The 51,514-nt window shown below is 42.8% G+C and carries 54 protein-coding genes; 23 read left to right on the forward strand and 31 right to left on the reverse strand.

Translation table 11 applies throughout. From position 1 onward, the window contains the following. Positions 1-490: 490 nt before the first annotated feature. From FTU45_RS11695 to ftsY, 4 genes are all read right to left on the reverse strand, one after another. Positions 491-1,144, reverse strand: a complete 654-nt coding sequence (locus FTU45_RS11695; RefSeq protein ID WP_074383185.1) for a DUF2057 domain-containing protein — start codon at positions 1,142-1,144, stop codon at positions 491-493. A 200-nt stretch (positions 1,145-1,344) separates the two neighbouring features. Further along, positions 1,345-1,938 (reverse strand): nitroreductase family protein, encoded by a 594-nt coding sequence (locus tag FTU45_RS11700; RefSeq protein ID WP_005097059.1) that lies wholly within the window; start codon positions 1,936-1,938, stop codon positions 1,345-1,347. Positions 1,939-2,129: 191 nt separating this feature from the next. Then, positions 2,130-2,819, reverse strand: a complete 690-nt coding sequence (locus FTU45_RS11705) for a nitroreductase family protein (RefSeq protein WP_005097060.1) — start codon at positions 2,817-2,819, stop codon at positions 2,130-2,132. Between the two features lie 173 nt (positions 2,820-2,992). Next, positions 2,993-4,099: a signal recognition particle-docking protein FtsY gene (ftsY, locus tag FTU45_RS11710; RefSeq protein ID WP_005097061.1), complete on the reverse strand. Its 1,107-nt coding sequence runs from the start codon at positions 4,097-4,099 to the stop codon at positions 2,993-2,995. A 179-nt stretch (positions 4,100-4,278) separates the two neighbouring features. Between ftsY and FTU45_RS11715 the strand changes: the two genes are divergently transcribed. Continuing rightward, entirely contained in the window at positions 4,279-5,673 is a 1,395-nt protein-coding gene (locus FTU45_RS11715; protein ID WP_180076432.1) for a pitrilysin family protein, read from the forward strand. Between the two features lie 11 nt (positions 5,674-5,684). Then, positions 5,685-7,262, forward strand: a complete 1,578-nt coding sequence (locus FTU45_RS11720) for a pitrilysin family protein (RefSeq protein WP_180076433.1) — start codon at positions 5,685-5,687, stop codon at positions 7,260-7,262. On the opposite strand, the gene FTU45_RS11725 is transcribed toward FTU45_RS11720, so the two are convergent. Next, positions 7,186-7,509 (reverse strand): hypothetical protein, encoded by a 324-nt coding sequence (locus tag FTU45_RS11725; protein WP_005170656.1) that lies wholly within the window; start codon positions 7,507-7,509, stop codon positions 7,186-7,188. The two genes, FTU45_RS11720 and FTU45_RS11725, sit on opposite strands and share 77 nt — an antisense overlap. A 97-nt stretch (positions 7,510-7,606) precedes the next feature. Next, on the reverse strand, positions 7,607-7,966 hold the full coding sequence (locus FTU45_RS11730) for a hypothetical protein (RefSeq protein ID WP_035337940.1): 360 nt from the start codon (positions 7,964-7,966) through the stop codon (positions 7,607-7,609). A gap of 224 nt (positions 7,967-8,190) precedes the next feature. On the opposite strand from FTU45_RS11730, the gene FTU45_RS11735 reads away from it, so the two are divergent. The 3 genes from FTU45_RS11735 to FTU45_RS11745 all read left to right on the forward strand — a co-directional run bounded on the left by FTU45_RS11735 (position 8,191) and on the right by FTU45_RS11745 (position 9,492). Beyond that, the gene (locus tag FTU45_RS11735; protein WP_005097069.1) at positions 8,191-8,424 is read left to right on the forward strand and encodes a hypothetical protein; all 234 of its coding nucleotides are present in this window, start codon (positions 8,191-8,193) and stop codon (positions 8,422-8,424) included. A gap of 151 nt (positions 8,425-8,575) precedes the next feature. Next, the gene (locus FTU45_RS11740) at positions 8,576-8,956 is read left to right on the forward strand and encodes a DUF2750 domain-containing protein (RefSeq protein ID WP_180076434.1); all 381 of its coding nucleotides are present in this window, start codon (positions 8,576-8,578) and stop codon (positions 8,954-8,956) included. Positions 8,957-9,060: 104 nt separating this feature from the next. Beyond that, the gene (locus tag FTU45_RS11745) at positions 9,061-9,492 is read left to right on the forward strand and encodes a CBS domain-containing protein (RefSeq protein ID WP_005170650.1); all 432 of its coding nucleotides are present in this window, start codon (positions 9,061-9,063) and stop codon (positions 9,490-9,492) included. 156 nt (positions 9,493-9,648) lie between these two features. Here FTU45_RS11745 and trpB read toward each other — a convergent pair whose 3' ends face one another. From trpB to FTU45_RS11790, 9 genes are all read right to left on the reverse strand, one after another. Further along, complete coding sequence (trpB, locus tag FTU45_RS11750) at positions 9,649-10,857, reverse strand: tryptophan synthase subunit beta (protein WP_005170649.1); 1,209 nt, start codon at positions 10,855-10,857, stop codon at positions 9,649-9,651. Between the two features lie 103 nt (positions 10,858-10,960). Further along, positions 10,961-12,148, reverse strand: coding sequence for a VWA domain-containing protein (locus FTU45_RS11755; RefSeq protein WP_100357027.1), 1,188 nt, complete (start codon positions 12,146-12,148; stop codon positions 10,961-10,963). Positions 12,149-12,161: 13 nt separating this feature from the next. Next, entirely contained in the window at positions 12,162-13,013 is an 852-nt protein-coding gene (locus tag FTU45_RS11760; protein WP_100355324.1) for a MoxR family ATPase, read from the reverse strand. Between the two features lie 21 nt (positions 13,014-13,034). After that, positions 13,035-13,418: a hypothetical protein gene (locus FTU45_RS11765; RefSeq protein WP_005170643.1), complete on the reverse strand. Its 384-nt coding sequence runs from the start codon at positions 13,416-13,418 to the stop codon at positions 13,035-13,037. 21 nt (positions 13,419-13,439) lie between these two features. After that, entirely contained in the window at positions 13,440-13,745 is a 306-nt protein-coding gene (locus FTU45_RS11770; protein WP_005097076.1) for a YcgL domain-containing protein, read from the reverse strand. Positions 13,746-13,875: 130 nt separating this feature from the next. Then, entirely contained in the window at positions 13,876-15,018 is a 1,143-nt protein-coding gene (locus FTU45_RS11775; protein WP_180076435.1) for an HRDC domain-containing protein, read from the reverse strand. Between the two features lie 178 nt (positions 15,019-15,196). Next, positions 15,197-15,793, reverse strand: coding sequence for a recombination mediator RecR (recR, locus tag FTU45_RS11780; protein ID WP_004278698.1), 597 nt, complete (start codon positions 15,791-15,793; stop codon positions 15,197-15,199). Positions 15,794-15,806: 13 nt separating this feature from the next. After that, positions 15,807-16,136 (reverse strand): YbaB/EbfC family nucleoid-associated protein, encoded by a 330-nt coding sequence (locus FTU45_RS11785; RefSeq protein ID WP_004731251.1) that lies wholly within the window; start codon positions 16,134-16,136, stop codon positions 15,807-15,809. A gap of 28 nt (positions 16,137-16,164) precedes the next feature. Further along, positions 16,165-17,352 carry an O-succinylhomoserine sulfhydrylase gene (locus FTU45_RS11790; RefSeq protein ID WP_100355326.1) on the reverse strand — a complete coding sequence of 396 codons (1,188 nt, stop codon included), beginning with the start codon at positions 17,350-17,352 and terminating at the stop codon, positions 16,165-16,167. Positions 17,353-17,494: 142 nt separating this feature from the next. Here FTU45_RS11790 and FTU45_RS11795 point away from each other — a divergent pair, with 142 nt between their 5' ends. The 10 genes from FTU45_RS11795 (at position 17,495) to FTU45_RS11840 (ending at position 25,407) form a co-directional block, all read left to right on the forward strand. Then, positions 17,495-18,592, forward strand: coding sequence for an alpha/beta fold hydrolase (locus FTU45_RS11795; RefSeq protein WP_100355327.1), 1,098 nt, complete (start codon positions 17,495-17,497; stop codon positions 18,590-18,592). Positions 18,593-18,654: 62 nt separating this feature from the next. Then, entirely contained in the window at positions 18,655-19,527 is an 873-nt protein-coding gene (locus tag FTU45_RS11800; RefSeq protein WP_100329572.1) for an NAD(P)-dependent oxidoreductase, read from the forward strand. Between the two features lie 86 nt (positions 19,528-19,613). After that, the gene (locus FTU45_RS11805; RefSeq protein ID WP_005170626.1) at positions 19,614-19,883 is read left to right on the forward strand and encodes a YARHG domain-containing protein; all 270 of its coding nucleotides are present in this window, start codon (positions 19,614-19,616) and stop codon (positions 19,881-19,883) included. A 31-nt stretch (positions 19,884-19,914) separates the two neighbouring features. After that, the gene (locus FTU45_RS11810; protein WP_005170623.1) at positions 19,915-20,328 is read left to right on the forward strand and encodes an HIT family protein; all 414 of its coding nucleotides are present in this window, start codon (positions 19,915-19,917) and stop codon (positions 20,326-20,328) included. Positions 20,329-20,631: 303 nt separating this feature from the next. Further along, complete coding sequence (locus FTU45_RS11815; RefSeq protein WP_180076436.1) at positions 20,632-21,687, forward strand: porin; 1,056 nt, start codon at positions 20,632-20,634, stop codon at positions 21,685-21,687. A gap of 370 nt (positions 21,688-22,057) precedes the next feature. Beyond that, on the forward strand, positions 22,058-22,249 hold the full coding sequence (gene cydP / locus FTU45_RS11820; protein WP_004645265.1) for a cytochrome oxidase putative small subunit CydP: 192 nt from the start codon (positions 22,058-22,060) through the stop codon (positions 22,247-22,249). Continuing rightward, positions 22,249-23,832, forward strand: coding sequence for a cytochrome ubiquinol oxidase subunit I (locus FTU45_RS11825; RefSeq protein ID WP_074383198.1), 1,584 nt, complete (start codon positions 22,249-22,251; stop codon positions 23,830-23,832). The genes cydP and FTU45_RS11825 overlap by 1 nt, the downstream gene beginning before the upstream one ends. Continuing rightward, on the forward strand, positions 23,829-24,974 hold the full coding sequence (gene cydB, locus FTU45_RS11830; protein WP_074383199.1) for a cytochrome d ubiquinol oxidase subunit II: 1,146 nt from the start codon (positions 23,829-23,831) through the stop codon (positions 24,972-24,974). The genes FTU45_RS11825 and cydB overlap by 4 nt, the downstream gene beginning before the upstream one ends. Before the next feature lie 25 nt (positions 24,975-24,999). Next, positions 25,000-25,101, forward strand: a complete 102-nt coding sequence (gene cydX, locus FTU45_RS11835) for a cytochrome bd-I oxidase subunit CydX (protein WP_004278713.1) — start codon at positions 25,000-25,002, stop codon at positions 25,099-25,101. A gap of 3 nt (positions 25,102-25,104) precedes the next feature. Beyond that, a complete protein-coding gene (locus FTU45_RS11840) occupies positions 25,105-25,407 on the forward strand; it encodes a cyd operon YbgE family protein (protein WP_005170606.1) in 303 nt (100 codons plus the stop codon). 198 nt (positions 25,408-25,605) lie between these two features. Here the strand turns inward: FTU45_RS11840 and rodA are convergent, their stop codons facing one another. The 6 genes from rodA to FTU45_RS11870 form a co-directional block, all read right to left on the reverse strand. Further along, positions 25,606-26,745: a rod shape-determining protein RodA gene (rodA, locus tag FTU45_RS11845; RefSeq protein ID WP_074383200.1), complete on the reverse strand. Its 1,140-nt coding sequence runs from the start codon at positions 26,743-26,745 to the stop codon at positions 25,606-25,608. A gap of 111 nt (positions 26,746-26,856) precedes the next feature. Further along, positions 26,857-27,570: a 2-C-methyl-D-erythritol 4-phosphate cytidylyltransferase gene (ispD, locus tag FTU45_RS11850; RefSeq protein ID WP_180076437.1), complete on the reverse strand. Its 714-nt coding sequence runs from the start codon at positions 27,568-27,570 to the stop codon at positions 26,857-26,859. Beyond that, positions 27,539-27,931, reverse strand: coding sequence for a septum formation initiator family protein (locus tag FTU45_RS11855; protein ID WP_005097092.1), 393 nt, complete (start codon positions 27,929-27,931; stop codon positions 27,539-27,541). The genes ispD and FTU45_RS11855 overlap by 32 nt, the downstream gene beginning before the upstream one ends. Before the next feature lie 7 nt (positions 27,932-27,938). Continuing rightward, positions 27,939-29,228, reverse strand: coding sequence for a phosphopyruvate hydratase (gene eno / locus FTU45_RS11860; protein WP_005097093.1), 1,290 nt, complete (start codon positions 29,226-29,228; stop codon positions 27,939-27,941). 59 nt (positions 29,229-29,287) lie between these two features. Continuing rightward, a complete protein-coding gene (gene kdsA, locus FTU45_RS11865; protein ID WP_180076438.1) occupies positions 29,288-30,145 on the reverse strand; it encodes a 3-deoxy-8-phosphooctulonate synthase in 858 nt (285 codons plus the stop codon). 31 nt (positions 30,146-30,176) lie between these two features. Then, a complete protein-coding gene (locus FTU45_RS11870) occupies positions 30,177-31,817 on the reverse strand; it encodes a CTP synthase (RefSeq protein WP_005097095.1) in 1,641 nt (546 codons plus the stop codon). Between the two features lie 226 nt (positions 31,818-32,043). Here FTU45_RS11870 and FTU45_RS11875 point away from each other — a divergent pair, with 226 nt between their 5' ends. Continuing rightward, positions 32,044-32,478 (forward strand): hypothetical protein, encoded by a 435-nt coding sequence (locus FTU45_RS11875; protein ID WP_005097096.1) that lies wholly within the window; start codon positions 32,044-32,046, stop codon positions 32,476-32,478. Between the two features lie 55 nt (positions 32,479-32,533). On the opposite strand, the gene FTU45_RS11880 is transcribed toward FTU45_RS11875, so the two are convergent. The 3 genes from FTU45_RS11880 to FTU45_RS11890 form a co-directional block, all read right to left on the reverse strand. Beyond that, complete coding sequence (locus tag FTU45_RS11880; protein WP_005097097.1) at positions 32,534-33,646, reverse strand: YheT family hydrolase; 1,113 nt, start codon at positions 33,644-33,646, stop codon at positions 32,534-32,536. A 69-nt stretch (positions 33,647-33,715) separates the two neighbouring features. Next, positions 33,716-34,126 carry a nuclear transport factor 2 family protein gene (locus FTU45_RS11885; protein WP_005097098.1) on the reverse strand — a complete coding sequence of 137 codons (411 nt, stop codon included), beginning with the start codon at positions 34,124-34,126 and terminating at the stop codon, positions 33,716-33,718. A 146-nt stretch (positions 34,127-34,272) separates the two neighbouring features. Then, a complete protein-coding gene (locus FTU45_RS11890; RefSeq protein ID WP_005097099.1) occupies positions 34,273-36,297 on the reverse strand; it encodes an NADPH-dependent 2,4-dienoyl-CoA reductase in 2,025 nt (674 codons plus the stop codon). Positions 36,298-36,461: 164 nt separating this feature from the next. Here FTU45_RS11890 and FTU45_RS11895 point away from each other — a divergent pair, with 164 nt between their 5' ends. From FTU45_RS11895 to FTU45_RS11905, 3 genes are read left to right on the forward strand one after another with little or no spacing between them, the layout of a single operon-like run. Continuing rightward, positions 36,462-36,998, forward strand: a complete 537-nt coding sequence (locus FTU45_RS11895; RefSeq protein ID WP_100329579.1) for a PadR family transcriptional regulator — start codon at positions 36,462-36,464, stop codon at positions 36,996-36,998. 30 nt (positions 36,999-37,028) lie between these two features. Next, positions 37,029-37,961: an alpha/beta fold hydrolase gene (locus FTU45_RS11900; protein WP_180076439.1), complete on the forward strand. Its 933-nt coding sequence runs from the start codon at positions 37,029-37,031 to the stop codon at positions 37,959-37,961. A gap of 18 nt (positions 37,962-37,979) precedes the next feature. Then, positions 37,980-38,678 (forward strand): NAD-dependent deacylase, encoded by a 699-nt coding sequence (locus FTU45_RS11905; RefSeq protein WP_100357034.1) that lies wholly within the window; start codon positions 37,980-37,982, stop codon positions 38,676-38,678. 160 nt (positions 38,679-38,838) lie between these two features. On the opposite strand, the gene FTU45_RS11910 is transcribed toward FTU45_RS11905, so the two are convergent. Next, the gene (locus FTU45_RS11910) at positions 38,839-39,747 is read right to left on the reverse strand and encodes a polysaccharide deacetylase family protein (RefSeq protein WP_180076440.1); all 909 of its coding nucleotides are present in this window, start codon (positions 39,745-39,747) and stop codon (positions 38,839-38,841) included. A gap of 312 nt (positions 39,748-40,059) precedes the next feature. Between FTU45_RS11910 and FTU45_RS11915 the strand changes: the two genes are divergently transcribed. Then, entirely contained in the window at positions 40,060-40,959 is a 900-nt protein-coding gene (locus FTU45_RS11915; RefSeq protein WP_159138302.1) for a LysR substrate-binding domain-containing protein, read from the forward strand. A 232-nt stretch (positions 40,960-41,191) separates the two neighbouring features. Here the strand turns inward: FTU45_RS11915 and map are convergent, their stop codons facing one another. Next, entirely contained in the window at positions 41,192-41,986 is a 795-nt protein-coding gene (gene map, locus FTU45_RS11920; protein WP_180076441.1) for a type I methionyl aminopeptidase, read from the reverse strand. A gap of 350 nt (positions 41,987-42,336) precedes the next feature. Here map and brnQ point away from each other — a divergent pair, with 350 nt between their 5' ends. Further along, positions 42,337-43,623: a branched-chain amino acid transport system II carrier protein gene (brnQ, locus tag FTU45_RS11925; RefSeq protein WP_180049045.1), complete on the forward strand. Its 1,287-nt coding sequence runs from the start codon at positions 42,337-42,339 to the stop codon at positions 43,621-43,623. Between the two features lie 582 nt (positions 43,624-44,205). Then, entirely contained in the window at positions 44,206-44,424 is a 219-nt protein-coding gene (locus FTU45_RS11930) for a hypothetical protein (RefSeq protein WP_005097112.1), read from the forward strand. Between the two features lie 82 nt (positions 44,425-44,506). Here the strand turns inward: FTU45_RS11930 and FTU45_RS11935 are convergent, their stop codons facing one another. Continuing rightward, the gene (locus FTU45_RS11935) at positions 44,507-44,965 is read right to left on the reverse strand and encodes a hypothetical protein (RefSeq protein WP_180076442.1); all 459 of its coding nucleotides are present in this window, start codon (positions 44,963-44,965) and stop codon (positions 44,507-44,509) included. Positions 44,966-45,082: 117 nt separating this feature from the next. Here FTU45_RS11935 and FTU45_RS11940 point away from each other — a divergent pair, with 117 nt between their 5' ends. Continuing rightward, a complete protein-coding gene (locus FTU45_RS11940; protein ID WP_100355333.1) occupies positions 45,083-45,946 on the forward strand; it encodes an alpha/beta fold hydrolase in 864 nt (287 codons plus the stop codon). A gap of 152 nt (positions 45,947-46,098) precedes the next feature. Here FTU45_RS11940 and gltS read toward each other — a convergent pair whose 3' ends face one another. From gltS to FTU45_RS11960, 4 genes are all read right to left on the reverse strand, one after another. Next, a complete protein-coding gene (gene gltS / locus FTU45_RS11945) occupies positions 46,099-47,322 on the reverse strand; it encodes a sodium/glutamate symporter (protein WP_005097189.1) in 1,224 nt (407 codons plus the stop codon). A 124-nt stretch (positions 47,323-47,446) separates the two neighbouring features. Continuing rightward, positions 47,447-47,668 carry a hypothetical protein gene (locus tag FTU45_RS11950; RefSeq protein ID WP_074383208.1) on the reverse strand — a complete coding sequence of 74 codons (222 nt, stop codon included), beginning with the start codon at positions 47,666-47,668 and terminating at the stop codon, positions 47,447-47,449. A 462-nt stretch (positions 47,669-48,130) separates the two neighbouring features. Beyond that, positions 48,131-50,770 (reverse strand): bifunctional aconitate hydratase 2/2-methylisocitrate dehydratase, encoded by a 2,640-nt coding sequence (locus FTU45_RS11955; RefSeq protein WP_159138306.1) that lies wholly within the window; start codon positions 50,768-50,770, stop codon positions 48,131-48,133. A 297-nt stretch (positions 50,771-51,067) separates the two neighbouring features. Then, a complete protein-coding gene (locus tag FTU45_RS11960; protein WP_005097192.1) occupies positions 51,068-51,337 on the reverse strand; it encodes a hypothetical protein in 270 nt (89 codons plus the stop codon). Between the last annotated feature and the right edge of the window lie 177 nt (positions 51,338-51,514).

A 51,514-nucleotide genomic window follows, 5' to 3' on the forward strand; every position in this document is an offset into this window, starting at 1 on the left:
CAAACTCTTCAGTTTAAAATCAGTAGTGCCTAAAGGACACCAATCTTGGCTCATCAATTTTCTGACAAATATTTCTCAAATAAACTTCGAGTCATTCTTACCATCAATCAATGAAAATAATTTCGATTGATCAACCAGTAAAAATCCACACAAGTTGTTCTTCATAATCTCTTAATGATCTTCTTGCTCTTCGTCAGAAACAAGCTACCAGGCAACTCACACAACAACCTAACTTAATCAGCTAAGTTCGTTTTGCTGTATCGCCTTGATGCAGCGTATTCTATACACTTTAGAAACAAGCGCAAGGGCTTTTCTCAAAAAGATTCAAAAAAGTGACTTGTACGTTTATTTTTTAATCTAAAATGTTATTTTTAGCCTTTTCTGAGAGATTTTCCAGATTTTTTGCATTAAAAGTATAACCAAATATAAATCTCTGCACTCTACCTATTAAAAAAGCATCAATACCATTTGATCCTTCATACTTTATCTTTTAATTCGTCTGTTCAGCCAACCAAGTCATAAATTTTTGACGTTCAGCTTTGGAGGCCTTTTGCCATAATTGAATGAGTTGTTGATCATTCTGCCCGACGAATTGAGTTTGAGGAGTGGCGACCGTAGCTACACTAGCTGCCTGAGCATATACAGGTGCTGGTTGATTAAGTGATGTTGCTGACTTGCTACTCATCTCGACTGTTTTGGTCAATACATTATTTGCAAACCATGTTCTCGCTGCATCTTTAGCGCCCGCTTGCTGAACAAGCAGCTGATTTTTTGCATCATATAAGCCAATGATGGGCTGATCCTGGTACTTTTTAGCTTCGTCAAAATTCTGAGGTGCATTAATTAACGCTAAACGATAGGTTTCACCATCTTTAAGCTCTGGAGTTTTTACAGTAAGCACTCCCGACTTTAAAATGTCATGTGAATTATCAGAGTGCTGAAAAAACTCATTATAGCGGACGCTGATATTATTCATTCCAGCATCCAGTTTATAAGTTGAATTAGAACGTAATAGACTTGATTTTATTTCCTGATTATTTACCGCAACGATCTTAATTTCTTCAGGTACTGTAATAGTCACCGCTGAAAAAACCGAGGTACTAAACAACAGTGCCGCTACAGTTGCCGCAATACGAAAATCCATATCATCTACTCATTTCAAGTTAATTATTAAAGTTGAGCTGCACTATGCCGCGTCGAAATGACAATTTTATGACAAAAACTTCTCTTATTTCACCTGAACTTTTAGCATTTATTTGACTGGCAATTTTAAATTATCTGCTATTTAGCCAGTACAAATAAAAAAAGAAGCACAAAAGCACTTCTTTTTAGCTGAAACCCGATTTATGCAAAGGTTTTAAAACGCTCCGCATCATCCATAAAGGTTTTTTCGCCCGCAGGTGCTTCAATAGAACCAAAAACTAATTGTGCGCGAAGCTTCCAGTGCGATGGGACTTCAAAAGTTTGTGCAACTTCTTCATCAATAATTGGATTGTAATGCTGCAACGAGGCACCGATATTTTTCTCTGCCAAAGCTGTCCAGGTTGCAAACTGCGCAATGGCTGAAGAATGCTCTGACCAGACCGGGAAGTTATCGGCATAGAGTGCAAACTGTTCTTGCATCGATTTCACCACATTCTGGTCTTCATAAAACAATGCGGTGCCATAACCTGCTGCAAAACCATTAATTTTATTATTGGTTGCTTCAAATGCATCTGTCGAAACAAGATCACGCAAGGTTTCACGCACAATATGCCAGAAAGTATCATGTGATTGACCAAATAAAATTACCACACGAGAAGTTTGCGAGTTAAAAGATGATGGGCTGTGTTTAACTGCATCTTTAATGAGATTTTCAATTTCAGCCTGCTCCAGGCTCACATTTTTCCCAATGGTATAAATGCTTCGGCGCTGTTTGATTTGATCTAAAAATGCCATAAATTCACCTCTATGTATTTTGATTATTAAAAACTGATAAAGTCATACTACGTGTTTTGAGCACTTAAAACAGGTGCATTCCCATAACAATGTGTTTTATTTATAGAACAATCAGACTTAGATCTGAATAGAATATTTGTATTAGATTTCATTCGCAGCATCCATGCTGCTATACCGTCCTTCATCGGTTTTTAACCCAATACTTTAAAAAAGTGCTGATCTTGCTGTTCTAATTTTTCTTTTGCTGCCTGCTCAATCGAGCCAAAGCAAAGTTGGGCACGTAACAACCAGCTCTTTTCAATGTCAAAATGCTCGGCGACTAAAGTGTCGATCTGCGGATTATAATGCTGTAAAGATGCACCTAAACCCGAATCTGCCAGTGCAGTCCATACGGCAAATTGCGCCATTCCTGATGTCTGTTCAGACCAGATCGGGAAATCTTCTGCATTGAGCGGCATTTTCTTTTGTAGTTGCTGAATCACGGCTTGATCTTCGTAAAATAAAATCGTGCCATATGCCGCGGCACACTGATTTAACTTGATCTCTGCACCTTCGTAAATATGTGTGGGCACATGCTGGCGTTGAACCTGTTTGACAAGTTCCCAAAACTTATAATGAGAATCCGCAAATAACACTACAATCCGCGTACTTTGGGAATTATAGGCTGAAGGACAACTGCGAACTGCTGCCTGAAGCATTTCACTCAGATACGCCTGACTATAATGTACCCGCTTGCCAAGTTCATAAATACTACGGCGCTTTTTCAACTGATCAACAAAAGTCAGTTTCAAATCATCATCAGGTTTGTTTTTTTTCGAAAATTTAAAGTCCTTGGTTATATCACTTGTTAATACCTGACCAATTTTATTTAGCAATGCCATTTCTTCCCCCCACAAAACCCAGCTAAAACAGCTCGAATAATCCCATACAAGTATAATGGCTTTATTACGGTAGATAGATCTGGTTCATATTTTCTAGCTGATTTTTAAAGCATTCAAACCCCTCAAAAACAACAAACTCCGCACTTAGCGGAGTTTGTGTGAATTATCACGCATTATTTATTTTCAGTTTCAAACAATGCAGCAACAAAAGATTTGGCAGAGAAAGGACGCAAGTCATCAATTTTCTCACCCACACCAATAAAGCGAATCGGCACATGAGTACGACTGGCAATATTAAACAGTACGCCACCTTTGGCAGTCCCATCGAGCTTGGTAATGGTCAAACCGGTTAGGCCTACCGCTTCATCAAACATTTCGACCTGGTTAATGGCATTCTGACCTGTTCCGGCATCGACAACCAACATCACTTCATGTGGTGCAGTCGCATCAATTTTCTGCATGACACGTTTTACTTTGGTCAACTCTTGCATCAAATGACCTTTGTTATGCAAACGACCAGCTGTATCAGCAATTAATACATCTACGCCTTTGGCACGCGCACTTTCAAAAGCATCGAAAATGACTGAAGCCGAGTCTGCACCATTGCCTTGAGCCACGACCGCAATATTATTACGCTCACCCCAGATCTGTAGCTGCTCCGTTGCAGCTGCACGGAAAGTATCACCTGCCGCCAGCATGACAGTCTTGCCTTCACCTTGCAGACGTTTGGCCAGTTTGCCAATCGTGGTGGTTTTACCTACACCATTTACACCGACCACTAAAATCACATAAGGCGATTTATTCGGATCAATGTGTAGCGGTTTTACCCGGGGTGCCAATAAAGCCACCAGTTCTTCCTGAAGCGCCTTATACAGTGAATGCGAGTAGATCAAGTCACCACGTTCGGTACGCTCGGTCAGGTTAGCAATGATGGTCTTGGTGGCTTCCACACCAATATCGGCCACCAGCAGCTGCTCTTCGACTTCTTCTAATAATTCATCATCAATTTCTTTACCACCGATCAGGATATTGACCATCCCATCGGCAAGGTTTTTACGGGTTTTGGTTAAACCCTCTTTCATACGGCTAAAGAAGCCACCTTTCGCCGCAGAATCTTCATTTTCAGTTTCTGTTACGACAGGTGCAGAAACTACAGCTGCTTCGCTTGGCGTTTCTACGATAGGCACATTGACCGCAGGTAAGCTCGGTAATGTGACATCATCATCTCCGATATCAGCATCAATCAAAAATTTGTTTTGCCCATTAGATTGCTGTTGCATGCCGAATCCTTGAAAAGCATTGCGTTAAAAACCCAGATTCTACCATAACTTGCCTGCTTTGCAGCTAGCAATGCAAATGCTGGACAAACATACCAAAAAGCTACAGCTCTTGGTTGCTTTCATCTCCGCATTTATTAAAAATAACCCTAAATACAAATGCCTATTTTTTGGGAGATCTAGTGTCCGCTACCTTTTTGACTGTCTCCTCTTTTTCCAGAATGATTAAACAAACGCTTTATCCACTTGGTGTCCTATTGCTGGGATTAAGTATTAATCAGGCCCAAGCCCAGACTCGTAGTGAATTATCACGCACCACTTTTGAAACCACTTTAAGTAATGGATTAAAAGTCATTATTCGGGAAGACCATCGTGCGCCCATGGTGATGACCCAGATCTGGTACAAAGTCGGCAGCAGTGATGAATCTGGCAATATTCTGGGGGTCTCGCATGCACTTGAACACATGATGTTCAAAGGTACGCATAAAGTTCCAAATGACGAATTTACCCGTCTGAGCCGGATTTATGGCGGTAGCATCAATGCCGCCACCTTTACCAATTACACCAATTATTATCAGCTCTATCCTAAGGCCTATTTCCCTATGGCACTGGAACTTGAATCTGACCGCATGAGCAATTTATTACTGCGGCAGCAGGACTTTGCGCCAGAAATTAAAGTGGTGATGGAAGAACGGCGCCAGCGTACCGATGACAACCCGCGCGCTCAGGCCTTTGAACGCTTTAAATGGATCAGTTATCCGACCAGCCATTATCGCCAACCGGTGATTGGACATATGAAAACCCTGAACAATATTCAGTTAAATGATATCAAAAAATGGTATCGGGACTGGTATAGCCCCAATAATGCCATTCTGGTAATTGTTGGAAATGTGGAATCGGAAGCGGCTTTAGCGCAAGTGCAAAAATATTTTGGAGATATTCCCGCGCGTCCAACACCGCCACGTAATGATGTGCTGGAGTTTGAACGCTTAGGCTATCGGCATATGGAAATTAACAGTAATGTTCAGGTGCCCAATCTGTACATGACCTGGAATGTGAAATCCCTCGGCACTGCCAAAAACCCCCAAGATGCGTATGCCTTGACCATTATTCGTAGCCTTTTGGACAGCGGCATTTCTTCACGCCTGCAAGACCGTCTGGTGCGTGATCGTAAAATTCTGACCTCTGTCAGCGCTTCTTATGATCCTTATAATCGTGGTGACAGCCTGTTTGGCATTTCTGCCTTACCTGCGCCAGGCGTATCTTTGCAAGAGTCACAACAAGCGATTCAGGATGAAGTGGATTTACTCAAAACCACCGCCATGACCCAACAGGAAGTAGATCGTATCAGCACCCGCTTTATCTCCAGTTTGATTTATAGTCAGGATGATATTGCCGGCCAGGCCAAAATGATTGGCAATCTGGAAGTCAATGGACTGAGTTATCGGCTGATGGATGAACTACCCAAGCATTTTGAAAGTGTCAGCGTTCAGGATATCCAGCGTGTCGCCAATGCCTATTTCGTCCGAGACAATCTCAGCACACTTTATCTCTCACCTGAACAAAAAGCCCAATAATGGGGATTGCAATGCGTCATCATCTTCGCCCTTTTTTACTTATTTTTATTTTAAGTTTTGCTTCTGCTGTTCATGCAGAAAATTATCTGGACCCTCAACCCGATCAAAACGATAATCCGAGTCAGTTACAGTCTATCCCTCTGTTGCAAAGCCTGAAAAATCTCAATCCGCAGCGTGAATTTCAGGCACCGTATATTCACGACCTGAACAATCGCTATCAGGTACGTACGCTATTTGTTGAAACCCAAGATCTTCCAATGGTGGATATCCAGCTGACCTTTAATGCCGGCTCGGCGCGTGATCAAGAAATTACTAAAGGACTCTATGGCCTGTCCAGCATGGCAGCCAGGCTGATGCGTGAAGGCACAGACAGATATAGTGCGAATCAGGTGGCGGCAATTTTTGACCAAGCCGGCGCACAATTTAGCGTACAGGCCTATCGAGACATGTTTGTGGTTCGGCTGCGTACGCTTTCAGATCCAAATAAATTGGAACCGGCACTCGGAATGATGATGGAAGTTCTAAAGAATGCGTCATTTAAACCCGCCAGTATTAATCTGGCTTTAAGCAATACCCAAGTGGGACAAAAGCAATTACAGGAAAATCCAAGCCGGCTGATGGATATTCGTTTTTATCGTACTCTATATGGTCAGCATCCTTATGCAGAACCAATCAGTGGCACCCAAGGCAGTACCAAGAAAATTAATGCCGAATTATTAAAACAATTCCGTGATCAGTTTCTGGTGGCGCAAAATATGAATATTGCTATTACCGGTAAACTCAGCCCCAAACAGGCGCTGGAACTGTCAGAACGGATTGCCGGCAATTTAACTCAAGGTCAAAAAGCAGCTGCATTACCACAGCCTGAAATTAAATCTGGTTTTGAAGTGGTGCATTTACCCTATAACTCGTCTCAGGCGCATATCACTTTTGGACATACAGGGCCATCACGCTTTACTGAAGATCGACTGGCCCTAGAAGTCGCCAACCGCATGTTTGGCGGGAGTGGATTTAATGCAGTACTGATGCAGGAACTGCGGGTCAAACGTGGTTTTAGCTACGGCGCTTATAGCTCATTCAGCTTTAGTCAGGCACCCGGAGTATTCAGCTTTAAATATTCTACACGGCAGGATCAGCTACTAGAGAGTATTCAGGTTGCACATCAGGCATTTATCAATTTTGTCAGCCAACCGATTGACACTCAACGTCTGGAAGAAACCAAAGCAGGCATGCTGCGCGCCTTCCCTAACAATTACAGCAGCAATGCCACCATTAATGCCCAGTTAGGCAATATGGGCTTTTATAGGGAGCAAAATGATTATTTATCCAGTTATCCGAAACGTCTGGCCAGAATTAGCGCAAAGGATGTGCAAAATGCAATACGCAAACATTTACATCCAGACCGCCTAACGCTTGTCGTGGTCAATAAAGAACTGGATAAAGATGCCTTGAAAATGCGCTTGGAGCAGAATTTAATGGATGCCAATTTCAATTTGCCAGCAAACCCTGTGCCTAAGGCATCTCCACCGAGAGCGGTGGCAGCTGACGCGCCCGCAGAGACTCCTGCTGATAGGCCTGCATCAATTTAAGATACTGCCCACGACGGATGTGCTGCTGCTCTAACAGAGCCAGTGCCAGATCCTGAGTTTGGGGCAAATTTTGCTGTTCAGAAAGTTGCCGAATCTGGGTGATTTGAGAGATGTTAAGCGGACGATAGAGAGCCAATGCGGCTAAAAATAAAATTACCACAACCATAAAAATGACAACAATATTATAAATCTGTTCCAGCTTGATTCTGCTGAACCATTGAATTAACTTTTCTGTATCTATAGACATACACTACCTCAAGTTAAAGGTAGTGTATGGTTAGGTTTATATAAGTTCAAGTCAGTAGCGCCATATTTAGCAGGGCTAAAACCCACGACTCTGCGGATTAGCTCATCATTCTGCTCAGAATAGTTGAATACAGCACCAATGCTACAATCACCAATACCAGTGCAACAGCAAATTTACTTAACCCCGCTTCTGCTTCAGGGGGATGCAGGCGATCTTCATCTGCAATTCGAACCAACTCGCCATTATAGAGTTTATAGAACTGCTCACGCTGATTGACATCCAGAGCACGGGTAAAGTCATACACCTCTTTACGTTGTGCCAGCCCATAATTACCCAGATGCGTATATTTACTAAATATAGCGTCATCCAGTTTTTTGCGATGCAAATGTGCAAGTTCTAGGATTTGCCCAGCAGTTGGTGGCATATCAAAATTTACACCATCTAAAGTTCTTGTCATCATGGTTTTCTCCTTATTGTTTGATCTCTATTTACAATTTATCTTAATAATATTTATAAGTGTGTATAGTTTAGTCATGTAAACTATAACTAAAGTAAACGAATAAAATCGAATGGTTGACTTTTCCATTATTTTGTAATATTAGTTTAACAATACTAAGTTATATTTGTATTTAGACTGATTAGTCTGTCCTGTAATCATAATTAAAATTAAGGAGTTTTTATATGATACAACAACTCTCTCAACACGATCTGGAACATCTGTATGCAGATGCCGTGAATACCATCCAATCCCAAATGAACTTTGTGGATGCGGTAAAACAGCTTGAAGATGCAGCTCGTGCAGGTCATGGTAAAGCGGCGCTTTTTTTAGCAGAACTTTATTATCAAGGCTTCCGTGTAGAACGGGATTCACTCAAAGCGCAGTACTGGCAAAACATGGCCACCCTGCAAGCATGATGAAACGTCACCTAGGTGGCGTTTTTTTCCGCTCTTTTTTCGATAAATAGCAATAAATACATATTCTCTTACGAAATCTTGCAAAGCTGAAACAGTAATTTCATACAAAGTTCCTAGAATAGAGCCAGACACTTAATTGCACTTTATTCTAATGAAACCACGAAAAATTATTCAAATTGATCCGATCTGTAAAGAGTCTCTTTTCAAGATCACCATGCTGAAATCCCTAAGGAATTGTGGCGAGCTATGGGGCGCATATCATCAAGGCTGGGCCATGATGCGCGATCAGGAAGACTGTATTTTTCCCTTTTGGCTGAATCCACTGGATGCCAAAAACCACGCCAAGCAGCATTGGCCGGATTATATCCCGCGTAAAATCAACTCTGAAGATTTTGAAAATGCATTATTGCCGACCCTGTCACGACTGAATGTTACGCCAGCCCTGTGTAATACCAATGGCACCAGACTCAAACTGACTGCTGCACAAATGCGTCATCTATTTTTTTCTGAACAAAGACTGCACATTGCTTAAATAACATGTTATTTATAAAGACTAAAACCTAAACACTTAGAGATGTTCAGGTTGAATGCATACTCTAGGATTAATAATAAATTGACCAGTAAGGATGATTAAGCATGACCAATGTGGCACAGGTGCTCAATGAAAAAATGCATCAAGCTATTTATACCATCCGTCCAGATTCTACAGTTCTAGAAGCCATCACCTTGATGGCCGACAAAGGAATCGGGGCGCTTGTGGTAACCCATGAAGACAATGTAGTCGGTATTCTGTCAGAGCGAGATTACACCCGTAAAATTGCCCTGATGCAAAGAACCTCATTCGACACCACGGTTAACGAGATCATGACCTCTAAAGTGATTACCGTAACCACATCTACCACCGTAGAAGACTGTTTATCGCTGATGACTGAACGTCACCTGCGGCACTTACCAGTAGTGGAGAATGAAAAACTGATCGGTTTGATTTCAATCGGAGATCTGGTCAAGGCAGCAATGGATGATCAACGCAAACTCATTGAACAGCTGCAGCAGTATATTTCAGGTTAAAAGCAGTTTAGTGTTTTTAAAAGATCTGAAACATGGCAAAAATCAAGTTTAAAGGCCCTTAATTTAAATAATAAAGTCATGACAAAGACGCAGATTTCACCTATAAAAAATCCCGGTACATGACCGGGATTTTTTATATCAATATTGTCAGCGAACTTAATTTAAACCCAGTTTCTCTGCCACATAATCTGAGTCTTTATCACCACGCCCAGAAAGATTGACCACGATCTTGACTTCTTTTGGCAATTTGCCTGCTTCACGAATTGCCCAGGCCACTGCATGTGAACTTTCTAAAGCCGGCACAATACCTTCTACACGCGACAAGGTCATGAAAGCATCCAGACATTCCTGATCGGTGGCGGTGGTGTACTCGACCCGGCCCAAATCCTTAAGCAGACTATGTTGCGGCCCCACACCAGGATAATCCAGGCCAGAAGCAATCGAATGTACCGGTAAAGGTTCACCCTGCTCATCTTCCAGCACATAGCAGGCCATACCATGCAATTGACTTGGTTTACCCAGTGTTAAGGTCGCCGAATGCATATCGGTGTCCAGGCCATGACCTCCCGGCTCTACGCCCACCAGCTTTACTTCCGGTTCATTTAAAAACGCGGTAAATGCACCCACTGCATTGGAACCACCGCCAACACAGGCCACCACATAGTCCGGATTTGCACCAAAACGGTCATTACTTTGCACTTTGATTTCATCACCGATAATGGACTGGAAATCACGTACCATCATTGGAAATGGATGCGGCCCCACCACCGAACCAATGGCATAGATATAATTTTTCGGGTCTTTCAAGTATTCTTCAAATGCACTATCAACTGCATCTTTCAGGGTTGCTGTACCACGCGTCACAGAGATCAGGCGCGCACCCAGAATCTTCATTTTTACGACGTTTGGATGCTCTTTTTCAATATCCACCTGACCCATGTGAATTTCACATGGAATCCCAACCAAGGCACAGGCAGTTGCCAATGCGACGCCGTGCTGACCCGCACCAGTTTCTGCAATGACTTTGGTCTTGCCCATGTATTTGGCCAGCAAAGCCTCACCCAGACAATGATTGATCTTGTGTGCACCTGTATGATTTAAATCTTCACGTTTCAGATAAATCTGTGCACCGCCTAACTGATCTGACAGACGCTTGGCATGAAATAAAGGACTTGGACGACCCACATAGTTGGCAAACAGGTCTTTAAGCTCGTTCTGGAATTCTGGAGTATGGCGGATTTCCTGATAAGCGACATTGATATCGTCCATCGCCTGTTTTAGATCGGGCGGAATAAACTGACCGCCATATTGACCAAAAAAGCCGTCCTCATTGGGTAAAGCAATACCATTAATTTGATGAGCCATAATAATTCCTGAACTTTGGAATGTACAACAAATGACTTTATCCTAAAATAATGTGGTTAACCCACTCATAATTATAGATAAAGCCACTAACAGAAAAATAAAATTAACGCGCGAGATATTTGGTCATATCTTCAATGCCTTTCAAAGTCATTGGAAACATATGATCTTCAAAGATTTGCTTAATTAAACCAATGCTATGCGTGTAATGCCAATAGTTTTCTTCTTCGGGATTCAGCCATGCGGTTTTATCAAAATGCTGTCGCAGACGCTGTAGCCAGACCTGTCCTGCTTCATCATTCATATATTCAACCGAGCCGCCGACCGAGGTGATTTCATAAGGCGCCATACTGGCATCACCGACCACAATTACCCGATAATCGCGACCATAGGTATTGAGTAAATCCCAGGTATTCATGCGTGAACTGGAACGACGGATATTGTCTTTCCAGACATAGTCATACAGGCAGTTATGGAAATAAAAATAATCCAGGGTTTTAAATTCGGTTTTGGCTGCGCTAAACAGTTTTTCACACTGGGCAATATGTGAGTCCATGGAACCGCCGACATCAAACAGCATCAGCACCTTAATGCGGTTACGGCGCTCAGGCACCAGCTGTACGTCTAAAATACCCTGCTTGGCGGTTTCACGAATCGTGCCATCGATATCCAGCTCTTCGGCTGCACCCTGACGCGCGAATTTACGCAAACGGCGCAGTGCCATTTGCATCTGACGACTTCCCAGAATCTGCTCATCATCGAGGTTGCGATATTGACGCTGCTCCCAGACTTTCACCGCAGAGCGTTTCCGTCCCGGCCCACCAATACGCACCCCTTCCGGATGATCGCCATAAGCACCGAAAGGCGAAGTGCCGCCGGTACCAATCATCTTGTTGCCACCCTGATGTTTTTTATGCTGTTCGCGCAGACGCTCTTCCAGCATTTTCATCAGTTCTTCCAGTGATCCAGCTTTTTTCAGTTCTTCACGCTGTTCAGGGGTCAGATGTTTCTCGAGCAGTTCCAGATCAAACCAGTCTTTAGGCAGTTTATGCACCTGATTTAGCAGTTCATCCAGATCAAAGGTCGCGATACCATCAAAGTAGTCTTTCATGGCGCGATCGAACTTGTCGAAATAGCGCTCATCCTTGACCATGACAGTTTTAGCCAACTGATAGAATTCGTCCTGATCGGCAAACACCAGACCAGCGGCAACCGCCTGATTCAGGTCAATCAGCTCACGCGTTGATACCGGCACGCCGTATTTGCGTAAGGTATAAAACAGTCGCACGAACATGCGTGTTTCTCCCTTAACGACGTGACATAAATGCTAGGCGTTCAAGCAACTGGACATCTTGCTCATTCTTAATCAAGGCCCCATATAAAGGTGGGATCGCTTTGGACTTGTCAGTATTGCGCAGAATATCTTCTGGCATGTCGTCAGCCATGAGCAGGCTGAGCCAGTCAATCAGCTCAGATGTTGATGGTGGTTTTTTCAAACCCGGAATCTGGCGCAATTTAAAGAAAACCTGCAAGGCTTCATTGACCAATGTGGCAGAGATATTCTCGAAATGTACATCGATGATTTCGCGCATGGTCGCTTCATCCGGAAATTCGATATAGTGGAAGAAACAACGGCGCAGGAATGCATCGGGCAATTCTTTTTCATTATTTGAGGTAATGATGACGATTGGACGCTGGGTTGCGGTAATGGTTTCCCCGGTCTCGTACACATAGAACGACATTTTATCGAGTTCATGTAGCAAGTCATTCGGAAACTCGATGTCTGCCTTATCAATTTCATCAATCAGCAAGACACAACGTTCTTCGCTGGTAAATGCTTCCCACAGTTTACCCGGCTTGATGTAGTTCTTGATGTCATAGACACGGTCATCACCAAGCTGACTATCACGCAGGCGCGACACCGCATCGTATTCATACAGGCCTTGCTGTGCCTTGGTGGTGGACTTGATATGCCAGGTGATCAGTCTTAGGCCCAGACTTTCTGCTACCTGCTCAGCCAATAAAGTTTTCCCTGTACCAGGCTCACCTTTGACCAATAACGGCTTTTGTAAACTACGGGCAGCTTTAACCGCCAACTTTAAACTGTCAGTCGCAATGTACTGAGCTGTACCTGAAAATTGTTGATGATCAGCAGACATGATTTAACCTTATTTTTTTACTTACAACGGTGAACTTTTCTTGTGAACACGAAGATTGCCCTTGTTCGACACATAGGTCGACCAGCAATAGCCAATCACAGATCCAATCCCAATGACAAATAAAATAAGTGACGCATTAATCCAAATCAGAGCTTGCTCTTTGGTCAACACACCAAACAGCAAGCCAAAGATTGCAGGTGCGATAGAGGCATTCGGCCCCTCGGATACCGTCGGTGTCAATAGAATGGCAAAGCCTAAAATCCACAAAAAACCACCCAGTGGCTTAGGCAGGCGCCTGGTTACGCCATACCAGCACCATAAAGCAATCAGGCTGCCCAGCAGATAAACCGCAACAGCAATGCTCTGTTCAGGAATTGAGTCTAAGACAGCAACATAACCATTCATTTCACAACTCCTGAATTAACATTAAGCGCCACGCAATCCTTCTGGAGCGACTGCATTCGGATCAATCAAGCCTTCTGGCGGCATTTGCAAAAAGAAACCACGTGTAGCAATAGAATCCATCACATGCAATACATTGGCACGTGCCAGTTTACGCGATTCGCTCAGTTCAAGATGCATGACAAAAGTCGCACGTCCAAATGCGGCTTGTACGGGCTCAGACAATACGCTGAGTGGCTCGAATGTTTCAGCTTCGCTTTCATCCGCAGGACGCGCCACATACAGATACATTTCACTTTTTTTGCTGGATTTGTAGATAGACACTTGCATGTTTCAAACGACTTTTCTGGAAAAACATCCGCAAGGATACATCAAAAAAAAGACAGAAACATTAGCCACGTCTCATGCATCAGTCGTGATTTTGTATAATTGCTCTATCTTTAACCAATCCTGCAAGCGATCACTCGCTGACTTTCATCTGGGTCGATAAATAAGATTCATCCTGATGCAGCACCTGAATCAGTGGCTGGGTTAACAGTTCATAGCGCCAGCCCAGCAGATAATCCGGCAGATCCTGCTCATCCTTATGAAAGACCACATGCTGATACAAGGCATTCAGCCATTTTTTACGCATCAGCACTTCTTTTGGAATTGAGGTTTCATCGACTACATTTTGAATGATGTTATCGATCTTTTCGCCGATATCTTTGGAGGAATGACGGATTGGACGCGCCAGACGTAACGGCCAGCTTTCCGGTTCCGGCAAGAATTTCAGCAGATCCAGAATGGTTTTACCATGTTCACGAACCACATTTGAACGGATATCTTTGACTTGACTCAGCTGGAAGTTATTGCGCGGGAACTTCTCGACCAGATCAATCATACTGACATTCTTTAAGATAAAACTACGTGGCTGATTCAGTGCTTTGGCAATCTGATCGCGCCAGACCATCAATTGCTGTAATTGCATCAGCTGACGGCGTGAATGCCGGTAATTGCCGACATCCTGATATAACAAGGCTGTTGGTGTATCTTCGCCAATTTCCTGGGTCAGGAAACGACAGTCTTGCAGAGCGAAATCGAGCAGGTATTTCGTATCCAGATCCTGCTTGATCTTCTCGGACAGTTGCACCAGATAATGCACATCATTGGCCGCATAAAGTAACTGTTCTGAGCTTAATGGACGTGCCAGCCAGTTCGAACGGGTCTGGTCTTTTTCGATATCCACTTCCAGCATCTGCTTCAACGCATTCTGATAACTAACTTGCAGACCATGCCCCAGGAAAGACATGCCCACCTGGGTATCAAACACATTGGTCAGCGATTTCTTTTGGGTATAGTGATAAAGCAGATCTATATCTTCGCTACAAGCATGAAAAATATTCTGCTGGGCGTTAAAAACTTTATTGAAGAACTCAGTCAGATCCAGGGTGGTTCCATCCAGCAAATAGACCTTGTTGTCTACATTGATCTGAAACACACCCAGTTTCGGCCACAAAGTATCGACCTTGATAAATTCGGTATCCAGCCCGTAAACAGAACTCTGATCCATCAGGTTCAGCACAGGGTATAAATCGTTTTGATGTTGAATAAATTGAAACATAAAGACTGAGTCTAAAATTAGATTCTCGATAGATCCATATTAACTGATCTATAGAATTTTTGTATAAAAAATAACGCTAATTCTGCTCTATCTAGCAAAAATACCCCTTATTTATTAGGCTCTGGATTTTAAATAATATCTTTTTTATATTAAAACTAACAAGATTTTTAAGTCTATCTTACTTCATGCGCATCCGGTTATGTACGGCCTGACTCAAGGTATGACTATCGACATATTCCAGTTCACCACCCTGTGGTACACCTTGGGCAATTCGAGTCATCTGGATCGGCAAATGCTTGCTGGCTTCCACCAGATAATGTGCCGTGGCCTGACCTTCTACCGTCGCATTAGTAGCGAGAATGACTTCCTTCACCTGACCATTGGCCAAACGGTGCAACAAATACGGAATGCCAATTTCTTCAGGACCAATCCCATCGAGCGGTGACAAATGCCCGCCCAGTACATGGTATTTCCCTCTAAAGCTGCCACTTTGCTCAATCGCCATAACATCTGCAGGTGATTCCACCACACAGAGCAATTCATCATCACGATCTAGCGACGTACAGATATTGCACACTTCATCTTCAGTCAATGAATGACAGACTGAGCATTCATGAATGTAGTTGGTCGCCTCAGTCAACGCATGCGCCAGACCAATTGCACCTTCACGATTTTTCATGATCATATGCAATGCCATACGTTGAGCCGATTTCGGCCCAACGCTTGGCAAAATGCGTAATGCTTGAACCAGTTGATCAAAACGATCACTAAACATTGCGCATTCTTCCTTAGAACATACCTGCCAGACCCGGTGGTAAACCCATACCCGAGTTTGCTGCTTTCATTCTTTCATCAGAGACCAATTCTGCCTGACGTGCTGCATCATTCATTGCAGCTGCAATCAGGTCTTCAATCATGTCTGGATCATCCTGAAGTAATTCAGGGTTGATTTCGATACGCTTCACTACATTGCGGCAAGTCATAGTGACTTTGACCAAACCACCGCCCGCTTCGGCATGCACTTCAGTTTGTGCCAGCTCTTCTTTGGCTTTTTTTACATTGTTTTCAACTTCTTTTTGCATGCGCTGAGCTTGCTGCATCAACATATTAATGTTCATAAATATCTCCGAACATAAATTTATAAAATTAGATAAGATCTAAACCACGAGTAATATCACGAATAATATCACCAATCTCTTCTAAACCAACAGAAACACGAATTAAACCTTCGCGAATACCTGCTGCTTCTTTGGCTTCAGGCGATAATTTACCGTGTGTAGTGGTTGCCGGATGGGTAATGGTTGATTTCGCATCCCCCAGGTTACCGGTGATCGAGATAAACCGGGTATTGTCAATGACTGTCCAAGCGGCTTCACGACCGCCTTTCACCTCAAAAGACACAATGCCACCAAAACCCGTCTGCTGTTTCACTGCCAGCGCATGACCGATATGCGCAGGCAGACCGGCATAATAAACCTTCTCTACCTTTGGATGCTGATCCAGAAATTCAGCCAGTTGCTGCGCACTTGCTGAATGCTCACGCATACGTAAACGTAACGTTTCCAAGCCTTTCAGGAATACCCATGCATTAAACGGACTCATTGAAGGACCTGTGGTACGCACATAACCAAAGATTTCTTCCAGCAGTTTATGGTTTCCAACCACAGCTCCACCTAAGGCACGGCCCTGACCATCCAGATATTTAGTCGCAGAATACACCACCAGGTCTGCACCAAATTTGAGGGGTTGTTGTAACACTGGTGTACAGAAGCTATTGTCGATTGCCAGTAAAGCATCATTGGCATGGGCAATATCAGCCAATGCCTGAATGTCAGCCACTTCTGCAAGCGGGTTTGATGGAGACTCAACAAACAGTAATTTGGTTTCAGGCTGGATGGCATTTTTCCATGCATCAAGATCGGTCAAATCTACAAAATCGACACTAACCCCAAATTTTGCGACATATTTTTCAAATAGCGAAACAGTCGAACCAAAGACTGCACGTGAGCAGATGACGTGATCACCTGCTTTCAAAAAAGCCATGGTCACTGCCATAATGGCAGCCATACCTGAACTGGTAGCAACGGCGCGCTCTGCACCTTCGAGTGCCGCCAGACGTTTTTCAAACATGGCAACGGTTGGGTTGGTAAAGCGAGAATAGATATTGCCCGGTTCCTGACCTGAAAATTTCGCAGCAGCTTCGGCGGCATTTTCATAAACAAATGACGATGTTAGAAAAATGGGTTCAGCATGCTCACCCTCAAAGCTACGGGTATGACCTATACGGATGGCTAAAGTTTCTAATTGATATGAAATATCGTCTTGCTGGCTCATCGCTCTACCTCAGCCCTAAGGCTGCCTTTTGTAAAAAATTGCCAACATTTTGAGCGCCTATGCTATTTCAGGTCAAGGCATAATAAGCAATTATTGCTTAGACTTCGATCAATCCTTCCCCGGATACGGATATTTTATTTACATGATTCAGTTAAAACAAAACTTTCAGCGCCAGCAAAAAAAATTGAAACATTTCAGTGCCCGGATGTTTAATGCCTCCTCTCTGATTCTGTCGCAAAAAACGCCTTTTGAATATATTGCCAGCACCGAGTTTTGCAAGATTCGCTATTACGCCTCACCCGATAAGAAATACAAGGAGCCATTGGTATTTGTCGCCCCTCTCGCCATCAATATGGATATCTATGATCTGTATCCCTATCGTTCGCTGGTCAAGCATTTTCAGCATAGCGGTTTTGATGTCTATCTGGTGGAATGGAAACGTTTTAACTTTAGACATCGTCATTTAAACTTTTTGTCTTTTATTGATGCAGCCATTCCTCAATCTATTGAAACCATCTGCAAGCATTCGGACAGTCAGTTCATTTCCCTACACGGCTGGAGTATGGCTGGGGTATTTGTCACGCTTTATACCGCCTTGCATTCGCCTGAACATGTCAAAAATTTGATGGTCGTTGGCAGCCCCATCGACAGTTATGCATCAGGACGGGTCGGCAAACTGTTTTCGACCACCAATAAACTGATTTCTAAAAATAAAAATCTGCAACAGGCCATTCATCAGGGTCATATTCCAAAGCAATATATTCATACGCCCGGCATTGTAAATGCCTTGGGCTTTAAGTTACTGGATCCGATCGGCTGGCTGAAAAGCCAGAAGCAGTTTTTGCTGAATCTGGATCATGTCGAAAATGTCTATGAACATGCCACCATGGGAAATTTTCTGAATAAGATGATTGATTATCCGGGCGGGATTAATCAGGACATGGTCTTACATCTGTGGCTGCAAAATCCTTTAAAACAAGGTTCAATCACCTTAAATGGTCGTACTGTTGACCTTAAGAATATCAGCTGCTCGCTGTTGGTCGGTGCCGGCCAAACCGATCAGATTGTCACAGAACAGTCAGCTAAGCCTTTGATAGAATTGACAAGTAGCCAGGATAAGACGTTTACTCTGATTCCGGGTGGTCATCTGGGCCTGATGTCCAACCAGAAAACAGCCAATACGTTCTGGCCCAAAATGACGACCTGGCTGGCGCAGCGCTCTACACGTCTTGATGCTTAGCGCATCTGCGTCAGCATCGCCAAAAAACATTAAAATTTATTTACATATTCAGAGGATACAGCATGATTCAGTCAGTAGCATTTATCGGTTTAGGTGCCATGGGTTATCGTATGGCGGCACATTTACCCAAGCAGTTTGATACCGTCTATGTCTGGAACCGCAATTTTGACAAAGCAGAGCAACATGCTGCTGAATATGGCACTCAAGCCGTTACGCTAGAACAGGCCGTTCAGGCAGATATTATCTTTTCATGTTTGCCGACCAGTGCCGATGTAGCACAACTTCTGGAAAATTTGTCGCTTAAATCCGGCTCAGTCTGGGTCGACTGTACCAGTGGTGTACCGGATTCCGCGCAAAAACTGGCAGCACAACTGGCTGAACGTGGGGCGATCTTTCTGGATGCACCGGTCAGCGGTCAAACCATTGGCGCTGAAAATGGCACCTTGACAGTGATGGTAGGCGGCGATGTCCAAGGTTTTGAAAAAGCCCTTCCTGCGATGCAGGCTTTTGGCACACTGATTAAGCATGTCGGTGAATCTGGCGCAGGTTTTGCAGTGAAAGCTGTGAATAATATGTTAATGGCTGTAAACCTGTGTGCGGTCGCAGAAGGCTTTACTACGCTGAAAGCACATGGAGTCAACCTGAATGAAGCACTGGATTGTATTAATGCTTCAAGTGGTAAAAGCATGGTGACCGAAACCGTATTGCCGCAGCGTATTTTAAATCGCAGTTTTCCTGTAACCTTTGCCCTGCCACTCTTGGCCAAAGATACCGGCATCGCAATCGATCTGGCGCGTGAGGCTAAACTGTCTGCGCCTGTGCTATCATTAACCCAGAATCTAATTCAGGCGGCCAGTGATCTATCGGATAAAAACAGTGATTTTTCCAGTGCCGTGAAAATGTATGAATCATGGAGTAATATTACCATCGAGTAATATCTCGCCATTGAATAATGATAACAAAACCTCATATTGTGACTAGTAGGCAGGCACATATAGTGGATAACCCAGAGGAAACTCGCATGAAGAAATTTTCTGTTGCAGCATTAATTGGCTTAGCAACTTTGTTCGGGGCTTCAACATCGGTTCTTGCATCTGAACAGGAATGCAAAAAATTGAAAAATGATCATGACGTGATTTATGCGTCTAAAGGATTCTGTTTTAAAGATCCAGAAGCAAAAGCGAAGTTCGGCAATGACAATTGCTATACAACCAAGCCAAAATTCTCGGAAAAAGAGCAACAGCGTCTTGACGTGATCAAAGATCGTCAGAAAGAATTGAACTGTAAATAATTCAATTCAATAACGCTCAAGGAATGTACTTATGACTTATGATGATCAGAATATTTTTGCACGAATTCTACGCGGTGAACTTCCTGCGATTAAAGTGTATGAAGATGACCAGGTTCTTGCATTTATGGACATCATGCCGCAAGCAGATGGTCATACTCTGGTCGTTCCGAAAGCACCAGCCATCACTTTACTGGATCTAGATCCTGAAGCTGCGGCCTATACGATTCAAATTGTACAGAAGGTTGCGAAAGCAATTGAAAAAGGTTTGGGCGTTGACGGCATTGTCCTGATGCAATTATCAGGTGCTGCTGCTGGCCAGACTGTACCGCATATTCATTTTCATCTAGTGCCGACTTCTCTGCACAACTTGGGTAAACATGCTGCCCAGATGGGTGATCAGGAAAAAATTAAAGCGCTGGCTGAAAAAATCAAAGCTGCACTTTAAGTTTAACTGAATAAAAAAATGGAGCTTCGGCTCCATTTTTTTATTCTACTTAAAGCATAAAACTTTAGAAATAAATGCGAATCATTAAGATAATAGCAACCAAATTATCTTTAAATACAAAAAATTGAATGTGTAATATTACAAAACTTACAAAATACAACATTTAACAGATTTGAAATATTTCCTTAATCTTACTGTCTTATTTGTAATCGATACTTGGCACCAATAGAGCGGTACATGTTTCAACACATGACTGAAACTTGTTTTAAGACGATGAATAAAAAGTCTTTATTGGAGCAACACATGAAAAAAACGTTATCTGCATTAGCAATTGGGGCAACAATTTTAACACCAATGATGGCAGCTGCTGCTGATGTTAAAGTGTATGGTCGTGCACACGTATCTTTAGACTATCTTGATAATGGCTCAGATTATAACGAAGTAGGTCTTTCTTCAAACTCTTCACGCCTAGGCTTTAAAGCTGAACAACAATTAGAAAATGGCATGACTGTTTTTGGTCAAATCGAACAAGAAATCAACTTCGCTAGCGGTGCTGAAGATGAAGATGATGGTGTTAACTTCGCAACGCGTGATACTTTCGTTGGCTTAAAAGGTGACTTTGGTCAAGCACGTGTAGGCCGCTTTGACAGCCCATTTAAAGTAGCGCGTGGTCCAGTCAACTTCTTTGGTGACCAATTAGGTGATATCCGAAACGTAACTCGTGCGGGTGACTTACGTTTTGATGAACGTAATGCCAATACGATTGAATATAAATCACCAAAGTTTGGTAGCGGTTTTAATGTAATCGGTGCTGTATCTCTGCACAGCGAAACAGAAGTGGCTGATAAGGAAAAAAGCAAAGCATATGACTTAGCTTTAACTTATAAAGAAGGTCCGGTTGATTTTGCTGCTGCTTATGAACACTATGAAGAAGATGCAAGTCGTGGCGAACGTGATGGCTTCCGTGTTGCAGCTGCATATAAAATTACACCAGAATTAAACTTCGGTGGTTTATATCAGTATTTAACGCATGATAATGATGCTGATAATCCAGATGCTCAAGTATTTGGTGTAGCTGCTGACTATAAATTTGCGCCAAAAACATATCTACGTGGTCAAGTGTTCCACCGTGATGTAGATGCAGATGATGCAAATGCAACATTATTGGCACTTGGTGTAGAACATCGTTTAGACAAAGCAGTACGTGTATATGCAAACTTGGCAACTGTACTGAATGATGAAAACTCTAACTTGACACCATGGACTCAAGGCCGTAGTACAAAAACTTCAGGTATCACAGGTGGTGCAGATGGTGAAGATGCAATGGGTCTATCTCTAGGTTTACGTTACGACTTCTAAGTTCTGCTCTCCTCAGAAAGCTTAAAAAGAACATGCTTCCAGCATGTTCTTTTTTTTGGCGTGTTTTTTATCAATATAAATAAAATGAGAAAGATTGTGACCCTGATATTCAACCCTTATAAAACCAACCAAAATAGTTTGATTAATTTTATTCAATATTTTAAAATCAAGCATTTTAGTCGGATTTAAAAAAACAATAAAATTACATAAAATAATAAAAAATATTTAGAATAAATTTTAACTAATAAAAATATATACCTTTTATTATCATACATTTAAAAATATATATTTATTTAAATTGTATCGTCTATTTATTTTTTAGTTACAATAGATTAATAATATACAACAAGTCACAGACAGGCTTAGTCGAATGAGCTTAGTTCCCAAAAATCTAAACCAGAGAGTAGTTAGAGAAATAACTGCCATTTTAATTATCAAAGTTATTTTACTGATGATCATTAAAAACATCTGGTTTGATGCACCTACGATTCCTAAAAATTTTGACAACCAAGTCGCCGAGCGTATCGCCGGCAATCCTTCCCAAATCCAGGAGACACGTTGATGATTTCTGAAAGCGTGGTCGATCTCTCGCGGTTCCAGTTCGCCATGACCGCGATGTATCACTTTATTTTTGTTCCACTGACTTTAGGCCTGGCTTTTCTGCTTGCCATTATGGAAACCACCTATGTGATTTCCGGCAAAGAAATCTATAAAGACATGACCAAGTTCTGGGGAAAACTGTTTGGTATTAACTTTGCCTTAGGGGTAACCACAGGCCTGACCATGGAGTTCCAGTTCGGAACCAACTGGGCTTATTACTCGCATTATGTCGGTGATATTTTTGGTGCACCGCTGGCGATTGAAGGTTTGATGGCCTTCTTCCTTGAATCGACCTTTATTGGCTTGTTCTTCTTTGGCTGGGATCGCCTGTCCAAAGTGCAACATCTGGCAGTTACCTGGCTGGTAGCTTTAGGTTCGAACATGTCTGCGCTGTGGATTCTGATCGCCAATGGCTGGATGCAAAACCCGGTTGGTTCTGTATTCAACTACGAAACCATGCGTATGGAAATGGTGGACTTTGCCGCACTGATCTTTAACCCGGTTGCTCAGGTAAAATTCGTACATACAGTGTCTGCAGGTTATGTCACAGGTGCTATTTTTGTACTGGCCATTTCAAGTTATTACATGCTGAAAAAACGTGACTTGCCGTTTGCACGCCGTTCTTTTGCCATTGCAGCCATCTTCGGGCTTGCGTCTACACTTTCAGTGATTTTACTGGGTGATGAATCAGGTTATGAGCTGGGCGATGTCCAAAAAACCAAACTTGCGGCGATTGAAGCAGAATGGGATACGCATCCTGCACCAGCAGCATTCACCTTATTTGGGATTCCAAATGCAGAAACCCAAACCACTGACTATGCGATCAAGATTCCTTATGTGATGGGTCTGATTGCAACCCGCTCCACCACTGAACAAGTGACCGGAATTAAAGATCTGATTGCTCAGCACGAACAGCGGATCCGTAACGGTATGGTGGCGTATGAACAGTTAGAGCTGCTCCGTGCAGGAGATAAATCACCTGAGCTTAAAGCGGCTTTTGATGAATCACAAAAAGACCTCGGTTATGGCTTGCTGCTGAAAAAATACACACCAAATGTTGTTGATGCCTCTGATGAGCAAATCAAAGCAGCGGCTAAAGACACTATTCCACACGTACCAAGTCTGTTCTGGGCCTTCCGTGCCATGGTCGGTTCTGGCTTCTTGATGCTGCTTCTCTTTGTTCTGGCTACCTTTGCGGTTGCGAAACGCAATGCTGAAAACAAACCTTGGTTATTAAAATTTGCCTTATTTGCACTGCCTTTACCTTGGGTGGCTGCACAAACCGGCTGGTATGTAGCAGAAGTCGGTCGTCAGCCTTGGACGATTGGTGAAGTCTTACCAACTCATCTTTCAGCCTCCAGCTTAAGTACTGGCGATGTATGGGGTTCAATCCTGGCATTGGCAGCCTTCTACACGGTGTTATTGATTATCGAGATGTATCTGATGATCAAATTCTCACGCCTTGGTCCAAGTTCCCTGCATACCGGTAAATACCACTTTGAAAAGCTTGCAGCAGAAAAGGCAAATGGGGAGACTCAAGCATGATCGAATATGAATTACTCAAAATAATTTGGTGGGTGCTGGTCGGCGTATTGCTGATTGGCTTCGCCCTCACCGATGGCTTCGATATGGGCTCTATGGCGATCATGCCATTTGTGGGCAAAAATGATAACGAGCGCCGTGCTGCAATCAATACCATTGCCCCGCATTGGGATGGTAACCAGGTCTGGTTCATTACTGCCGGGGGGGCTTTATTTGCTGCCTGGCCAATGGTTTATGCAACAGCCTTCTCTGGCATGTACTGGGCATTATTACTGGTACTGTTTGCCTTATTCTTACGTCCGGTCGGCTTCGATTACCGCTCTAAACTGGAAAATACCAAATGGCGTACTTCCTGGGACTGGGGCTTGGCGATTGGTGGTGCAGTTCCGGCATTAGTCTTTGGTGTAGCGTTTGGTAATATGTTCCTCGGTGTGCCTTTTACCCTGGATGAAACCGTACGTTCTACCTACACAGGAAGTTTCTTTGCCCTGCTGAATCCATTTGCGATTGTGTGTGGTCTGGTCAGTTTATCGATGTTATGCGCACATGGTGGTGCATGGCTGATGCTGCGTACTGATGGCGACCTGCGTCAACGTTCTGCCAAAGCGACACAAATCATGGGTCTGGTCTACTTGGCGACTTTCCTTGCTGCGGGTGCATGGTTGTATTTTGGAAACATCCAGGGTTATAGCCTGGTGATGCCTTTTGACACCAATGGTGTTGCCAACCCATTAGCAAAAGAAGTACTGACCAATGCCAATCCGGGCTGGATGAACAACTATTCAACTTATCCAATTACAATGGCAGCTCCAATTGCCGGCATTCTAGGGGGATTAATCATTGTACTGGCTGCAGGTAAAAACAAGGCTGGCTTGAGCTTCCTGGGTTCTTCTCTGGCAGTCGTCGGTGCAATCTTGACTGCCGGTTTTGCCCTGTTCCCGTTCCTGATGCCATCCAGCTTAAATCCGACTGTCAGTCTGACGATGTGGGATGCGGTATCCAGTAAAAACACCTTAACTGTCATGACAGTTGCAGCTTGTATTTTTGTTCCATTGATCCTGATCTATACCACTTGGTGTTATTACAAGATGTGGGGCGTGATTACCAACAAACATATTGAAGACAATTCACACAGCCTGTATTAAGGCTGTGCACTAAGGAGACAAAATTATGTGGTATTTTGCCTGGATTCTGGGTGTACTGATGGCGTGTTTTGCCAGTGTGATTGCTGCAATTTATATGGAACAACACCAAGACCTGGATGAGGAATAAAATATGACCGAAGCTGCGCTTGAGAAAACCGTTGTAGACAAGAAACCAAACAAATTTGCGATGATGATTTCCTGCCTGCTGGCTTTTCCTCTCGCCGCAGTGTTATTGGTTCATCCCTCTGCAATGCTGGATGCCAACGGTGAATATAGCCATAGTGCCATGATGTATATCATGATTGGTATTTCTGGAGGCTTTGTACATGGTGTCGGTTTCGTACCTCGCCACTGGTTCTGGAAATGGCTATTTAGTCCATTTTTGGCTTGGCCTTTGATGATCTGGGGCTATTACACCTGGTTTTTCAGTTAAGTTTTAAGACTAAAGAGGCCCTCGATTGAGGGCTTCTTTATATCGTTTATCCATTTCTGCTTTTTGTTGTACGCTTATATCACTCTGCATTTGGAAGCAATTTCCACATTGAGCATGAATGTAATGAAGATACTTTTCTTTACCCGCATGTCTTAACAATATTTGTAAAACCGGAACACATCCGACTTTTAGAATAATTTATCGATGGGTATGAATCGACATCACAATTCCCATACCTGCGAGCATAGAAATCACCGCCGTTCCGCCATAACTCATGAGCGGCAATGGGTCTCCAGTCACCGGCAAGATACCACTCACCATGCCCGAGTTTAAAAATACAAAGAAGAAAAAGGTCAGTCCAATAGCTCCGGCATATAAACGTCCAAAATTATGAAAACTGTTTAAGCCAATCATCAAACAACGAATAATAATCGCAGTAAATAAACTGAACAGCAGAAACACACCAATAAAACCGAATTCTTCGGCATAGGTCGACATAATAAAGTCGGTATGATGCTCGGGCAGATAACCCAAATGCGATTGTGTCCCTTCAGTATAACCTTTGCCTGTGGAACCACCTGAACCAATGGCGATTTTGGACTGAATGATATTCCAGCCTGCACCCAATGCATCCGACTCCGGATCAAACATCGTGGTGATACGTTTCTTTTGATACTCTTGTAGTACAAACATCCATAAAACCGGTGCTGCTACAGCCAGTGCTGCTGCCGCACCAACAATCAGACGCCACGACATCCCACTTAAAAACAAGACAAAAACACCCGGAACCACCAAACCAATATTCAAGTCAGGTTGGAGTGCAACCAAAACAAATGGTATAGCCAGTAAAATTAATGCACCGACAATATGTACAAATTTGGGAGGAAATGGCTTACGTGCAAAATACCAGGCCATCATCAAAGGCATGGCAAATTTCATTACCTCACTCGGTTGCATACTCCCAATACCAGGCAAAGTAATCCAACGCGTTGCACCCAGGCGTTTTTCACCAATCACAAACACCAAAAGCAGCATGAATATGCCAAAGGCATACAGGTAGGGACTGATCGCCTGATAGACTTTCGGTGGAATCTGCGCACAGATAAACAGCAGCACAAAACCAATCCCGAAACTAATCGCCTGACGAACAACCATCCCGGAATCTTCAGAGGTCGCGCTATACACCACCATCAACCCCAGGATTGCATTGAGAACCAGAAAGCACAACAACCAGGGATCAAGGTGCAACTTGGTCCACCGGGAGGAATCTTGCGGGTTAATACTACGTCCATCACGCAAAGAATGACGTAAAAACCGATACTGCTGTGAAGGTATCATTGGCCAAAAGGTGAAAAAGAATGATGGCAAAATTATAAGTGAAAGCTATAGGGAATAGATCGCTATAGCCAGATTTATTCTGCTTTTATTCAAATTTTATCGAATATATTTTTAAGCCTGAGCTTGTAAAATCAGCTTGGCCAGTTCCAGATCATCTGGATAGGTAATTTTAATATTATCGGAGCGCCCTTGCACCACACTCACCTGCTCACCGATATGTTCCAGTGCGCTGGCTTCATCGGTAATGTTAGCACCATCCTGCAAAGCCTGTTCAATCGCCCGTTTTAATGTGCCCAGCTTGGCCATTTGCGGCGTTTGTGCCTGCCAGAGCATGGAGCGATCCACCGTTTCCTCAATATCAGAACCGGTGACTACACGCTTAAGTGTATCTCGTACCGGAATCGCCAGAATCGCAGCCCGATCCTTGGTAATTGCCGTATTGACCAACTGTTGAAGACAATCCAGACTGACACAAGGGCGTGCCGCATCATGCACCATGACCCAGTCATCTTCAGAGGCCATTGCAGATAAATAATTTAATGCATTCAGCACCGAATTCACTCGCTCTGCGCCGCCCAAACAAAAATGTGCTTTTTCCAGATCGGAAAATGGCAGCGTTTTTGCGACATTGTCCTGTGTACCAATCGCTAATACATAACCAGTCAAAGGCAATTGATTCAGACGTGCAACGGTATGTTCAAGAACAGTTCGTTGTTGAAGCGTCTGATATTGCTTGAGTTCTGTTTTAGAAAAACGGCTACCTGAACCTGCAGCAGGAAGAATGACCCATAATTTACGGGGTATTTGTTGGCTCAGGTGACTCATTGGTTCGCAGATCTACTTTAGAATTTGGATTAAGATAGATGGGTTTATATTGAGTACTGATCGTGCTCATTTGAATAAAAGTTTCACGTGGCTTAATCAGGCCAAGATCTAAACGCGCATGTTCTTCGATGGCTTCAATACCATTCTTTAAATCGTAGACTTCTGCCGCCAGAACGCGATTACGTTCTTTCAGCTCATCATTCAATTCCATTTGCTGCTGGATTTTCTGGGTCAGCTGCTGATGATCATGATAACCACCTTCACCAAACCAGTATAAATATTGAAACCCTGCGATCAAAATGATCGCAAGGCCCAACAGTACTTTACTCGCAGTCGAGTCGAATACATTTAACATTGACATAAGTCGCTTAGTTCAAACCTTTAAACTCAGCTTTACCGCGATATGCAGCATTAGTCAATTCTTCAATACGAAGTAACTGATTATATTTCGCTACACGGTCAGAACGGCAAAGTGAACCGGTTTTGATTTGACCTGCTGCTGTACCTACTGCAAGATCCGCAATGGTTGAATCTTCAGTTTCACCTGAACGGTGTGAAATCACAGTAGAGTAACCATTTTCTTTGGCAAGATAGATCGCATCTAAAGTTTCAGTCAAGGTACCGATCTGGTTATATTTGATCAGGATCGAGTTACCTACTTTTTCGTTGATACCACGTTGCAGGATTTTAGGATTCGTTACGAACAGGTCATCACCTACCAACTGGATCTTGTCGCCAAGAATCGAAGTCAGGTAAGACCAGCCTTCCCAATCCGACTCATCCAAACCATCTTCAATTGAAATAATTGGGTATTGGTTTACAAGGCCAGCCAAATAGTCAGAGAACTGGTTGCTGGTGAACGCTTTGTTGCCTTCGCCCGCAAGAATGTACTGACCATTTTTGTAGAATTCTGAAGATGCACAATCCAGCGCCAGCATAATGTCAGAACCTGCTTTGTAGCCAGTTTGACCAATTGCTTCAAGAATAACCGTGATTGCTTCTTCGTTAGAACGAAGGTTTGGTGCGAAACCACCTTCATCACCCACAGCAGTGTTTAAACCTTTTTTGTTTAATACTGATTTAAGTGAATGGAAAATTTCAGCACCGGCACGTAGCGCTTCAGAGAATGAAGTGAAGCCTACAGGTTCAATCATAAACTCTTGGATATCAACGTTGTTGTCTGCATGTGAACCACCATTGATGATGTTCATCATTGGTACAGGCATGGTCAAAATCGAGTTGTTGCGAAGGTCTGCAATATATTGAAAAAGAGGAATTTTCTTTTCATCAGCAGCAGCGCGTGCAGCAGCCAAAGATACAGCTAAAGTTGCGTTTGCACCCAGTTTTTCTTTGTTTTCAGTACCGTCTAAAGCAATCATCGTGTTATCGATGTCTTTTTGTTCGAATACAGATTTACCAAGCAAAGCATCACGGATTAAGGTGTTTACATTATTTACCGCAGTTTTAACACCTTTACCTAAGTAACGTGCTTTATCGCCATCACGAAGTTCTAAAGCTTCACGAGAACCAGTTGAAGCACCAGATGGTGCACATGCACGGCCAACTACGCCAGATGCTAAGATTACGTCTGCTTCGATGGTAGGGTTACCACGAGAGTCCAAAATTTCACGTGCACGAATGTCAACGATTTGGCTCATGAACTATTCCTCAGTTGATTAATATGAGCTGCCTTTAGGGCAGCGCAAGAGTGATAAACTCAGTGTGTATCTAACTTTTCGAAACCTTTGACCAAGGTATCCAATTCTTTTAGCTGTGCCAAGAAAGGCTCAAGTTGAGACATGCGCAATGCACATGGGCCATCACACTTGGCTTTCTCTGGATCAGGATGTGCTTCCAGGAACAAACCTGCAAGACCGGTTGCCATACCTGCACGCGCCAATGTGGTAATCTGGGCGCGGCGTCCGCCAGCAGAATCGGCACGGCCACCTGGAGTTTGCAAGGCATGCGTCACATCAAAGAACACAGGCACATTCATTTCTTTCATGATATCGAAGCCCAGCATGTCTACAACCAGATTGTTATAGCCAAATGCTGAACCACGCTCACAAATGATCAGTTTGTCATTTCCTGCTTCCAGACACTTATGCAAAATATGACGCATTTCGTGTGGTGCAAGGAATTGTGCTTTTTTGATGTTGATGATGGCATCGGTTTTTGCCATGGCTTCCACCAGATCCGTCTGACGACTCAAGAAAGCCGGCAGCTGGATAATGTCCGCCACTTCTGCAACAGGCACCGCCTGGTACGGCTCGTGTACATCAGTGATGATTGGCACATTAAAGTGTTTTTTAATGTCAGCTAACCACTCGAGACCTTTGTCGAGGCCTGGGCCACGGAACGAATTCAAGCTTGAACGGTTGGCTTTATCAAAGCTGGCCTTGAACACATAGGGAATACCCAAACGTGTACAAATATCGACATAAGTCTCAGCGATCTCAAAAGCCAAGTCTTTAGATTCAAGTACATTCATTCCGCCGAATAATACAAATGGCAAATGATTTGCCATTTGTATATCGCCCAAACGTACAATTTCTTGTGGTTTTAATTGCGACATTTAAACTTCCTAGTTGTGTCCTACACACCGATTATTGAGTTTTTTGGTACTGCTTTTTCGCAGCATCAATGAAACCGGCAAATAATGGATGACCTTCACGTGGTGAGCTGGTAAATTCCGGGTGGAATTGTACCGCAATAAACCAAGGATGTTGAGGAATTTCAACTGTTTCTACCAGATGCTGTACCGGTGAATAACCAGAAATCTTCATGCCTTTTTCTTCAAGCAATGGGATATAACGGTTGTTCATTTCGTAACGGTGACGGTGACGCTCAATGATTTCTTCAGAACCATAGATTTCAGCTGTTTTTGTGCCTGCAACCAGTTCAGATTTTTGAGCCCCTAGACGCATGGTGCCACCCAAATCAGAGTCAGCAGAACGTTGCTGAACTTCACCGCGCTCATCTAACCATTCAGTGATCAAGCCAATCAATGGAGATTTGGTCGAACGGTTAAATTCAGTCGACGTTGCATCGCTAATGCCCACAACATTACGTGCATATTCGATTACAGCCAACTGCATACCTAAGCAAATACCAAGGAAAGGTACACCGTTTTCACGTGCGAATTGAATCGCCTGCATTTTGCCTTCAGTACCACGTTCACCAAAACCACCTGGAACCAGAATCGCATCGGCATCTTTCAATACTTCGTTCACGTCCTGGCTTTCAAGTTCTTCTGCATTGACATAGTCAATTTGGACTTTAACGCGGTTTTTCACCCCGGCATGTAAAAGTGCTTCGTTCACAGATTTATACGCATCTGGAAGTTCTACATATTTACCGACCATCGCTACACGAACGGTGTATTCTGGGTTCAATAATGCTTCTACCACGTTATCCCAATCGGTTAAATCCGCTTCAGGAAGGTCGTTATAACCAAAACGTTCGCAGATTAAATCATCAACATTCTGTTCGTAGAAAGTACGTGGAATCTGATAGATCGAACGTGCATCTTTACATACCACAACGGCACGTGCTTCAACGTTGGTAAATAATGCAATTTTACGGATAGTATCTGCATCTACATCGTACTCGGTACGGCAGATGAGAATGTCTGGCTGAATACCAATCGACAGAAGTTCTTTAACAGAGTGCTGTGTTGGTTTGGTTTTTAATTCTGCTGCAGACTTAATGTATGGGAGTAACGTTAAGTGCATTAACATGGTACGTTTATGACCAAGTTCAACCATTAGCTGACGTACAGATTCCATGAATGGGAGAGATTCAATGTCACCTACTGTACCGCCGATCTCTACAATCGCAACATCATAGCCTTCGCCTGCACGCAGGACACGCTCTTTGATATTGTCAGTAATGTGTGGAATAACTTGCACAGTACCACCCAGATAGTCACCACGGCGTTCTTTGTTCAGAACATCTTGGTAAACACGACCTGATGTGAAGTTATTCAGTTTGGTCATTTTCGCACGACGCAAGAAACGTTCGTAGTAACCCAAATCTAAGTCTGTTTCAGCACCGTCTTCTGTAACAAAAACTTCACCATGTTGGAATGGGCTCATCGTCCCTGGATCGACATTAATGTATGGATCCATTTTTACCATGGTCACTTTTAAACCACGAGCTTCTAAAAGTGCAGCAACAGAAGCAGCTGAAATACCTTTACCTAGTGATGAAACTACACCACCAGTAACGAAAATAAAATGGGTCATTGGGTTTCTCGTACAATCGAGCCTAAATCGGCCTGCAATGTTGCGCAATTTTACTTTACCTTGTACCTAGAAAGCAAAGTCAATCCGCATCAATTCAAAGAACAATAAACAATTGACTATTCTAACAGCAATTCCAATAAAAAATTACTGTAAGTTCATATGATTTCTATCTTGTAATTTGCTGCTATAATAGTGTAATCCCCTCCACACTTTTCTGTTTGATGCAATGATGATGAAGAAATTTTTACTCTGTACCGTAATCCTGACTGGCCTGAGCTTGACTGCGTGTGTAAAAAAAGAAGCACCTAAAGAAGAAGAACAAGTTGAGGTTAATCCAGCACCTGAAGTTGTAACGCCTGAACCAGCACAATTTGAACCGCTTGAGCCGGTAGAAGAAGCGGTAATTGAAGAAGTTCCAGAGACAACTGTGGAAATTCAACGTGAACAGACAGCTAACACGACGACTGAAATTCGTCGTGAAGTGAAGAAGCCTGAACCTGTTGAAGCTACACCAGCTCCAACAAGAACGCCGTCAGAAAACAATCCAGCTCCAGAGCCTTCAAAACCTGCAGCAACGCCTAAATCAAACTCTGATTCAAACAAATCTGAAGAAGACGCTGTGGCTGATGCCATTGCAGCAGCGATGCCAGCGCTTGATTAATCAAGAGAATTCATCAAAAAACCCAGCTTTTGCTGGGTTTTTTTATTACTCTTTTTTAAGCAGATGTCGGTGCAGAATTACGAGACAAGTGCATCAAATAGTCTGCCATTAATCGCGTAGCCCACGATTCTGTTTGCATCAGACCTTGATAAAATCCGCAATGACTGCCTTTTTTGGTGGTAATCACCATGATATTCGACATTGCCCGAATTTTTTCTTTATAAGGTTCCAGATTCTGGATATGACACACCGGATCATCTTCCGCATTTAAAATCATTAATGGAACTTTAATGTTTTCAAATACATAAATTGGATTCGTGGCCTTACTATAACTCTCATAGTCTGAAAAACCGGCCAGTTGATAATAACGCTGTTCAAACTCCGATAAGTCTTTTACCTCCAGCAATTGCTTCCAGGAAGGATAAATTTGCCAGGTTTCCTGATAAGGATGAATAAAGCGTTTGATTAGTTTTTTGGCCATGACTTTGCTATAAAACGGATGTACATGGGCAAATCCAGTTTCGGTGTTATAGCCTGGACATAAGGCAAAAGCCGCTTTTAACGGTGTTTGTGATCCCTCTTCTCCGAGATAACGCACCAGCAAGCCTGTACCCGCAGAAGATCCGACCCCATACAGCTCAGACTGAGGAAATCTATCCTGTATATACAGCAGTTGTTCACGTAGATCTTGGGTCGAGCCGAACAGGTTCATTTTAGCTACAGGCATGGGCAGGTCTGCATGCCCACGGCGCAAACACAAGGCCACTCGCCAACCGGTATGTTTATGCAGATCCTGTACCAGTTCACGCATCGACTCTGGAGAGCCGGTGATGGTATGTAATAAGACAATGGTCGGTGTATTTGCTGGCAAATCCAGCCCATACCAGGCAATACCGGTAATCCCGCCATCCGACATTTTTAGCTGTTCAAGTACATCATATTTAAGTTTAATCGTATGTTTTTTAATAAGATCCAAATATAGAATATGTGCGTGTGCATTGGCTAACCACGGCGTAGGACGATATTTTTGTTGCAGCTGCGGTAAGCGTTCAATGAGTCCTGAAAAAACACCATTTGGATGGTAATACAGGGTCGGTTCATCTGCGCCACTGAAGCGATCCAGATATTCACTGGACAGCTGACCCAATTTTTTAAGCAACATTTTCATCTGTCATCCTCTCTAGTTCGACTAGCTGTGATTTACAAACTTCATGCCGACTTGAATCAATAATTCGAATTAAGTTTTAACTTGGAATGACTGCATCCGTTGGCCCATTTGTACCGCTAAGGCTTCAAGTCCAGACTTAGGCCGGATCATCACTTCAAAATCAATGATCTGACCTTCTTCATTAAACTGAATCATGTCAACTCCCTTGAGTTTTTTATCGCTTACCTGAGCAGAAAACTCAAGTACGACATTGTTACCATCTTCACTTATAAATTCACGGTGATAAGTGAAGTTTTCAAAGACTTGGATCACATTGCTCAGAATAAAAAAGACCACCTGTTTGCCAGGATAAGGATGAAAAGCCACAGGTGAGCGAAATACAACATCCTCAGCAAGTAACTCATTCAAGATCGACATATCGCGGGTTGCTAACATCTCGTGCCAACGATCAATGGATTTTTTTGTAGTTTCGATGCTCATTTGAGGTTCCTTTTTTGTTTTGATATTTTAAATACAGAGCGCTCCCCCTTTATTAAAGGTGAGAAGTACTGCTTCACAAGGGAGATTCTTTCTTATAAATCCTCTCCTTTAATAAAGGAGAGGAAAAAAAGCAGGTTTTAATATTTTTAGATCACCGCTGCCAATTCAGCCCCCTGACGAATGGCACGTTTAGCATCTAACTCACCCGCTTCTTTGGCGCCACCAATCAGGTGTACACTTTTACCAGCAGATTTTAACTCATCAAACATGGCGGTATAAGATTCCTGACCAGCACAAATAATGACATTATCCACTTCCAACACCATTTGCTTATCATTGACGGTGATATGCAAGCCCTGATCATCAATCCTGTCATAGCTGGCACCCGCAATCATTTTCACGTCACGATGTTTAAGCCCTGTGCGGTGAATCCAGCCCGTGGTTTTACCCAGACTAGAACCCACAGAAGCAGCTTTTCGTTGCAATAAGTAAATTTCACGGGATGATTTTTCCAGAACTGGAGTTTTTAAACCACCGACCTGATCATATTTGGTATCGATGCCCCATTCATCATAGAATTTTTCTGGATTGATACTGCCACTTTCCCCTTCATGGCTCAGAAGTTCCGCGGTATCAAAACCAATACCCCCCGCACCAATAATCGCCACACGCTGTCCCACAGCTTTACGCTCTTTTAACACCTCGAGATAAGACAAGACTTTTGGATGATCAATCCCCGGAATATCCAGTTGACGCGGGGTTACCCCTGTTGCCACGACAATCTCATCAAATGCTGACGCTTCAAGTTCTGCAAAACTGGCAGTATGATTTAACTTTAACTTGATGCGTGGCTGCAACTCGATTTGACGTTTAAAGTAGCGCAAGGTTTCATAAAATTCTTCCTTGCCCGGAATGGTTTTGGCAATATTAAATTGTCCCCCAATCTGTGCAGCCGCATCAAATACCGTGACCTGATGACCACGATTCGCTGCATAGACTGCAAAACTTAAACCGGCAGGACCTGCCCCAATCACGGCAATATTTTTCGCTTCGCCAACATCTTTGAAGATGAGTTCGGTTTCATAACAGGCCCGTGGATTGACCAGACAGGTGGCAATTTTCATCGAGAAGATATGATCCAGACAGGCCTGATTACAACCGATACACGTATTGATCTCATCGCTGCGACCCTGTTCCGCTTTAAGCACAAACTCAGAGTCAGCCAGCATTGGACGTGCCATGGAAATCATATCGGCATCACCAGAAGCCAGTACATACTCAGCCATCTCAGGTGTATTGATGCGGTTAGAAGTAATGAGAGGAACTTTTACCAGACCTTTGAGCTTACGGGTAACCCAGGTAAAGGCTGCACGAGGAACCTTGGTGGCAATTGTCGGAATACGTGCTTCATGCCAGCCGATGCCGGTATTGATAATCGTGGCACCGGCTTTTTCAATGGCTTTAGCCAGTTGTACTACTTCATCTAAAGTTGAGCCACCTTCCACCAGATCCAGCATAGACAGACGATAAATAATAATAAAGTTTTCACCGACCATTTCACGGGTACGGCGCACGATCTCGATCGGGAAACGAATGCGGTTTTCATAGCTGCCGCCCCATTCATCATCACGATGATTGGTTCGCGCTGCAATAAACTCGTTAATCAAATAACCCTCTGAGCCCATAATTTCTACGCCATCATAACCGGCATACTGCGCCAGCTTGGCACAATTGGCGAAGTCATCAATAGTTTGCTGAACCTCAGCTGAACTCAAGGCATGCGGCTTGACCGGGTTAATGGGTGCCTGAATCGGAGAGGGTGCAACATTTTCTGCCTGATAGGAATAACGGCCCGTGTGCAAAATTTGCAGGGCAATTTTCCCGCCTGCATCATGCACCGCTTGGGTAATCACTTTATGCTTTTCAGCTTCTTCGACACTGTCAAGCTTGGAGCCGCCCTGAAACGTCACCCCATGATCATTGGGTGAAATACCACCCGTCACGATTAAGGCCACGCCACCTTTGGCACGCTCTGCATAAAAAGCTGCCATCCGCTCATATCCGCCGGGTGCTTCTTCAAGCCCCACGTGCATTGACCCCATCAGCACCCGGTTTTTGAGTGTGGTAAACCCTAAATCAAGCGGGGCAAGTAAATTCGGATATTTAGACATTTTAACTCCTTAGCGTGCTGATGTGCTGGCTATTTTTATTCAGCTGATCAGATATTGCATTTATCGATCAGAATTATGCAACTTGTTGCACTAATATATAAATCAGAATTGATTTTTATGCAACATGTTGCATAATAATCCCGAGTCATTTTTTTGAGACGTTTATGTCTTTATCACATGTGCTACTGACCAGCCTGATTGAAAAACCCAGTACCGGAATAGAACTGGCGCGGCGCTTTGACCGCTCAATGGGATTCTTCTGGAATGCGACCCACCAGCAAATCTATCGAGAGCTAAATGCCATGTCAAAACAGGGCTGGATTTCAACACTCGAAGAAGAAGATGCACATTCACGTAAAAAAACCTATCAGGTTGAACTGCCCGGTCGTGAAGAATTAGCTCACTGGATGATACAGCAAAGTCCACCGGCACAGTTGCGCGAAGAATTGATGGTACGCTTACGTGCCGAAGCGCAGCTTGGTGGCAACAACACATTAGCGGAACTGGAACGGCATTTAGTCCTGCACAAAGAAAAACTCAACACCTATCAGCAAATTTTTGCCAAAGACTTTGCCCAAGCTGATGAAAATGATCGCACCCTGTATATTCATAAAATGATTTTACAACTCGGCATTGATCAAGAACTTGGCTGGATTCACTGGCTGGAAACCGTTATTCCGCGACTCAAACAGTTTAAATAAACGATCGGGATAAAAATAAGGAGAATATTCATGCCCTTTTATCGCATGCCAGACGGCGAACAGCTGTTTGTACGTGAATACGGTCAGGGTCAACCGGTTTTAGTGTTGTCTGGTCTGGGCATGTTGAGCTGGCAATGGGCGGCCTTTTTATATCCGCATAAAAACAGGTTTCGTTTTATTATTCCAGAATGGCATGGTTTCGGTGCATCCAAAGACTGTAAAATTCCAGCAAATCTGGATGCAATTAACTGTCATTGGCAGGATGTGCGCTCAGTGGTAGATCAGCTCAAGTTCGATCGAGTCATAGTCATTGCCTACTCTATGGGGGCAACCACACTTATGCATGGTCTGCACTCTGATCATTTCGCTAAACGGATCACGGCTTATTTGCATATTGATCAGACACCCAAAATACCGGTAGATGATACTTGGGCTTTTGGTCTGTTTGGACCAAAACATGACGAATTTAGGGGGATTTTGCAGCAACTGTCTGTTCTCCTCGCTGCACATCCGCAAATTCAATTTATTCGCGATCTAGATCAAACAGTACGCCAACAGATTGGCGCATTATGGCTGCGCTTTATCCAGCTGCAAAACAGTCATCCCTATAGTCTTAAAGCATTTGAGTTTTTACTGCATCAACCTCGCTTTCAAAGTTTATTACTGCCATCCAGCCGTGTGGACTACATGGCCTGGTATATCAACAATTATCTGTATCATCGAGAAGATTACCGTGAAGCATTAACCAAACTTCAATGTCCGGTGACTTTCTTTAGCGGCGCGCAATCCCGGCTCTATCCTTTTGAAGGACAGCGCCTGATTGCAGAAAGCCTGCCTCAAGCCAAACAGGTGATTTTTAAAAAATCCGGTCATACGCCCTTGCTGACTGAACCGCTAAAATTTTCCAGAGAACTCGGTGTCTTCTTGAAAGAGAATTCACAATCGAGTACTTCGGCAGTTTAAATATTCAGGAGAAAAATAATGAAAAAACTGGTGGTCTTTTCAGGTGCGGGTATGAGCGCAGAAAGTGGCATCAATACCTTCCGTGACAGCGATGGTCTTTGGGAACAGTATCGGATTGAAGATGTCGCCACTCCGCAGGCCTGGGCCAGAGATCCGCAACTGGTACAGCGCTTTTACAATGCACGCCGAAAAAATATTCTGGAGGCAGAGCCAAATACTGCACATCTCCAGATTGCGCAACTGCAACAAGATTATGATGTGCATGTCATTACCCAGAATATCGATGATCTGCATGAACGTGCCGGCAGCAGCAAAGTGATTCATCTTCATGGCAATATCCGACTGGCCAAAACCTCAGGTCCAGATGCACAAAGTACGACCGAATTCTATCCGGTTGAAGAAACTGATTTAGATTTAAACAAGCACTTTTGCACAGCAGGTTATCCACTGCGTCCACACGTGGTCTGGTTTGGCGAAGCCGTTCCTGCCTATGCAGAAGCCCAAAATTGTGTACAAGATGCCGATATTTTTGTGGTGATTGGCACCAGTCTGCAAGTTTATCCAGTGGCGGGATTGATTCATGACATTCCGGTATCTTGCCAGGCCTATTATATTGACCCCAGAGCAGACCAACAACAATTGCCGGTACAATTTCACAAGATCACCCAAACGGCTACTGACGGTGTGCAACAGTTGATTCAGCTCCTAGAAAAATAATTTCATCACAAGACATATGCTGTGTCATGTTCGATGATGATTATTCAGGTATTTAGAAAACGTAGCGACACTTAATCATATTGGTTACAGCCTAAATACTATCTAACTCTTACTGTCTATAGCATACACCTCGTGATTTTCTAAAGTGAAATAGCCGTATCTAAGGCGCCACACTTAAACCAAATTTTTTCAAATTTGGATATTCATAGGGGGCATCTTCAGCTGGATAACGTAATGACTCGAGCCCATAAATTTGTGCAATATTCCATAAAATACTTTCACCCGCAGGTAGAGTTTGTGGCTGAATTTTATAAATTGAATCCTGATAAGCGCTATCACTATCAACAAATTTCCAGCCCTGTTGCTTAAACAAATCAATAATGTCTTCTAGCCAAGCCGCATTAATGGCTCTTACATGAAGTAAAAGCACATGCTTGGGGGAACGTCCTAATGTTTGTTGTGCTAAATTATCGTAATACTGTGCTCGATCAAGCAAATGAAACAGATAGGCTTGTTTTAATTTATTCAGGTTTTCTTGATCTTGTGCTTGCTGATACTGCAAAAACAGTTGATTGTAATACCAATCACTCGCATCGATGCTAACAGTTCCCGATTGATAATGATGGGTTATCAGCCATTGTCGTACTCCTTCCCTTTTTTCTAGCGTATTTCCCTCTTTAAGAAATGGAAATCGGTAACGTGGTACAAATCCGGGTAATGTAGAAAATATTTGATGTCCTTGCTCTATGTCTTTTAAATAATTTTTCAAGCTAATGTCATCTTTATTTAGGTTAAGATGTAAATTTCCATGATTGCCTATTCGATGCCCCTGTTTCCCCCACTCTGAAATCATCTGCAACCCTTTTTCTGTGCTAATTTTACTGACGCTTGGATAGACAATAGCCAAAATTCGCTTTTGTTTTAGGGTATTTAGAATGTTATTATTGATATGACAAGCATCTGGGTTATTGGCTGGGTCTAGTCCATCATCGAAACTGAGGGCGATCTGTTGAGCAAAAGCCACATGAGAAACACAGAGACATAGGCTTAAGACAATTTTTTTAATCATAAATGAGTGCTAGAGCTTAGAAAATAAATACCTTTTAACCTAGCATAATTATTCAAACTGATTGAACTTTACATCGACGGCTAATACGAAATTTATTTATTATCTAAGCTTATATATTGAATGGCAATTTTTTTAATGAATCACCACTTAGCTGTGGTGTAATGAGATTCCAGACATTATAAATGAGCGCCTATGTATCACATTATCGAGTGTGTTGGCTTTTAAATTTTAGTAACTTCAATATTTTTTTAATTGACAGAACGTAACAATCAATTTTTAATCAGCAGATTGTTGCATAAATGGAATTTTGGAATGCTGACTGATCTTGATGATTTTTACTGCTTTGCACAGGTGGTGGAACATGGCGGCTTTAGCGCAGCCGAACGTGCAACAGACATCCCTAAATCCAAGCTTAGCCGTCGTGTCCATAACTTGGAAGAACGTCTAGGTGTCCGCCTGATTCAACGCAGCTCGCGTCATTTTGCGGTCACCGATATTGGCATGAACGTTTACCGCCATGCACAAGTCATGTTAAATGCAGCACAGGCAGCACATGATCTGGTCGATCATCTTAGTACCGAACCGCGTGGTACGATTAAAGTCAGTTTGCCGGTTTTAATTGCCCAGAATGAAATCGCCAAAATCCTGCCAAACTTCCTCAAGCAATATCCAGAAATTAAAGTTCAGATGATGATCACCAATCGCCGGGTCGATATCATTAATGAAGGCTGTGATCTGGCACTGCGGGTACGCTCCAGTCTGGATGACGATCCGAATCTGGTCATCCGTCAGTTTGAAAAAATTGAACAGCATCTGTTTGCAAGTCAAGGTTATCTCAATCAGTTTGGTGAGCTAAAAACCCCCGAGCAACTGGCTGAACATAAGATTCTGACTATGGCAGAAGATCATACAGAACAATTTCTGACCTTACAAAACGAGCAGCAAGAACAAAAGAAAATTCGGGTCAGTCCAACTGTATTGGGTTCAGACCTCAATATGTTGGCGCAACTTGCGGCTTCAAGCTGCGGGGTGACCTTATTGCCAGATAACGTGGTAGAGCAGTATGTGGCACGTGGCGAACTGGTACGGGTTTTACCTGACTGGAAAGCACCGCATGGTATTTTTCATGCGGTTTATCCCTCACGTCGCGGTCTGCTGCCTGCAGTCCGGGTATTTATTGACTATCTGGTCGCAGAATTAAACCATAGCTAATAAAAATATGGACAAAAAAATAGCTCATTCTTGGGGAAAAATGAGCTAGAGAAACAGGTCACTACAGCACAGTGAATAAAAAAGGAAACTTTGTAACTGATTCTCAGTCTAACCAGACTTCTATTTTCAAACCATTGTTTTGCTGTAGTGTTTTGTATATTTTTGTCAGCAAAAACGATGAACTTGTAAATTTGGCAAGTCAAAAGTTTTTAACAGAAATCCCGTCAAAATTTTAAATTTCCGGATAATCACCCGTGCCTTCAGGCCATGGAGAGAGTAATTCAAATCCGGTTTCGGTCACATAAACCATATGTTCCCATTGTGCAGACCACGATTTATCCGTGGTAACCACAGTCCAGCCATCTTTTAGTTCTTTGACACGAGCTTTACCCATATTTACCATCGGCTCAATGGTAAAGACCATACCCGGCACCAGCTTGATGCCTTGACCCGGCTGTCCATAATGCAGAATATTCGGTTGTTCGTGATAAACCTTGCCGATGCCATGACCGCAATACTCACGCACAATCGAATAGCCTTCACGCTGTGCAACGGTTTGAATTGCATAACCAATATCGCCTAAGGTAGCTCCCGGCTTCACTGCATGAATCCCGGCCAGCATCGCTGCATAGGTGGTATTGACCAGTCGCTTGGCTTCTGAAGATGGTGTTCCAACATAGTACATCCGGCTGGTATCACCAAAATAACCGTCTTTAATAATGGCCACATCAATATTGATAATATCGCCATCTTGGAGAACGACTTTTGATGATGGAATGCCATGACAAACCACTTCATTCGGTGAAATACAGGTGGTTTTGGTATAGCCATAATAGCCAATATTGGCTGGCGTCACTTTTAATGTATTGACAATAAAATCATGACAGAGATCATCCAGATATTCAGTCGTGACACCTGGCTTGACATGCCCCCCGATCATCGCTAAAACCTCTGCAGCCAAACGCCCAGATATCCGCAGTTTTTCAACATCTTGCTCAGTTTTAAGACTAATCGCTGGAGCTCGCATATACCTATCCTCACTATGAATCCCTGAATTATAATCCCTTTTTTGCGAAATATGTCGCAGTTGTTGAGTTTCAGCACAGCAATTTTCCTTGAAATAGGAATTTTCACTGCTGCTTATTTATACAAACAATAACTGACATATTTTGATATCAAGTGTAGATATCTTTTGAGCTTATAAGGAAAAATATATTTTTCAGCGAATTATCAAACATATATTTCTACCAAGATTTGAATGACCGGTTATGTGATCCGCAAACTCACTAGAATCAAGGCTTCCAGCCTTAAAATAAACTCCAAAAAATTGGACATATACACTAAAATCGCTTTCTTTTGTTCTATTGATCTCCCTTTATGACAAGTCTGCGTACCCGGGATATTGTCGCCCTAGGTTTTATGACCTTTGCACTATTTATTGGTGCGGGCAACATTATCTTTCCACCGATTGTGGCTCAACAAGCCGGTGAACACGTATGGCTCGCTGCTTTAGGTTTCCTTATTACAGCAGTCGGCTTACCCGTGATTACCATTATTGCGTTGTCTCGCGTTGAAGGCTCCATTCAGGCACTAAGCTCGCCTCTGGGCAAAGCAGCCAGTATTTTGCTGACTGTAATCTGTTACTTAGCTGTTGGCCCTTTATTTGCGACGCCACGTACCGCAACCGTTTCTTATGAAATCGGTTTTTCATCTTACTTTGGCAATGAATCTGGCAGTCTGCTCATTTACAGCATCATCTATTTTGCTGTGGTGACCATCGTGTCCTTATATCCAAACAAGATTCTGGATACTGTCGGCTATTTCCTGTCGCCACTTAAAATTATTTCTTTGATAATTTTGGGTGTAGCAGCCGTGATGATTCCTGCCAGCAATCCGCCTGCAGCGATCGATAATTACGTTACCAGTCCAGTGACTGAAGGCTTCGTAAATGGTTATTTAACCATGGATACTTTGGGCGCTTTAGTTTTCGGTATTGTGATTGTCAAAGCCATTACTTCACGTGGTGTAACCGATAAAAAACTGATTACCAAATATGCGGTCAATGCCGGCATTATTTCTGGTATTGGTTTAACTCTAGTGTATTTAAGTCTGTTTAAACTTGGACTGGGTAGCCATGAGATTGCACCAAATGCAGCCAATGGTGCCATTATCCTGCATGCTTATGTACAACATGCTTTTGGCGATATGGGCGCTTACTTCCTGTCTGGCATGATTTTTATTGCCTGTATGGTGACTGCGATTGGCCTGACCTGTGCCTGCGCTGAGTATTTCTCCAGCTTGACCAAGATTCCGTACAAGATTTTTGTATTCATTCTGGTGGGCTTCTCACTGGTGATTTCAAATCTGGGTTTAACCAAACTGATTGCTGTTTCGGTTCCAGTCTTGAGCGCGATTTATCCACCTGCAATTAGCGTCATTATGCTGAGCTTCTGTGCAAGCTTCTTCAAGAAACCATCTCATGTGATTGCGCCAGTGACCCTGGTAGCCTTGATCTTTGGTATTTTTGACGGATTAAAAGTCGCTGGTTTTGAATTGCCTGCATTCCTGCAAAACTTACCTCTATCAGAACAGAATCTGGCCTGGTTTATCCCGTCCATGATTGTATTGCTGATTACAGCTGTGATTGACCGTATTAGAAACTAAAATTTCTAGGATGTCTGAAAAATCGTATTTTTACCCAAAATCCGGTTTTAGCGTGATCAATAATTGTCAGGTTTTACCCAAACGGACTTTTATTGTTTCTTACAGACAATATCAAATCATCGCTGTGTGTCTATTTACTCGTGCTTTTTCCAGAAAGTGTGATTCATAATTAGGCTCGAATGATCCTATTTTTAATATAAATATAAATAATTTTTTGAATTTTAGCTTTTAGATACATGTTGTTGCTGACTTAAACCATCTTGCCCCCTGACTTATACACAGTCTTACATTCTATTGATTAACACTACATATCTTTGGCGTAGAATTTGCATTTTCTATCTGCTCACATCAAACAATTGCTAGCTATTGTTTTCATGACGATATGGAGGTGTAATCTGAATATATAATGCTTTACTAATCAATTGATTATGTATTTTTACGACTAAAGAAGGCCATTTTGACCCTGAAAGTGCAGCCCGATGGTTGCAAAGGCTGATATTAAACAGTACAACTGTATGTTCAATTCTGACTAACTTAATCTGCTTTAGTCTTCAATAACATAAATAAATGGGAGGGATGGAGATGTTATCATTACATTTCAACAAGCAAGTCTTCATTGACGCTCTTAAAGCCAACGACACCAATCTGGTGACATTTATATGCACCACTTTTGCACTTATGCTGACTTTAACCGTCCATTGCTTAATTCAAGGTAATTTAAAACTTGAATACTTTGGTTATGCGCTGATCGTCTCAGCTGCTTTCTTCCTATGGGCTGCCATAGACCAGAAATACCGATAATCAAATTTTAAATTAGCCCAGATGGATGATGTGGCCAGTCATCCATCTGGTAAAAAAACCAAAATATTGCTTTTAAGAATAATTAAAATAGCCCACTAAATGCGCCATAGAGTAAAACCCCCGTTCCTCCAAGTTCTGCAATAATTAATCCCAGCATTGCCAAGCTCATCAGACTGCCAGGTAGATGAAACCGACCCAGTTGATGCGGTTGCTTAAACTGATTGGTGGTATCTTGCAGGAAACCATGCAGCATATAAGCTGCAATCGAAAAACTAAAAAATACGATATTCACCAGTACGCAGATCAAATTCATGGCACTGGATAAATCGGAATAATATGCCAGAACTGCCAGAATTAGCGTCGCTGGTGCATATAGCAGACTGCTACGATGGGCAATATCGACATAATAATGTGCGCGTGACTGTGGTGATTGACGGATCTGCCAATACTTCCAGACCCCGGTAAACATCCCAATCCACAAGAATATTCCACTAAAAATAATGGCGATTTTAACGGCCAGTGCAAGTTCCATTGATAGCATAAGCTCATTCCATATCTATTATTTTACTGACTTTTAAGTCATGCTTTGCGCCAGCATCCCTTCAAAAACTGTATAAAGTTAAAGCTTCATCAGGAAGCTAAAATCATAGTGTATCGTATGTCTGAATTTGAAACATTGACTCTACAGTGCCAGGATGGCTATCACTTAAGTGCACGCTTTTATGCGGCTTCTTCAGAATCTGAAAAACGTCCGGTATTGGTCTGTCCTGCCACAGGTATTACCCAACAGTTTTATCATCATTTCTGCATCTGGTTGCAAGCTCAGGGCTATGCGGTACTGGTCTTTGACTTTCGGGGAATTGGTGAGTCACTCGCAGGCCCTTTAAAACAGTCCAAAGCCAGCATTGTGCAATGGGGTCAACTGGATATTCCCGCCGCGATTGATGCTTTATTAGCACGTACTCATGCAGAAAAAGTGATTTTGCTGGGGCATAGTGCTGGTGGTCAGCTTCTGGGGATCGTACCAAATTATGACAAAGTTGCAAAAGTGGTGGCTGTTGCTGGCTCAACCGGACATGTCAAAGGACTTAAAGGTAAAACCAAACTACTGGCGCCGGTCATGTTCAATCTCATTTTCCCACTGGCCCGTATGAGCAAAGGATATGCTCCGACTCAAGCCATTGGCATGGGCGAAAATCTGCCTAAAGATGTGGCGCGTGAATGGGCACAGTTCTGTAGCAAACCGGGCTATGTCATGAATGCAATGGGTAAAACCCTATTACCACGCTCAGATTTTCATGCTCAAATCACCTGCCCGATTATTTCGATCTGGTCATCGGATGATGAAATTGCAACAGAAGCAAATGTAAAAGATTTACTGCGTTTATACCCCAATGCAGATACTCAGATGATTGAGCTTCAACCTAAAAGATATGCGCATAAAGCCATTGGCCATATGCTGATGTTTAAAAAATCACATCAAAACTTATGGCCGGTGATTGAACAACAATTGACGGTTTAAATCAGATTTAGATGGTTATTTGCAAGCTGCTATGTTCTAATACACGCAGTTTGAGATGAGCCTCTTACAGTATATGGGCTTGACCTATATACGACTAGCCCCTAACCATGGGGCTTTTTATTGCATGTATGATTTTAAAAACGTATTAACATTTAGCCGAAAAATGCAATGATGCTTTGGATCACCACAGCATTCACAATATCAATAAAAAATGCACCACACAGCGGTACAATTAAAAAAGCTTTATGTGATGGACCATAGCTATTGGTCACCGCCTGAATATTGGCAATCGCTGTCGGTGTTGCCCCCATACCAAAACCACAATGCCCTGCCACTAATACTGCTGCATCGTAATTTTTGCCCATGATTCTAAAGGTCACAATTGCGGTAAATAAAATCAATACCGCTGTCTGCGCCAATAAAATGGTAATGAGCGGACCTGCCAAATCGGCCAGTAACCAGAGTTGCAGTGATAGTAAAGCCATAGATAAATACAGGGATAAAGACGCATTGCCAAATACATCGATTGCACGGTCGAAGATATCGACTTTCAGCACATGCTCCAAGACATTACGCACAATCACACCTGTGCCTAAAGCCCATACAAAAGTGGGCAATTCAAACCATCTTCCCTGGCTGAAGTCTGTCATCTGATTGGCGACAAAAATACACAGGGCAAACATCCCCAAAGTCGACACGGCATTACTGGATGTAATCAATCGGGTTTTCTTTGGATACTCAAAGGGTGCGGTGTTAATGTGCGATTCGAGCTGCTGTTCATTAGTCTCTTGCGCTACTGTTTCAGCCAGTTGGTTGCGTTTAATCAGGAACTTGGCAACTGGACCGCCCACAAGTCCACCAATAATCAAGCCAAAGGTAGCACTTGCCATACCAAGGACAACTGCTCCCTGGATCGCATATTGAGTTTCCAGAACCTCGCCCCAGGCACCGGCGGTACCATGACCACCCGTTAAGGTGACGGAACCGACAATCAAGCCAATCAGTGGATCAAGTCCAAGCGCTGTGGCTAAACTCATACCGACAGCATTTTGCACGACTACAAATAAAATGACACAGACCAAGAAGGTCAGGAGCGATTTTCCACCTTCTTTCAGTTTCAAAAAGTCTGCACTTAAGCCAACAGAAGTAAAGAACATCAGCATCAGGATGGTTTGAATTTGTGCGTCAAATGTGGCACTGATATTAAACAATTTATAGAGAATAAAGGCCGTAATCGCTGCGACTAAACCACCGATTACAGGTTCAGGTAAGTTATAGTTCCTAAAGAAGCTAATTTTACTAACAAGATACCGCCCAATAAAAAGAAAAAAAACAGCAATTACTAGAGTGCCAAAGGCATCTATTTCATAAGTCATAACATTCCCTATTGGCTTTGTTTTCATACAGTTTTGGGAAAGAGAGATGAAAAATCAATCATAGAAATGTAATGCAAGTTATTGTTTCTAATAATTGTTTAATTTATAGCCCGAATAGACGCAATTAACGTGATGGAATATCATAAACCCAGTTGCGCGCTTGCTGATCTGTGGTTGTCTCACACACATAGTAATCGTGATTCCACGCGTCTTGATGGAAGATTTCTTTCTTCGCATAAATGACTTTCTTTGAGTTTTCGACACACTCAAAGTTGTCACCTTGGTCTTTGACTTGAGTTCCATTAAGAAAACCGCCAATACAGAGGAATCGGGATTGTTTAGGCATGTTTTAGGTCAACTTGCTAAATCATTTTTCAATGTGGGGATTAAACGATTTATTGGATAAAGTGTAAAGCATTACCAATAAAAGTTTTTCAATATTGGACATACTCAAAAATTTAATTCTGAAGTTGTGAAAAGATACAGAATTTCATGCTGCAAAATTTAAATTAGATGTCAACTCCCACCCTTTCTGTGTCAATTCAAATATTTCCCCCTTATTACCAATATCACGTATTAATTTTTTATTTATTAATGACTCTAAGGCCTCATCATATTTAAAAAATTCTCTATTATTTTCCATACCTAATTTTTGAGTTCTAATTTTAATTTCTTATTTTCATAAAAAAAATAAGGGCTGAAAAATCAGCCCTTATTTTATACCGCTTATTACTTAATTAACAAAGCAAATCATAGATTTGCTCTTGCGCTAGGGAAAAGCCTTTCGGCTTTTCTTAATCCTAGCTCATTAAGTCAATTGAGCAGCAGCAATTTTCTTCGTATCAACATTCGCAGCAGCGTTAGTATATTCGCTCATCTTGTCGAAGCTTAAGTATTGATAGATGTCAGCTGACATGCTGTCAATTTGAGCTGCGTACTGTTGGTATTCTTCTGGAGAAGGTAATTTACCCAATACAGCAGCAACAGAAGCAAGTTCAGCAGAAGCCAAGTAAACGTTAGCACCCTGACCTAGACGGTTCGGGAAGTTACGTGTAGACGTCGATACACAAGTTGTGTTCGGAGCTACACGTGCCTGGTTACCCATACATAATGAACAACCTGGCATTTCAGTACGCGCGCCAGCTTTACCATAAATATTATAGAAACCTTCTTCCATCAACTGATGTTCGTCCATACGCGTTGGCGGAGCAATCCACAAACGAGTTGACAATGCACCACCTGGAACTTTCTCTAACAATTTACCAGTCGCACGGAAGTGACCAATGTTTGTCATACAAGAACCAACGAATACTTCGTCAATTTTCACGCCTTGAACGTCAGAAAGAAGTTTTGCATCATCTGGATCGTTCGGGCAGCAAAGAACAGGTTCTTTAATGTCAGCTAGATCGATTTCATACACTTTCGTGTATTCAGCATCCGCATCCGCTTTAAGCAGTGATGGATTCGCTAACCATTTTTCCATGTTCTCAACACGACGAGCCATTGTACGCGCATCGCCATAACCTTCAGAAATCATCCACTTAAGCATAGTGATGTTTGAACGAAGGTATTCAGCAACTTTCTCTTCAGAAAGCGTGATCGAACAACCAGCAGCTGAACGTTCAGCAGAAGCATCAGACAATTCGAATGCTTGCTCAACAGTCAGGTCAGTTTCCATTTCTGTCAAATCGATCTCAAGGATACGACCAGAGAAGATGTTTTTCTTACCTTTCTTCTCTACAGTTAAGTCACCCGCTTGAATTGCGTAGTAAGGAATTGCATGTACCAGGTCACGTAGTGTGATACCAGGCTGCATTTTACCTTTGAACTTCACAAGTACAGATTCAGGCATATCAAGTGGCATAACACCAGTTGCTGCAGCAAAAGCTACTAGACCAGAACCCGCCGGGAACGAAATACCGATTGGGAAACGAGTATGCGAGTCACCACCAGTACCCACAGTATCCGGAAGAAGCATACGGTTTAACCAAGAGTGGATAATACCGTCACCTGGACGTAAAGACACACCACCACGGTTCATAATGAAATCAGGAAGCGAGTGTTGCATTTGAACGTCAACTGGCTTTGGATACGCAGCGGTATGACAGAAAGATTGCATAACAAGGTCAGCAGAGAAACCTAGGCAAGCCAAGTCTTTCAATTCGTCACGCGTCATTGGACCTGTTGTATCTTGCGAACCAACTGTGGTCATCTTAGGTTCACAGTAAGTACCTGGAAGTACACCTTGACCTTCAGGAAGACCACAAGCGCGACCAACCATTTTCTGTGCTTGAGTGAAGCCTTTGCCAGTTGCAGCAGGTTGAACCGGAGTACGGAACAATGTAGATACTGGAAGACCTAAAGCTTCACGTGCTTTAGTGGTCAAACCACGACCAACGATCAGGTTAATACGACCGCCCGCACGAACTTCGTCTAGAAGTACAGGTGTTTTAAGATCAGCTTCAGCAATTACAGCACCGTCTTTAGATGCAGAAACTTTCGCAGCAGCATGATCGATTTTAAGAACGATTTCATCGCCCATGTTCATGTTGCCAACATCGATCTCGATCGGTAATGCACCCGCATCTTCCATCGTGTTGAAGAAAATTGGCGCAATTTTAGAACCTAGGCAGTAACCACCGTCTTTTTTGTTCGGGATATGAGCAATGTCATCACCAAAGAACCAAAGCACAGAGTTGGTTGCAGATTTACGAGATGAACCTGTACCAACAACGTCACCTACGTAAGCAACTTGGTTGCCTTTCGCGATCAATTCTTTGATTTGGTTTAATGGACCAACTTCACCAGGAACTTCCGGGTTGATTCCGTCACGTACGTTTTTCAACATTGCATTTGCGTGCAATGGAATGTCCGGGCGGCTCCAAGCATCTTGTGCAGGTGACAAGTCATCAGTGTTGGTTTCGCCAGTGACTTTGAAAACTGTCAGTTTGATTTCTTCAGGAACGTCTGGACGTGAAGTAAACCATTCAGCATCAGCCCAAGACTGCATAACAGCTTGTGCATTTGCATTACCCGCTTTTGCTTTATCAGCGACATCGTGGAATGCATCAAATACAAGAAGCGTTTTCTTAAGCGCTTCAGCAGCAAGCTCAGAAAGTTCAGCGTTGTCTAAAAGTTCAACTAAAGGCGCTACGTTATAACCACCAAGCATAGTACCTAGCAAGTAAACCGCACGTTCTTTAGAAATAAGTGGAGAGGTTGCTTCGCCTTTTGCCAATGCAGCCAAGAACGCAGCTTTTACATATGCAGCTTGGTCAACACCTGCTGGTACACGGTTTTCAAGCAAATCTACCAAGTATGCTTCTTCACCAGCTGGCGGGTTAACTAGTAGTTCAACTAATGCAGCGGTTTGGGCATCGTCAAGTGGCTTCGGTGGGACTCCGAGTGCGGCACGTTCTTCAACGTGTTGGCGGTAAGCTTCTAGCACAGTGTTATTCCTCTTTTTTAAAAAATTACTTATGAATTCCTGCTTATTCCAAGCTTCACAAATAATATGGACTCCGAAATTTTACTAAATTTCCAGTTAAAAGTTAATGCAACTCAAGTGTTTCTTTGTGATGCTCGTTATTTTATAACTAAATGATGCTCTTAATGATTATTCAATAATCACTTTTAGATCAGATCTCAAGAAACAAGCCTATGAGCAGGCCCTTTTAACTGAATTTAATGCATAAAAAAGGCAACCATGATGTTGCCTGATTTGAAGTTAAAAAGATACTCCACCTTAGTGTACAGTGGTCGAGTTTAAATATTGCTGATATGAATCCCGGCAGCCTTTGAATTTCACCACGCATTCATCTTCACACATCGTGCTGTGATTATTGCTGGCAAAGGAAATATCCACCTGATACAGCTTTTTTTCTTGTTCTAGCACCTTCTTTAAAAATACTTTGTCGCCTACGCTCAGGACATAGCGACTACCAGCAATAATGACTACACCATGTTCATCTTCTAAGAGCAGATCAGAATGATGTAAATATCTGACGACTTGCATATTGTGTTACTCCTCGGGTAATTGGAGTTAAATTCATTATTCAATATAAATAGGACTTACGCATTGACGGATTCAAAAAAGTATTAAAATACTTTATAAAGTATCTGTGATCAGACGAATTAAACATGCTTCTACAGCAACTTGTACATTACCCATTTATATGGGCTTTCTCATGAC

Source organism: Acinetobacter sp. YH12106, from assembly GCF_013418995.1.
In the GTDB taxonomy this organism is placed as follows: Bacteria; Pseudomonadota; Gammaproteobacteria; order Pseudomonadales; family Moraxellaceae; genus Acinetobacter; species Acinetobacter pseudolwoffii.

What these genes read in the sequence shown, in the direction of transcription:
- FTU45_RS11695 (WP_074383185.1), bottom strand. Translation starts at nt 1,144, where the DNA reads ATGGATTTTCGTATTGCGGCAACTGTAGCGGCACTGTTGTTTAGTACC.
- FTU45_RS11700 (WP_005097059.1), bottom strand. Translation starts at nt 1,938, where the DNA reads ATGGCATTTTTAGATCAAATCAAACAGCGCCGAAGCATTTATACCATT.
- FTU45_RS11705 (WP_005097060.1), bottom strand. Translation starts at nt 2,819, where the DNA reads ATGGCATTGCTAAATAAAATTGGTCAGGTATTAACAAGTGATATAACC.
- ftsY (WP_005097061.1), bottom strand. Translation starts at nt 4,099, where the DNA reads ATGCAACAGCAATCTAATGGGCAAAACAAATTTTTGATTGATGCTGAT.
- FTU45_RS11720 (WP_180076433.1), top strand. Translation starts at nt 5,685, where the DNA reads ATGCGTCATCATCTTCGCCCTTTTTTACTTATTTTTATTTTAAGTTTT.
- FTU45_RS11725 (WP_005170656.1), bottom strand. Translation starts at nt 7,509, where the DNA reads ATGTCTATAGATACAGAAAAGTTAATTCAATGGTTCAGCAGAATCAAG.
- FTU45_RS11730 (WP_035337940.1), bottom strand. Translation starts at nt 7,966, where the DNA reads ATGACAAGAACTTTAGATGGTGTAAATTTTGATATGCCACCAACTGCT.
- FTU45_RS11735 (WP_005097069.1), top strand. Translation starts at nt 8,191, where the DNA reads ATGATACAACAACTCTCTCAACACGATCTGGAACATCTGTATGCAGAT.
- FTU45_RS11740 (WP_180076434.1), top strand. Translation starts at nt 8,576, where the DNA reads ATGAAACCACGAAAAATTATTCAAATTGATCCGATCTGTAAAGAGTCT.
- FTU45_RS11745 (WP_005170650.1), top strand. Translation starts at nt 9,061, where the DNA reads ATGACCAATGTGGCACAGGTGCTCAATGAAAAAATGCATCAAGCTATT.
- trpB (WP_005170649.1), bottom strand. Translation starts at nt 10,857, where the DNA reads ATGGCTCATCAAATTAATGGTATTGCTTTACCCAATGAGGACGGCTTT.
- FTU45_RS11755 (WP_100357027.1), bottom strand. Translation starts at nt 12,148, where the DNA reads ATGTTCGTGCGACTGTTTTATACCTTACGCAAATACGGCGTGCCGGTA.
- FTU45_RS11760 (WP_100355324.1), bottom strand. Translation starts at nt 13,013, where the DNA reads ATGTCTGCTGATCATCAACAATTTTCAGGTACAGCTCAGTACATTGCG.
- FTU45_RS11765 (WP_005170643.1), bottom strand. Translation starts at nt 13,418, where the DNA reads ATGAATGGTTATGTTGCTGTCTTAGACTCAATTCCTGAACAGAGCATT.
- FTU45_RS11770 (WP_005097076.1), bottom strand. Translation starts at nt 13,745, where the DNA reads ATGCAAGTGTCTATCTACAAATCCAGCAAAAAAAGTGAAATGTATCTG.
- FTU45_RS11775 (WP_180076435.1), bottom strand. Translation starts at nt 15,018, where the DNA reads ATGTTTCAATTTATTCAACATCAAAACGATTTATACCCTGTGCTGAAC.
- recR (WP_004278698.1), bottom strand. Translation starts at nt 15,793, where the DNA reads ATGTTTAGTGATCGTTTTGATCAACTGGTTCAAGCATTACGCATTTTG.
- FTU45_RS11785 (WP_004731251.1), bottom strand. Translation starts at nt 16,136, where the DNA reads ATGAACATTAATATGTTGATGCAGCAAGCTCAGCGCATGCAAAAAGAA.
- FTU45_RS11790 (WP_100355326.1), bottom strand. Translation starts at nt 17,352, where the DNA reads ATGAGCCAGCAAGACGATATTTCATATCAATTAGAAACTTTAGCCATC.
- FTU45_RS11795 (WP_100355327.1), top strand. Translation starts at nt 17,495, where the DNA reads ATGATTCAGTTAAAACAAAACTTTCAGCGCCAGCAAAAAAAATTGAAA.
- FTU45_RS11800 (WP_100329572.1), top strand. Translation starts at nt 18,655, where the DNA reads ATGATTCAGTCAGTAGCATTTATCGGTTTAGGTGCCATGGGTTATCGT.
- FTU45_RS11805 (WP_005170626.1), top strand. Translation starts at nt 19,614, where the DNA reads ATGAAGAAATTTTCTGTTGCAGCATTAATTGGCTTAGCAACTTTGTTC.
- FTU45_RS11810 (WP_005170623.1), top strand. Translation starts at nt 19,915, where the DNA reads ATGACTTATGATGATCAGAATATTTTTGCACGAATTCTACGCGGTGAA.
- FTU45_RS11815 (WP_180076436.1), top strand. Translation starts at nt 20,632, where the DNA reads ATGAAAAAAACGTTATCTGCATTAGCAATTGGGGCAACAATTTTAACA.
- cydP (WP_004645265.1), top strand. Translation starts at nt 22,058, where the DNA reads ATGAGCTTAGTTCCCAAAAATCTAAACCAGAGAGTAGTTAGAGAAATA.
- FTU45_RS11825 (WP_074383198.1), top strand. Translation starts at nt 22,249, where the DNA reads ATGATTTCTGAAAGCGTGGTCGATCTCTCGCGGTTCCAGTTCGCCATG.
- cydB (WP_074383199.1), top strand. Translation starts at nt 23,829, where the DNA reads ATGATCGAATATGAATTACTCAAAATAATTTGGTGGGTGCTGGTCGGC.
- cydX (WP_004278713.1), top strand. Translation starts at nt 25,000, where the DNA reads ATGTGGTATTTTGCCTGGATTCTGGGTGTACTGATGGCGTGTTTTGCC.
- FTU45_RS11840 (WP_005170606.1), top strand. Translation starts at nt 25,105, where the DNA reads ATGACCGAAGCTGCGCTTGAGAAAACCGTTGTAGACAAGAAACCAAAC.
- rodA (WP_074383200.1), bottom strand. Translation starts at nt 26,745, where the DNA reads ATGATACCTTCACAGCAGTATCGGTTTTTACGTCATTCTTTGCGTGAT.
- ispD (WP_180076437.1), bottom strand. Translation starts at nt 27,570, where the DNA reads ATGAGTCACCTGAGCCAACAAATACCCCGTAAATTATGGGTCATTCTT.
- FTU45_RS11855 (WP_005097092.1), bottom strand. Translation starts at nt 27,931, where the DNA reads ATGTCAATGTTAAATGTATTCGACTCGACTGCGAGTAAAGTACTGTTG.
- eno (WP_005097093.1), bottom strand. Translation starts at nt 29,228, where the DNA reads ATGAGCCAAATCGTTGACATTCGTGCACGTGAAATTTTGGACTCTCGT.
- kdsA (WP_180076438.1), bottom strand. Translation starts at nt 30,145, where the DNA reads ATGTCGCAATTAAAACCACAAGAAATTGTACGTTTGGGCGATATACAA.
- FTU45_RS11870 (WP_005097095.1), bottom strand. Translation starts at nt 31,817, where the DNA reads ATGACCCATTTTATTTTCGTTACTGGTGGTGTAGTTTCATCACTAGGT.
- FTU45_RS11875 (WP_005097096.1), top strand. Translation starts at nt 32,044, where the DNA reads ATGATGATGAAGAAATTTTTACTCTGTACCGTAATCCTGACTGGCCTG.
- FTU45_RS11880 (WP_005097097.1), bottom strand. Translation starts at nt 33,646, where the DNA reads ATGAAAATGTTGCTTAAAAAATTGGGTCAGCTGTCCAGTGAATATCTG.
- FTU45_RS11885 (WP_005097098.1), bottom strand. Translation starts at nt 34,126, where the DNA reads ATGAGCATCGAAACTACAAAAAAATCCATTGATCGTTGGCACGAGATG.
- FTU45_RS11890 (WP_005097099.1), bottom strand. Translation starts at nt 36,297, where the DNA reads ATGTCTAAATATCCGAATTTACTTGCCCCGCTTGATTTAGGGTTTACC.
- FTU45_RS11895 (WP_100329579.1), top strand. Translation starts at nt 36,462, where the DNA reads ATGTCTTTATCACATGTGCTACTGACCAGCCTGATTGAAAAACCCAGT.
- FTU45_RS11900 (WP_180076439.1), top strand. Translation starts at nt 37,029, where the DNA reads ATGCCCTTTTATCGCATGCCAGACGGCGAACAGCTGTTTGTACGTGAA.
- FTU45_RS11905 (WP_100357034.1), top strand. Translation starts at nt 37,980, where the DNA reads ATGAAAAAACTGGTGGTCTTTTCAGGTGCGGGTATGAGCGCAGAAAGT.
- FTU45_RS11910 (WP_180076440.1), bottom strand. Translation starts at nt 39,747, where the DNA reads ATGATTAAAAAAATTGTCTTAAGCCTATGTCTCTGTGTTTCTCATGTG.
- FTU45_RS11915 (WP_159138302.1), top strand. Translation starts at nt 40,060, where the DNA reads ATGCTGACTGATCTTGATGATTTTTACTGCTTTGCACAGGTGGTGGAA.
- map (WP_180076441.1), bottom strand. Translation starts at nt 41,986, where the DNA reads ATGCGAGCTCCAGCGATTAGTCTTAAAACTGAGCAAGATGTTGAAAAA.
- brnQ (WP_180049045.1), top strand. Translation starts at nt 42,337, where the DNA reads ATGACAAGTCTGCGTACCCGGGATATTGTCGCCCTAGGTTTTATGACC.
- FTU45_RS11930 (WP_005097112.1), top strand. Translation starts at nt 44,206, where the DNA reads ATGTTATCATTACATTTCAACAAGCAAGTCTTCATTGACGCTCTTAAA.
- FTU45_RS11935 (WP_180076442.1), bottom strand. Translation starts at nt 44,965, where the DNA reads ATGCTATCAATGGAACTTGCACTGGCCGTTAAAATCGCCATTATTTTT.
- FTU45_RS11940 (WP_100355333.1), top strand. Translation starts at nt 45,083, where the DNA reads ATGTCTGAATTTGAAACATTGACTCTACAGTGCCAGGATGGCTATCAC.
- gltS (WP_005097189.1), bottom strand. Translation starts at nt 47,322, where the DNA reads ATGACTTATGAAATAGATGCCTTTGGCACTCTAGTAATTGCTGTTTTT.
- FTU45_RS11950 (WP_074383208.1), bottom strand. Translation starts at nt 47,668, where the DNA reads ATGCCTAAACAATCCCGATTCCTCTGTATTGGCGGTTTTCTTAATGGA.
- FTU45_RS11960 (WP_005097192.1), bottom strand. Translation starts at nt 51,337, where the DNA reads ATGCAAGTCGTCAGATATTTACATCATTCTGATCTGCTCTTAGAAGAT.